This is a genomic window from Actinomycetospora endophytica, from assembly GCF_021026375.1.
Lineage (GTDB): Bacteria > Actinomycetota > Actinomycetes > Mycobacteriales > Pseudonocardiaceae > Actinomycetospora > Actinomycetospora endophytica.
Genome location: NZ_JAJNDB010000002.1, coordinates 224584 through 282254, shown reverse-complemented (window position 1 = coordinate 282254; position 57671 = coordinate 224584). Strand labels below are relative to the sequence as shown.

The 57671-nt window shown below is 75.0% G+C and carries 49 protein-coding genes and 1 pseudogene (1 of these 50 running past the window's edge); 27 read left to right on the top strand and 23 right to left on the bottom strand.

The genetic code is table 11. The features are described 5' to 3' along the window. Positions 1-2083 carry the 5' end (the start) of a sensor histidine kinase gene (locus LQ327_RS12220; protein ID WP_230733775.1) on the bottom strand. It extends 2330 nt beyond the left edge of the window, so 2083 of the gene's 4413 nt are visible here — the first part of the coding sequence; its start codon is at positions 2081-2083; its stop codon lies off the left edge, out of view. Between the two features lie 606 nt (positions 2084-2689). Between LQ327_RS12220 and LQ327_RS12215 the strand changes: the two genes are divergently transcribed. The 3 genes from LQ327_RS12215 to LQ327_RS12205 all read left to right on the top strand — a co-directional run bounded on the left by LQ327_RS12215 (position 2690) and on the right by LQ327_RS12205 (position 5786). Further along, positions 2690-4402: a DNA repair helicase XPB gene (locus LQ327_RS12215; protein ID WP_230733769.1), complete on the top strand. Its 1713-nt coding sequence runs from the start codon at positions 2690-2692 to the stop codon at positions 4400-4402. Between the two features lie 161 nt (positions 4403-4563). After that, the gene (locus tag LQ327_RS12210; protein WP_230733767.1) at positions 4564-5211 is read left to right on the top strand and encodes a GNAT family N-acetyltransferase; all 648 of its coding nucleotides are present in this window, start codon (positions 4564-4566) and stop codon (positions 5209-5211) included. Between the two features lie 17 nt (positions 5212-5228). Further along, complete coding sequence (locus tag LQ327_RS12205) at positions 5229-5786, top strand: cysteine dioxygenase family protein (RefSeq protein ID WP_230733757.1); 558 nt, start codon at positions 5229-5231, stop codon at positions 5784-5786. Between the two features lie 112 nt (positions 5787-5898). Here the strand turns inward: LQ327_RS12205 and LQ327_RS12200 are convergent. From LQ327_RS12200 to LQ327_RS12180, 5 genes and pseudogenes are all read right to left on the bottom strand, one after another. Next, a pseudogene (locus LQ327_RS12200) lies at positions 5899-6267 on the bottom strand (YccF domain-containing protein); the annotation flags it as partial. 158 nt (positions 6268-6425) lie between these two features. After that, positions 6426-7319, bottom strand: coding sequence for a type IV toxin-antitoxin system AbiEi family antitoxin domain-containing protein (locus LQ327_RS12195; RefSeq protein ID WP_230733755.1), 894 nt, complete (start codon positions 7317-7319; stop codon positions 6426-6428). Positions 7320-7500: 181 nt separating this feature from the next. Next, positions 7501-8799 carry an MFS transporter gene (locus LQ327_RS12190; RefSeq protein ID WP_230733753.1) on the bottom strand — a complete coding sequence of 433 codons (1299 nt, stop codon included), beginning with the start codon at positions 8797-8799 and terminating at the stop codon, positions 7501-7503. Positions 8800-8926: 127 nt separating this feature from the next. Further along, positions 8927-10561: a chaperonin GroEL gene (groL, locus tag LQ327_RS12185; RefSeq protein WP_230733752.1), complete on the bottom strand. Its 1635-nt coding sequence runs from the start codon at positions 10559-10561 to the stop codon at positions 8927-8929. A gap of 187 nt (positions 10562-10748) precedes the next feature. After that, the gene (locus LQ327_RS12180) at positions 10749-12053 is read right to left on the bottom strand and encodes a serine/threonine-protein kinase (protein ID WP_230733742.1); all 1305 of its coding nucleotides are present in this window, start codon (positions 12051-12053) and stop codon (positions 10749-10751) included. Positions 12054-12187: 134 nt separating this feature from the next. Between LQ327_RS12180 and moeA the strand changes: the two genes are divergently transcribed. From moeA to LQ327_RS12160, 4 genes are all read left to right on the top strand, one after another. Further along, on the top strand, positions 12188-13402 hold the full coding sequence (moeA, locus tag LQ327_RS12175; RefSeq protein WP_230735034.1) for a molybdopterin molybdotransferase MoeA: 1215 nt from the start codon (positions 12188-12190) through the stop codon (positions 13400-13402). Between the two features lie 418 nt (positions 13403-13820). After that, positions 13821-14615 carry a phosphatidylserine decarboxylase gene (locus LQ327_RS12170; protein ID WP_230733740.1) on the top strand — a complete coding sequence of 265 codons (795 nt, stop codon included), beginning with the start codon at positions 13821-13823 and terminating at the stop codon, positions 14613-14615. A gap of 4 nt (positions 14616-14619) precedes the next feature. Next, a complete protein-coding gene (locus LQ327_RS12165) occupies positions 14620-15609 on the top strand; it encodes a CDP-alcohol phosphatidyltransferase family protein (protein WP_230733738.1) in 990 nt (329 codons plus the stop codon). Continuing rightward, positions 15606-17909 (top strand): AAA family ATPase, encoded by a 2304-nt coding sequence (locus LQ327_RS12160; RefSeq protein ID WP_230733736.1) that lies wholly within the window; start codon positions 15606-15608, stop codon positions 17907-17909. Before LQ327_RS12165 ends, LQ327_RS12160 begins: the two co-directional genes overlap by 4 nt. On the opposite strand, the gene LQ327_RS12155 is transcribed toward LQ327_RS12160, so the two are convergent. Further along, positions 17906-18619: a LytR C-terminal domain-containing protein gene (locus tag LQ327_RS12155; RefSeq protein WP_230733735.1), complete on the bottom strand. Its 714-nt coding sequence runs from the start codon at positions 18617-18619 to the stop codon at positions 17906-17908. The two genes, LQ327_RS12160 and LQ327_RS12155, sit on opposite strands and share 4 nt — an antisense overlap. Before the next feature lie 78 nt (positions 18620-18697). Further along, positions 18698-19027, bottom strand: coding sequence for a nucleoid-associated protein NapA (napA, locus tag LQ327_RS12150; RefSeq protein WP_230733734.1), 330 nt, complete (start codon positions 19025-19027; stop codon positions 18698-18700). Positions 19028-19224: 197 nt separating this feature from the next. Between napA and LQ327_RS12145 the strand changes: the two genes are divergently transcribed. The 12 genes from LQ327_RS12145 to LQ327_RS12090 all read left to right on the top strand — a co-directional run bounded on the left by LQ327_RS12145 (position 19225) and on the right by LQ327_RS12090 (position 38815). Next, complete coding sequence (locus tag LQ327_RS12145) at positions 19225-19812, top strand: peptide deformylase (protein WP_230733733.1); 588 nt, start codon at positions 19225-19227, stop codon at positions 19810-19812. Between the two features lie 156 nt (positions 19813-19968). Then, a complete protein-coding gene (locus tag LQ327_RS12140) occupies positions 19969-21711 on the top strand; it encodes a fatty acyl-AMP ligase (RefSeq protein WP_230733732.1) in 1743 nt (580 codons plus the stop codon). Next, complete coding sequence (locus LQ327_RS12135) at positions 21708-26066, top strand: type I polyketide synthase (protein WP_230733731.1); 4359 nt, start codon at positions 21708-21710, stop codon at positions 26064-26066. Before LQ327_RS12140 ends, LQ327_RS12135 begins: the two co-directional genes overlap by 4 nt. After that, on the top strand, positions 26063-26893 hold the full coding sequence (locus LQ327_RS12130; protein ID WP_230733730.1) for an SDR family NAD(P)-dependent oxidoreductase: 831 nt from the start codon (positions 26063-26065) through the stop codon (positions 26891-26893). Before LQ327_RS12135 ends, LQ327_RS12130 begins: the two co-directional genes overlap by 4 nt. Positions 26894-27013: 120 nt before the next feature. Beyond that, positions 27014-28057 carry an alpha/beta hydrolase gene (locus tag LQ327_RS12125; protein ID WP_230733729.1) on the top strand — a complete coding sequence of 348 codons (1044 nt, stop codon included), beginning with the start codon at positions 27014-27016 and terminating at the stop codon, positions 28055-28057. Beyond that, positions 28018-29622: an MFS transporter gene (locus LQ327_RS12120; RefSeq protein ID WP_230733728.1), complete on the top strand. Its 1605-nt coding sequence runs from the start codon at positions 28018-28020 to the stop codon at positions 29620-29622. The genes LQ327_RS12125 and LQ327_RS12120 overlap by 40 nt, the downstream gene beginning before the upstream one ends. An 80-nt stretch (positions 29623-29702) precedes the next feature. After that, on the top strand, positions 29703-30995 hold the full coding sequence (locus LQ327_RS12115) for a lipase family protein (RefSeq protein ID WP_230733726.1): 1293 nt from the start codon (positions 29703-29705) through the stop codon (positions 30993-30995). A 126-nt stretch (positions 30996-31121) separates the two neighbouring features. Further along, positions 31122-32063, top strand: coding sequence for a S1C family serine protease (locus tag LQ327_RS12110; protein WP_230733724.1), 942 nt, complete (start codon positions 31122-31124; stop codon positions 32061-32063). Positions 32064-32306: 243 nt separating this feature from the next. Next, complete coding sequence (thiC, locus tag LQ327_RS12105) at positions 32307-33917, top strand: phosphomethylpyrimidine synthase ThiC (RefSeq protein WP_230733722.1); 1611 nt, start codon at positions 32307-32309, stop codon at positions 33915-33917. Further along, positions 33914-34768, top strand: a complete 855-nt coding sequence (thiD, locus tag LQ327_RS12100) for a bifunctional hydroxymethylpyrimidine kinase/phosphomethylpyrimidine kinase (RefSeq protein ID WP_230733720.1) — start codon at positions 33914-33916, stop codon at positions 34766-34768. The genes thiC and thiD (LQ327_RS12100) overlap by 4 nt, the downstream gene beginning before the upstream one ends. Positions 34769-34821: 53 nt before the next feature. Further along, complete coding sequence (thiD, locus tag LQ327_RS12095) at positions 34822-35652, top strand: bifunctional hydroxymethylpyrimidine kinase/phosphomethylpyrimidine kinase (RefSeq protein WP_230733718.1); 831 nt, start codon at positions 34822-34824, stop codon at positions 35650-35652. 10 nt (positions 35653-35662) lie between these two features. Next, positions 35663-38815 carry an ATP-binding protein gene (locus LQ327_RS12090; protein WP_230733716.1) on the top strand — a complete coding sequence of 1051 codons (3153 nt, stop codon included), beginning with the start codon at positions 35663-35665 and terminating at the stop codon, positions 38813-38815. Positions 38816-38847: 32 nt separating this feature from the next. Here LQ327_RS12090 and LQ327_RS12085 read toward each other — a convergent pair whose 3' ends face one another. Together LQ327_RS12085 and LQ327_RS12080 are read right to left on the bottom strand one after the other, a co-directional pair. After that, positions 38848-39525 (bottom strand): hemerythrin domain-containing protein, encoded by a 678-nt coding sequence (locus tag LQ327_RS12085; RefSeq protein WP_230733714.1) that lies wholly within the window; start codon positions 39523-39525, stop codon positions 38848-38850. 81 nt (positions 39526-39606) lie between these two features. Then, positions 39607-40581 carry a D-2-hydroxyacid dehydrogenase family protein gene (locus LQ327_RS12080; RefSeq protein WP_230733711.1) on the bottom strand — a complete coding sequence of 325 codons (975 nt, stop codon included), beginning with the start codon at positions 40579-40581 and terminating at the stop codon, positions 39607-39609. 87 nt (positions 40582-40668) lie between these two features. Here LQ327_RS12080 and LQ327_RS12075 point away from each other — a divergent pair, with 87 nt between their 5' ends. From LQ327_RS12075 to LQ327_RS12060, 4 genes are all read left to right on the top strand, one after another. Beyond that, positions 40669-41361 (top strand): hypothetical protein, encoded by a 693-nt coding sequence (locus LQ327_RS12075; RefSeq protein WP_230733709.1) that lies wholly within the window; start codon positions 40669-40671, stop codon positions 41359-41361. A 168-nt stretch (positions 41362-41529) separates the two neighbouring features. Next, complete coding sequence (locus tag LQ327_RS12070) at positions 41530-42789, top strand: cytochrome P450 (RefSeq protein ID WP_372460673.1); 1260 nt, start codon at positions 41530-41532, stop codon at positions 42787-42789. A gap of 7 nt (positions 42790-42796) precedes the next feature. Further along, on the top strand, positions 42797-43243 hold the full coding sequence (locus tag LQ327_RS12065) for an SRPBCC family protein (protein WP_230733700.1): 447 nt from the start codon (positions 42797-42799) through the stop codon (positions 43241-43243). A 2-nt stretch (positions 43244-43245) separates the two neighbouring features. After that, on the top strand, positions 43246-44001 hold the full coding sequence (locus LQ327_RS12060) for an alpha/beta fold hydrolase (protein WP_230733698.1): 756 nt from the start codon (positions 43246-43248) through the stop codon (positions 43999-44001). A 73-nt stretch (positions 44002-44074) separates the two neighbouring features. On the opposite strand, the gene LQ327_RS12055 is transcribed toward LQ327_RS12060, so the two are convergent. Genes LQ327_RS12055 through thiO form a run of 3 tightly spaced genes read right to left on the bottom strand, consistent with a single transcriptional unit; the run spans position 44075 to position 46199 of the window. Beyond that, the gene (locus LQ327_RS12055) at positions 44075-44848 is read right to left on the bottom strand and encodes a thiazole synthase (protein WP_308286296.1); all 774 of its coding nucleotides are present in this window, start codon (positions 44846-44848) and stop codon (positions 44075-44077) included. A 5-nt stretch (positions 44849-44853) separates the two neighbouring features. Further along, a complete protein-coding gene (gene thiS / locus LQ327_RS12050) occupies positions 44854-45054 on the bottom strand; it encodes a sulfur carrier protein ThiS (protein ID WP_230733696.1) in 201 nt (66 codons plus the stop codon). Further along, the gene (thiO, locus tag LQ327_RS12045; protein WP_230733694.1) at positions 45051-46199 is read right to left on the bottom strand and encodes a glycine oxidase ThiO; all 1149 of its coding nucleotides are present in this window, start codon (positions 46197-46199) and stop codon (positions 45051-45053) included. The genes thiS and thiO overlap by 4 nt, the downstream gene beginning before the upstream one ends. A gap of 148 nt (positions 46200-46347) precedes the next feature. On the opposite strand from thiO, the gene thiE reads away from it, so the two are divergent. Next, positions 46348-47025 carry a thiamine phosphate synthase gene (gene thiE / locus LQ327_RS12040; RefSeq protein WP_230733692.1) on the top strand — a complete coding sequence of 226 codons (678 nt, stop codon included), beginning with the start codon at positions 46348-46350 and terminating at the stop codon, positions 47023-47025. 51 nt (positions 47026-47076) lie between these two features. On the opposite strand, the gene LQ327_RS12035 is transcribed toward thiE, so the two are convergent. Continuing rightward, on the bottom strand, positions 47077-48447 hold the full coding sequence (locus tag LQ327_RS12035; protein WP_230733690.1) for a hypothetical protein: 1371 nt from the start codon (positions 48445-48447) through the stop codon (positions 47077-47079). Positions 48448-48675: 228 nt separating this feature from the next. Here LQ327_RS12035 and LQ327_RS12030 point away from each other — a divergent pair, with 228 nt between their 5' ends. Further along, positions 48676-49437: an SGNH/GDSL hydrolase family protein gene (locus LQ327_RS12030; protein WP_230733689.1), complete on the top strand. Its 762-nt coding sequence runs from the start codon at positions 48676-48678 to the stop codon at positions 49435-49437. Positions 49438-49530: 93 nt separating this feature from the next. Here the strand turns inward: LQ327_RS12030 and LQ327_RS12025 are convergent, their stop codons facing one another. The 3 genes from LQ327_RS12025 to LQ327_RS12015 all read right to left on the bottom strand — a co-directional run bounded on the left by LQ327_RS12025 (position 49531) and on the right by LQ327_RS12015 (position 51455). Then, positions 49531-50235: a DUF3159 domain-containing protein gene (locus tag LQ327_RS12025; RefSeq protein WP_230733687.1), complete on the bottom strand. Its 705-nt coding sequence runs from the start codon at positions 50233-50235 to the stop codon at positions 49531-49533. 49 nt (positions 50236-50284) lie between these two features. Next, positions 50285-50734: a VOC family protein gene (locus LQ327_RS12020; protein ID WP_230733685.1), complete on the bottom strand. Its 450-nt coding sequence runs from the start codon at positions 50732-50734 to the stop codon at positions 50285-50287. A gap of 64 nt (positions 50735-50798) precedes the next feature. Beyond that, positions 50799-51455, bottom strand: coding sequence for a TetR/AcrR family transcriptional regulator (locus LQ327_RS12015; protein ID WP_230733683.1), 657 nt, complete (start codon positions 51453-51455; stop codon positions 50799-50801). Positions 51456-51530: 75 nt separating this feature from the next. Here LQ327_RS12015 and LQ327_RS12010 point away from each other — a divergent pair, with 75 nt between their 5' ends. Further along, positions 51531-52412: an AurF N-oxygenase family protein gene (locus LQ327_RS12010; RefSeq protein ID WP_230733681.1), complete on the top strand. Its 882-nt coding sequence runs from the start codon at positions 51531-51533 to the stop codon at positions 52410-52412. A 169-nt stretch (positions 52413-52581) separates the two neighbouring features. Beyond that, positions 52582-53712 carry a glycosyltransferase family 4 protein gene (locus tag LQ327_RS12005; RefSeq protein ID WP_230733679.1) on the top strand — a complete coding sequence of 377 codons (1131 nt, stop codon included), beginning with the start codon at positions 52582-52584 and terminating at the stop codon, positions 53710-53712. Positions 53713-53716: 4 nt separating this feature from the next. On the opposite strand, the gene LQ327_RS12000 is transcribed toward LQ327_RS12005, so the two are convergent. The 6 genes from LQ327_RS12000 to LQ327_RS11975 form a co-directional block, all read right to left on the bottom strand. Beyond that, positions 53717-54268: a DUF4334 domain-containing protein gene (locus LQ327_RS12000; RefSeq protein WP_230733677.1), complete on the bottom strand. Its 552-nt coding sequence runs from the start codon at positions 54266-54268 to the stop codon at positions 53717-53719. A 49-nt stretch (positions 54269-54317) separates the two neighbouring features. Beyond that, positions 54318-54596, bottom strand: coding sequence for a hypothetical protein (locus tag LQ327_RS11995; RefSeq protein WP_230733675.1), 279 nt, complete (start codon positions 54594-54596; stop codon positions 54318-54320). 87 nt (positions 54597-54683) lie between these two features. Next, on the bottom strand, positions 54684-55403 hold the full coding sequence (locus LQ327_RS11990; protein ID WP_230733674.1) for an alpha/beta fold hydrolase: 720 nt from the start codon (positions 55401-55403) through the stop codon (positions 54684-54686). Between the two features lie 65 nt (positions 55404-55468). Continuing rightward, entirely contained in the window at positions 55469-55813 is a 345-nt protein-coding gene (locus tag LQ327_RS11985) for a DUF4180 domain-containing protein (protein WP_230733671.1), read from the bottom strand. Between the two features lie 105 nt (positions 55814-55918). Then, positions 55919-56266, bottom strand: a complete 348-nt coding sequence (locus LQ327_RS11980) for an antibiotic biosynthesis monooxygenase family protein (protein ID WP_230733669.1) — start codon at positions 56264-56266, stop codon at positions 55919-55921. Between the two features lie 116 nt (positions 56267-56382). Next, positions 56383-56931, bottom strand: coding sequence for a hypothetical protein (locus tag LQ327_RS11975; RefSeq protein ID WP_230733667.1), 549 nt, complete (start codon positions 56929-56931; stop codon positions 56383-56385). Between the last annotated feature and the right edge of the window lie 740 nt (positions 56932-57671).

Here is a 57671-nt window from a genome sequence, read left to right as displayed (position 1 = left end):
AGGCGGGCAGGGCCTGCGGGCTCTGGCCCGGGGCCCGGACCGGCAGTCCGGTCCCGCCGAGCGCGCGGGTCGACGGGGCGCCGCCGACCGCCCGGCCGCCGGGCCCGCTGGAGAGCACCGCGGCCGCGGGGATCCGGACCGCGGCGATCACGCCGCCGCCGTCCCGGGTGCGCAGCGTGACGCCGATGCCGTGGCGGATCGCGAGCCGACCGACCACGAACAGACCCATGCGCCGCGACGCCGAGACGTCGACGGTGGGGGGCGAGCCGAGGCGCTGGTTCGACTCGGCGAGGTCCTGGTCGGTCATGCCGACGCCGCGGTCGGAGATCTCGAGGACGATCGCGCCGTCCTGTTCGGGACGGGCGCCCACGTCGACCCGGGTCTCGGGCGCCGAGAACGCCGCGGCGTTCTCCAGCAGCTCGGCGACGAGGTGCACGACGTCGCCCGCCGTCCGGCCGAGCAGCTGGACCGACGGCGGCGAGGCCAGCTCGACGCGCTGGTACTGCTCGACCTCGGACGCGGCGGCGCGGAGCACGTCGACCAGCGGCACCGGGCGTCCGCCGCGGCGCGCGAGGTCGGTCCCGGAGAGGACGAGGAGGTTCTCCGAGTTACGACGCATGCGCGTCGCGAGGTGGTCGAGCTGGAAGAGCTCGGCCAGGGCCTCCGGGTCCTCCTCCTTGTTCTCCAGCTGCTCGATGAGGCGCAGCTGGCGTTCGACCAGGGCCTGGGAGCGGCGGGAGAGGTTGACGAAGATGCTGTTGAAGGCGGTGCGCAGACCGGCCTGCTCGGCCGCGAGGCGGACCGCCTGCTCGTGGACCTGGTCGAACGCGCGGGCGACCTCGCCGATCTCCTCGCGCGTCTCGATCGGCGTCCGGCTGACCTCGGTGTCCGGTGCCTCACCCTCGCGCAGGCTCCGGACCGCCGCGGGGAGGCGGCGCTCGGCGACGTCGAGGGCCGTGCGCCGCAGCAGGCGCAGCGGCCGCAGCAGCGAGCGGGTCACGAAGAACACGACCGCGGCGCCCGCCATGAGCGCGAGGAGCAGCACGACGGAGGCCACACCGGCCGCGTTGCGCGCGCCGTTCTGGAGCGACGCGGCGTTCGCCTGCAGGCGCCCGCGCAGCTGGTCGGAGACGTCGGTGACCTTCTGCTGCACCGCGTTCGAGGCGTTGTCCCAGTCCTGCGCCGAGACCTGCAGCGGCAGGCCCGCACTCCCCCGGCCGAGGACGACCTGGGCGAGCCGGTCGCGGGAGTCGACGTCGGGCCCGACGACGGCGTCGGCCAGCGCGGCGTTGTCGGTGCCGACCGCGCTGCGGAACTCGTCGACGGCGATGCTGCGACGCAGCGTGGCGTTGCGCGCCTGGTCGATCGAGGGCGCGTCGATCCGCCCGCCCGCGATCGCCGAGGCGACGACCGCCTGCACGTAGGCGTCCTGCTCGCGGACCTCCGAGAGCGCGTAGAGGCCGGTCGAGAGCCCGGCGATCGACGGATCGGCGGCCTCGCGGGTCAGCGACTCGTCGAAGGTCAGCACCGCGGAGGTGGCGTCGGTGTAGCGCGAGATCGCGCCGGCCGGGTCGACACGCCCGCCCTGCACGTCGTCGCGGACCCGGTCGAGCTGGTTGATCGCGCCCGAGGCGTCCCGGTAGGAGGACCGCGTCTGGTCGTCCACCGAGTTCGCCGACTCGTAGGTGCTGCGCAGCCGGGCGAACTTGTCGTTCGTGTCGCCCACGCGGTCCTGCACCGGCTCGAAGCCGCCCGCCCGGTTGGTCGCGAGGAACACCGCGGCGGCGCGGCGCTCGCCGTCGAGGGCTCCGAGCAGCCGCGCGCTGTCCCCCTCGAGCGCGACGGCCTGCTGGACACCGTCGTACGACCGGGCCTTCTCGGTCTGCTCGACGATGCGGAGCACACCCAGCGTGATGACGAACAGGGTCGGCACCAGCAGGACGGCTGCGAGCTTGACCGGCAGGCTCCAGTTGCGCAGCGCCAGCCGCTCGCCCAGGGGCGCGTTGTCGGGCGCACCTGGGTCAGGGGCGCCACCCGCACGGGCGTCACCCCGCGCGTCGGGTCGGCGGACGGGAGCGGTCACGCGCTCATCCTTCCCATTGCACCGGTCGGTCGGTCGCCTGCGGTCGGACCTGCCCCCTGAACGGACGCCTGCCGCACACTGCGTAGTTGTTGATGAGCTACACTTCTCATGAACCGCCCGAAGCGGCGCCACCGGAGTGACGGTGTCACCCCGGGTGACGAGCACGCGTACGCACAGCGTGCGTGCGGTGTAGTCGGGAAGCGCATTCGGTGGGCCCGTCGCAGGTGTTCGGCTCGGGTACGCGGTGCGGACGGCGTCCGCGACCGGTGCTCCCGGGCTAGGTGGTGGGGGTCGGGGCAGGTCGGCCGGGCGCGGGCACACGATCAGTGCGGCCGCGACGGCCCCGTCGGGTGATGTCACTCCTCGGAGCAGGTGTCGGTGGCTCGGGAGTGTATCCGCACCCCCCTACGAGATCATCTCCCCGTCGGCGACACCCCTCGTCCGCGCGTCGACGATCACGGGACGTGGCTGGTCAGCGCATCGGGCGGACATCGGCCGGTGATCGTCACCTCGGACGGGGACAATGGGACCCGACGGCGGGTCGTCACCGTGCGCGCCACGCCGTCACCGAACACCGTCGAGCACCCTCGAGGAGGACCGGAGACCGTGAGCACCCCCGGGACCGGACCGCTGATCGTCCAGTCCGACAAGACGCTCCTGCTCGAGGTCGACCACTCCGACGCTCCGGCGGCGCGCACCGCCATCGCGCCGTTCGCCGAGCTGGAGCGCGCCCCGGAGCACGTGCACACCTACCGGGTCACCCCGCTCGCGCTGTGGAACGCCCGCGCGGCGGGGCACGACGCCGAGCAGGTCGTCGACGCCCTCGTCACGTACTCCCGCTTCGCCGTCCCGCAGGCGCTGCTCATGGACGTCGTCGAGACGATGGGCCGCTACGGGCGCCTCCAGCTCACCAACGACCCCGCCCACGGTCTCGTCCTCGTCTCCTTCGACCGCGCGGTGCTCGAGGAGGTGCTGCGCAACAAGAAGATCGCCCCGATGCTGGGCGACCGGCTCGACGACGACACCGTGGTCGTCCACCCCTCCGAACGCGGCCGGCTCAAGCAGATGCTGCTCAAGGTCGGCTGGCCCGCCGAGGACCTCGCGGGCTACGTCGACGGCGAGGCGCACCACATCGAGCTCGACCAGTCCGACTGGGAGCTGCGCGACTACCAGGCCGAGGCCGTCGAGGGCTTCTGGGCCGGCGGCTCCGGCGTCGTCGTCCTGCCCTGCGGCGCCGGGAAGACGCTGGTCGGCGCGGCCGCGATGGCCAAGGCCGGCGCGACGACGTTGATCCTGGTCACCAACACCGTCGCGGGCCACCAGTGGAAGCGGGAGCTGATCGCGCGGACGTCGCTGACCGAGGAGGAGATCGGCGAGTACTCCGGCGAGCGCAAGGAGATCCGCCCGGTCACCATCGCCACCTACCAGGTGATGACCCGCAAGACCAAGGGCGAGTACCGGGCGCTGGAGCTCTTCGACTCCCGCGACTGGGGCCTGATCATCTACGACGAGGTCCACCTGCTCCCCGCGCCGGTGTTCCGGATGACCTCCGACCTGCAGTCGCGCCGGCGGCTCGGGCTGACGGCCACGCTGGTCCGCGAGGACAACCGCGAGGGCGACGTCTTCTCGCTGATCGGCCCGAAGCGCTACGACGCGCCGTGGAAGGACATCGAGGCGCAGGGCTGGGTCGCGCCCGCCGACTGCGTCGAGGTCCGCGTCACGATGACCGAGAACGAGCGCATCGTCTACGCCACCTCCGAGGCCGACGAGCGCTACCGGATGTGCGCGTGTGCACGCACCAAGATCCCCGTCGTGCGGTCGATCCTGGCGCGCCACCCCGACGAGCCCACGCTGGTGATCGGCGCGTACCTGGACCAGCTCGACGAGCTCGGGGTGGCCCTCGACGCCCCGGTGATCCAGGGCTCGACCCGCAACTCCGAGCGCGAGAAGCTGTTCGACCAGTTCCGCCGCGGCGAGCTCCCGGTCCTGGTCGTCTCCAAGGTCGCGAACTTCTCCATCGACCTGCCCGAGGCCTCGGTCGCGGTCCAGGTGTCGGGGACGTTCGGATCGCGGCAGGAGGAGGCCCAGCGGCTGGGCCGGCTGCTGCGCCCGAAGGGCGACGGCCGCCAGGCGCACTTCTACTCGGTGGTCTCGCGGGACTCCGTCGACGCCGAGTACGCCGCGCACCGGCAGCGCTTCCTCGCCGAACAGGGCTACGCGTACCGCATCGTCGACGCCGACGACCTGCTCGGCCCGGCGGTCCCCGAGGTGGGTACCGAGACCGAGGGCGACTCCGAGGAGCGCGACACGTCGTCGTAGCGGGCGGGCCCGGTCCTCCCTGATCGGGGCCGGGCCGGCCCGGTATGGGTGGTCGGCGCCCGGAGATGGGTGGTCGTCGCCGACGAGGCGCACCCCTGCGCGCGGCCACGCTCGGTCCTGCCGCCGGACGAGATGGTCCGGCCCGCGGGGAAGGACCGACCATGACCGCCACTCGTCTCCGGAGCGCCGACGCCACCCGGCTGCGTCCCGCCGATCCCGTGATCGTCGTGCCGCCCGGCCGACCGACCGGGCTCCGGCCGGTGCCGCTCCGACCGCCCGGCCGGGCGCCCGACGTCGTCGCGCTGAGCGAACTGGGGCCCGACCAGACCGACGTGCTCGACGCGGTGTTCGCCGGTCTGTCCGCGGCGAGCCGCTACCTGCGCTTCCACGCCGCCACGCCCCGGATGACGGCAGGCGTGCGGCGCCGGCTCGCCGATGTCGACGGCCATCGTCACCTGGCGGTCGCGGCGTTCGATCCGGCCGGCCGGCCGGTCGGCATCGCGCGGCTGGTCGCGCTCGACGATCATCGCGCCGAGCTGGCCATCGAGGTCGCGGACGCGTGGCAGGGCCGCGGGGTGGGTGCCCGGCTGCTGCGTGCCGTCGCCGGCCGCGGTCGCGAGGAGGGCTACACCCGCCTCGTCGCCGACGTGCTCACCGAGAACACCGGCATGCGCGTGCTGCTCGCCTCGGTACTGCCGATCCTCTCGACGGAGACCGACGGCCACGAGATCACCCTGACCGCCGACCTCGGCGTCGCCGGGCCCGTCCGTGTCATGGGTCCGGTCCCCGTTGTCACCCCGGCTGCCTGAGACGGCTGGAGGACACCGTGACCATCACCCTCGAGACACTGCTGACCGCCCTGACGACCGACCTCGACGCCGCCGTGCGCGGCACCGTCCCGGGCATGCCCCGGATCGACGCGGTCGGCCACGCCCTCGTCCCGTACCTCGGCGATCCACGATTGCTCCGGCCCGACCAGCGCGTCGGCGACCCCGACCGCTACCGGGCGAACCTCCTGCACGTGGCCGACGACGGCGCGTTCTCGCTGGTGGCGCTCGTGTGGCTGCCCGGGCAGGCCACCCCGATCCACGACCACCTCTCCTGGTGCGTGGTCGGGGTCCACACCGGCGAGGAGCACGAGACCACGTACCGGCTCGACGGCGACCGGCTCGACGGCGACCGGCTCGACGGCGACCGGCTCGTCGTCACCGGTGAGGCGATCGCCGGGCCCGGCACCGTCACCGGCCTGCTGCCGCCCGGCGACATCCACCGGGTGACGAACTCCGCGCCCGGCACCGCGATCTCGCTGCACGTCTACGGGCTGGACGTCTCCCGGCGCGGGTCGAGCATCCGACGGTGCTACGACCTGCCCGTGGTGCGCTGACGCCTGCTCACCGGCCGTACCAGGGGATCTCGGGCTGCCCGCCGCGCGCTGCGGGGGCGGCCGGGGTGGTCGTGGTGCGCGGCGGGGCGACGCCGAAGGAGCGCGGGTCGTCCACATCGACGATCCGTCGCCCGAGCGGGGTGAGCGAGACCGGGATCAGCTTGAGGTTCGCCCACGCGAACGGGATGCCGACGATGGCCACGGCGAGCGCGATCGCGGTGACGACGTGCCCGATCGCCAGCCACCAGCCCGCCACCACGAACCAGATGACGTTGCCGAGGGTGGAGCCGATCCCCGCCTCGGGCCTGCGCTCGAGCCGCTGCCCGAAGGGCCACAGCGCGAACAGCGCGATCCGGAACGACGCGATCCCCCACGGGATGGTCACGATCAGGCAGCAGCAGATGACGCCGGCGATGACGTAGCCGATCGCCATCCACACCCCGGCCAGCACGAGCCAGACCAGGTTCAGCACGACCCGGATGCCTTCCATGGCTCCAGGATGCCCCGCCGGTCCTGAGGGGTGGCTGAGGAAGCGGGTAACTATTTCCCCTCACCCCGCCACGGTTCGCCCTACCGCCATGATCGCCAGGATGACGAGGATTTGAGGGCTGAGCGTCCAAATCCTCGTCATCCCGGTGATCATGAGGTCGCGCGGAGCCGGGCGAGGGTCCGGCGGATCTCGTCGAGTACCTGGTCCGGGCGCCGCAGGAGGTCGTCCCAGGTCACCTCGATGACCGTCCACCCTTCGGCGACGAGCGCCCGCTTGCGCCGCCGATCCCGCACGAACTGGTCGCGGTCCGAGTGGACGACCCACCCGTCGACCTCGATCGCGAACCGCACCTCGTCGAAGGCCAGGTCCAGCCGGTACTCCTGTCCGCTCGCCAGCGTCACGTCGAGGTTCACCGACCAGCCGGTGATTCCGCCGCGACGCAACAGGGCGATCATCCGACGTTCCGGCCGGGACGCGGCGCGATCACCGGCCTGGACGAGGAGCTCGTGCGCGGTGGCCGAACCGCGACGGCCGAGGTGGCGGGACTGAGTCGCACGCAGTCCGTCGAGCGTGACGGTCCCCTGCTGGATCGTCCGGTCGAGGAACGCCTGTCCATCACGTCCCAGGGCCACCGCCGCCTCGAGGGTGGCCAGTTCGCGGCTCGCGACCCACAGTCCGCGGTACTCGAAGCGGTCGTCCCCGAGGTCGCGCTGCAGCGACGACACCCCCGAGGGAGGTCGGCGCGAGCACCCTCGCGGGAGCGCGACCGTGATCGGGTGAGGGCTCGCCACTCCGAGCCCCAGCCACCACGCCGCGGTGACGCCGATGAGCGCTCCGACCGGCCGCACCCATTCCGCCGCCACCCGGACACGAGCGGCCGGGGTCCACGTCCACGCGACGACGAAGTAGACCCCGGGCGCGCGGCGGATCCACTCACCGCTCGCGACCTTGCGGGCGATCTGGTCGTCGCTCAGGCCGCAGGCGTGGGCCTGGGCTCGGGAGATCACGCCGTCGTGGGTGGCGATGAAGCGCAGGAGGTCCACGGGGGTTGGACGCCGCCCGGGCCCGAACGGCTCCCTCGGAGTCCATGATCACCGCGATGACGAGGATCTGGACGCTCAGCCCTCAAATCCTCCTCATCCTGGCGATCATGGAGGTGGGACGGGACGGGGTGATCATGGAGGCGGGACGGGGCGGGCGCTCGACGGACCGGCAGGACGGCCCTCAGGACAGGACGCGGCCCTTCGTCTCGGGCAGCGTCAGGATGATCAGGAACGCCACCAGCGCAGCCCCGGACACGTACCAGAAGAACAGCTGCGGCTGCCCCGCCCCGGACAACGCCGAGATCAGCAGCGGCGCGGTGCCGCCGAAGAGCGCGACCGTGAGGTTGTACCAGGCGCCGATGCCGAGGGCGCGGAGCTCGGTCGGGAACAGCTCGCTCATGATCGCCGGCGCGATCGAGGACATGAACGTGTAGAGCCCGAGCCCGACGGCGAACACCACGATCAGGTTGATCAGCGGCGTCCGCTCCGTGATGAGCAGTGACAGCGGCACGGTGAGCACGACCATCAGCCCCGACCAGATCAGCAGCTGCGGCTTGCGCCCGAACCGGTCGGCGGCCGCGCCCATCGGGTACTGCAGCGCGATGAAGACGACCGTGCCGATCGAGAGCGCGAGGAAGACGTCGCCACCGGCCGCGCCACGGAACTGCACCGCGAACGGCGTGATCGCGGTGAAGAAGACGTAGAAGCACAGCGTCGAGAGCAGCGTGAACCCGAACAGCTGCAGCACCGAGCGCGGATGGTCGGCCAGCGTGCGCAGCAGCGGGTTCCGGGTGGCTCGGGCGCGCTCGACGTTCTCGGCGAACTGCTCGGTCTCGGTCAGCGTGCGGCGCAGCCACAGCCCGGCCAGGCCGAGCACGCCGCCGGCCACGAACGCGACCCGCCACCCCCACGACTCGAGCTGGGGACGGGACAACGTCGTCGTCAGCAGCAGGCCGAGCAGGCTGGCGGCGAGCAGGGCGACGCCGGTCGAGATGTAGAAGAAGCTGGAGTAGCGCCCGCGCCGGCCGGGCGGGGCGATCTCGGCGAGGTAGACCGACGCGTTGGAGACCTCGCCGCCGAGCGCGAGCCCCTGCGCAATCCGCGCGAGCAGCAGCAGGATCGGGGCGAGCCAGCCGACCATCGCGTAGGTCGGCAGCACCGCGATGACGATCGACCCGCCCGCCATGAGCACGATCGTCATGAGCATGGCGAACCGCCGCCCGCGCAGGTCGGCGAACCGGCCCAGGAGCACCCCGCCGAGCGGGCGGAAGAAGAACGCCAGCGCGTAGGTGCTCGTGGTGCCGATGAGCGCGAGGGTCGGGTTCGCCTTGTCGAAGAACTGCGACGAGAAGTAGACGGTGAACGTCGCGTAGATCGTCCAGTCGAACCACTCGACGGCGTTGCCGATGCTCGCGGCGACGAGGGTCCGGACGGGAAGTCGATGACGCTCGGTGGACGAGGAGTCGGTCACCTGGCTCATGCGCGCCTCCTCACGGTCATCCCCTGGACGCGCACCGTAGGCGTTCGGCGGCCGAAAGGGAACGAACACGACGAAGGGCCGCACCCCCGCGCGGGGATGCGGCCCTCCGACGTTCAGGAAGCGGGACTCAGAAGTCCATGCCGCCCATGCCGCCCGTCGGGTCGGCGCCGGCCCCGGCGCCCGCCTTCTCGGGCTTGTCGGCCACCACGGCCTCGGTGGTGAGGAACAGCGCGGCGATCGACGCGGCGTTCTGCAGCGCCGAGCGGGTGACCTTGGCCGGGTCGATGATGCCGGCCTTGACCAGGTCCTTGTACTCGCCGGTGGCGGCGTCGAGGCCCTCACCGAGCGGGAGACCGCGGACCTTCTCGGCCACGACGCCGGGCTCGAGGCCGGCGTTGTGCGCGATCTGCTTCAGCGGCGCCTCGAGCGCGGTACGCACGATGTTGGCGCCGGTGGCCTCGTCCCCGTCGAGCCCGAGGCCCGTGAAGACGTCGCCGGTCGCGGCCTGCAGCAGGGCGACGCCGCCGCCGGCGACGATGCCCTCCTCGACCGCGGCCTTGGCGTTGCGGACCGCGTCCTCGATGCGGTGCTTGCGCTCCTTGAGCTCGACCTCGGTGGCGGCACCGGCGCGGATCACCGCGACGCCGCCGGCCAGCTTCGCGAGGCGCTCCTGGAGCTTCTCGCGGTCGTAGTCGGAGTCGGAGCGCTCGATCTCCGAGCGGATCTGGGTCACGCGACCCGCGATCTGCTCGGCGTCACCGGCACCGTCGACGATGGTGGTCTCGTCCTTGGAGACGGTGACCTTGCGGGCGCGGCCGAGCAGCGAGAGGTCCGCCGACTCGAGCTTGAGGCCGACCTCCTCGGAGATGACCTCACCACCCGTCAGGATCGCCATGTCGGCGAGCATCGCCTTGCGGCGGTCACCGAAGCCGGGCGCCTTGACGGCGACCGACTTGAAGGTGCCGCGGATCTTGTTGACGACCAGGGTGGCCAGGGCCTCGCCCTCGACGTCCTCACAGATGATCGCCAGCGGCTTGCCGGACTGCATGACCTTCTCCAGCAGCGGGAGGAGGTCCTTCACCGACGAGATCTTCGAGGACATGAGCAGGACGTAGGGGTCGTCCAGCTCCGCCTCCATCCGGTCCTGGTCGGTGACGAAGTAGGGCGAGATGTAGCCCTTGTCGAAGCGCATGCCCTCCGTGAGCTCGAGCTCGAGCCCGAAGGTCTGCGACTCCTCGACGGTGATGACGCCTTCCTTGCCGACCTTGTCCATCGCCTCGGCGATGAGCTCGCCGATCTGCGGATCGGCGGCGGAGATCGAGGCCGTGGCAGCGATCTGCTCCTTGGTCTCGACCTCCTTGGCGGACTTCAGGAGCGCCTGCGAGACGGACTCCGTGGCCTTCTCGATGCCCTTCTTCAGGGCCATCGGGTTGGCGCCGGCGGCGACGTTGCGCAGACCCTCGCGCACGAGCGCCTGGGCCAGCACGGTCGCCGTCGTCGTGCCGTCACCGGCGACGTCGTCGGTCTTCTTCGCGACCTCCTTGACGAGCTCGGCGCCGATCTTCTCCCAGGCGTCCTCGAGCTCGATCTCCTTCGCGATCGATACGCCGTCGTTGGTGATCGTGGGGGCGCCCCACTTCTTCTCCAGGACGACGTTGCGGCCGCGCGGGCCGAGGGTCACCTTGACGGCGTCCGCGAGGCTGTTCATGCCCCGCTCGAGGCCGCGACGGGCCTCCTCGTCGAACGCGATCATCTTGGCCATGCTTGGTGGTCCTCCGATGAGAGACACGTAACTCGGCCAGGCGCGGTGCCCGCGACGGACGACCGGCTCCGTTCCGCCGGCCTCACCGTCCCGACCTGGCACTCGAACCTAGAGAGTGCCAATCGCGAGTCTGGCACTCGGGTGGGGTGAGTGCAAGCGACTCAGGGCGGGCGGGGTGTCGGCGAGGTCAGGTCAGCGCCAGGACCAGCACGACGACGAGCACGACGACGACCGCGCCCGCCACCACGAGCGCGACGACGGGGCGCCGCGGGCCGCCGCCGGGACCGAACGCCCCGAGATCGGCCGGCGCCGCCGGCGCCTGAACGCGGCGGGGCGGCGCGCCGGGCGCCGCGGGAGCAGCGGCCGGGGTTCGTGGCACGGGCCCGGTCGCCGGGCGGGTGATCGGGCCCGTCGGCGGACGCGCCCCGGCCGCACCGCGAGGGGAGGATTCGGTCGCTCCATCGGCGCGAGGGTTCCCCTCGCGCGGCGGCGGCGGGCTCCCCTCACGCGACGACGGCGGCGGCGGCGGGGGCCCGGTCGCCGGGCGGGACGGCGGGGCGGGCCGCGACGGGGGCCGGCGCGCGAGGGCCGTCCGGGCGCCGGCCACCAGCTCCCGCGCGGTGCCGGGCCGCCGGGCCGGGTCGGTGGCCAGGGCCCGGCGCATGAGGTCGTCCACCTCGCGCCCGAGCGGCGCCGCACCCGGCGTCGGAGGACCCCGCAGCACCGGCACCTCCCCGGCCAGGTGCGCGTCGATCACCTCGGTGACCGTGCCCCGGTAGGGCGCCCGGCCCGCCAGGCAGGTGAACAGCACACAGCCCAGCGAGTAGAGGTCGGTACGGGCGTCGACCGGCTCGCCGCGCAGGTGCTCGGGCGCGGCGTAGGTGGGCGAGCCGAGGAAGTCGCCGGCGTGCGTGCGGTGGCCGGTCGCGCCGCGGTGGGTGAGCCCGAAGTCCGCGAGGTAGGCGTGCTCCGCCCCGCCCCGGCTCTCGACCAGCACGTTCGCCGGCTTGACGTCGAGGTGGACCAGGCCGTGGGCGTGGACGGCGTCGAGCGCGTCGGCCACCTGGTCGAGCAACCGCAGCGCGCGTTCCGGGGCGAGCGGCCGCCCGCCGATCAGCGACGCGAGGTCGCGGCCGTCGACGAACCGCATCGCGATGTAGAGCCGTTCCTCGCCGCCGGGACCGGGCGCGCGGTCGACGTCGTAGAGCGGCACGACGTGGGGGTGGTCGACGGCCGAGGTGTTGCGGGCCTCCTCGAGGAAGCGGGCGCGGAACTCCTCGTCGAGCGCCAGCGCGGGGTCGATCACCTTGAGCGCCACACGGCGGTCGAGGCGGGTGTCGGTCGCCCGGTAGACGGTGCTCATCCCACCGCGGCCGATCACCGACTCCACCCGGAAGCGGCCCAGCGAGCTCCCGCCGAGGTCCTCCGGGCGCGCCGGGGCGACCGACCGGGTTCCGGCCGGTGTCACTCCGTCAGACGGGGGGACCGACACGGCACCGAGGGTAGTCGTCGGACCTCGGCGAACGGGTCCGCTCGGGCCCGCCGTGTCCGGCCGGGCACGATGGCCCCGTGGGCGACGACGGACGGGCGACGGGGCACGGGCACGACCACGGCGACCCCGCCGCGATGCGCCCGGTCGAGGAGCACGCGGCGACCGTCGCGGGCCTGGTCGCGGCCACCGGCAGCGAGACCGTCCGGCTCGCCGACGCCCGCGACCGGATCCTCGCCGCGGACCTCTCCTCCCCCCTGGCCCTCCCGCCGTTCGCGAACTCGGCGATGGACGGCTACGCGGTGCGGGCCGCGGACCTGCACGGGTTCCCGGTCACGCTGCCGGTGCCGGAGGACGTCCCCGCGGGCCGCGTCGACGGTCCGCCGCTCGCCCCGGGCACCGCGCACCGGATCATGACCGGGGCGCCGCTGCCCGAGGGCGCCGACGCCGTCGTCCAGGTGGAGTGGACCGACGGCGGGCTGCCGGGCGCGACGGTCACCGTCGAGAAGGCGGTGGACGCCGGGCAGAACGTGCGCGGGGCGGGCGAGGACGTCACCGCCGGGGAGCTCGTGCTCCCGGCCGGCACCGTGCTCGGCCCGGCCCAGATCGGGCTGGCCGCCGCGGTCGGGGCGGCCGAGCTGGTCGTGCACCGGCGCCCGCGGGTGCTCGTGCTCTCCACCGGCTCCGAGCTCGTCGCGCCCGGCGAGCCGCTGCGCCACGGCCAGATCCACGAGTCGAACGGCCCGATGCTCGCGGCGGCCGTCGACGACGCGGGCGGCGAGGCGCGCCTGCTCCGCTTCGTCCCGGACGACGTCGCCGAGTTCCTGTCCACCCTCGACGCGGCACTCGAGCAACCCACCGACCTCGTCCTCACCTCCGGCGGGGTGAGCGCCGGGGCGTACGAGGTCGTCAAGGACGCCTTCGCCCCGCGGGGCGTCGCCTTCGTCAAGGTGGCGATGCAGCCGGGCATGCCGCAGGGCGCCGGATGCTACGAGCACGCGGGGCACTCCGTCCCCGTCGTCACCCTCCCCGGCAACCCGGTGAGCTCCCTGGTCTCGTTCGAGGTGTTCGTCCGCCCGGTGCTGCGCGCGGCCGGGGGCCACCCGCACCCGGACCGTCCCCGGGTGCGGGCGCGGGTCTCGGAGTCGCTGCGCTCCCCGGCCGGGCGGCGCCAGCTCCGCCGGGGCCGCCTCGACGCGGTCACCGGCACGGTGAGCCCGGTCGGGGCGGCCGGGTCGCACCTGCTGGCCGCCCTCGCGCACGCCGACTGCCTGTTCGTGGTCGGCGAGGACGTCACCGAGGTCGCCGCGGGCACCGAGGTGGACGTCTGGCTCCTCGATCCGGTGCGGTGACCGATACCTGCCGACTGAACCGTTCCTGCGGCTGCGGCCTGCACACGAGCCCGCCGTCGAGCCGCCGGACGAGTGCTCCTGATGGGCTGTCCGAGGGAATCGCCCTTGGAGTCCCGATGAAGATCGGGCACCATGTGTGAGAACTCTCATGGCGGGGACGCCGACGAGTTCGACCGGGGTAGTCCGAGCAGCGATCGAGTGACGATCGCCCAGGACCAACCGCTTGTCGCTGGGGAGCGGACGAGCGGTTCACGCCGGGGTCGCCGTCTCGGGGGATGGCGGCCCCGGCACCTCCTCGTCAGAAACCCGGTCGTCATCACCGACGCGGACGTCGTACCCGCGTTCCGCTGCGCCGTTCCTCCGCGCCGCCCGATAGGTTCGCCCTGTCCGCACCTCGACGCCAGGGATCCCCATACCGATGGTCGCGTCCGACCGCTCCCCCGCACCCGCGCCCGGTGATCCCGGCGCCACTGCCCGGGACCACCTGCCCGCGCCCCGACGCCATCCCGTCCTCCACGCCGCCGACCTGGTGCGCGAGACGCTCCCGCCGCTGCACCCGGGCGGGCGGCCCGTCATCGGCGCCGTCGCCGCGGGCGCTCTCGCCGTCCGCGCCGTGCGTGGCCGCGGCACGTTCGGCGCCGTCCTGACGACGGCCGCCGTCGCCGCGTTCTTCCGGGCCCCGCACCGGGCGACGCCGCGCCGCGCCGACATCGCGGTCGCCCCCGCCGACGGCACCGTGAACGTCGTCGGGGACGCCGAGGCGCCGCCCGAGCTCGTCGCGAAGGGCTTCCCGGCCGGGCCGCGGCCCCGCGTGAGCACCTTCCTGTCCGTCTACGACGTGCACGTCCAGCGCGTGCCCACCGACGGCCAGGTCCTCGCCGTCGAGCACCGGCCCGGCACGTTCGTCTCGGCGGACCTGCCCGAGGCCAGCGAGGCCAACTCCCGTACCTCGCTGTGGCTGCGCGACACCGCGGGGCGCGACCTCGCCGTCGTGCAGATCGCCGGTCTGGTGGCCCGCCGGATCGTGTGCGACGCCGCTCCCGGCGACGAGGTCGCGGCCGGCGAGACCTACGGGCTGATCCGTTTCGGTTCCCGTGTCGACCTGCTGCTGCCGCCCGGCGCCGAGATCGGCGTCGAGCCCGGGCAGCGCACCGTGGGCGCGGAGACCGTGCTCGCGACCCTCCCGCCGACGGCGCCCCGTGACGGAGGCTGACGCCGTGCCCGCGACCACCGCGCCCGGCGTCCGGCTGCTGCCCAACGCCGTCACCGTCCTGGCCATGTGCTCGGGGCTGTCGGGCGTGCAGTTCATGCTGGGCGGCAACTTCGTGGCCGCGGTCGCCGCCATCGCGCTGGCCGGGGTGTTCGACGCCCTCGACGGCCGCCTGGCCCGGCTCCTCGACGCCACCAGCCGCATCGGCGCCGAGCTCGACTCGCTGTCGGACTGCATCTCGTTCGGCGTCTCGCCCGCGCTGATCCTCTTCCTGTGGTCGCTGCACGACCTGCGGGTCGGCTGGGTGGTGGCGCTCGTCCTCGTCGTGTCGACGGCGCTGCGGCTCGCGCGCTTCAACACGCTCTCCGACGACGCCGAGGCGCCACCGTTCGCCGGGGAGTTCTTCGTCGGCGTGCCGTCGCCCGCGGGGGCGCTGGTCGCGCTGACCCCGCTGGCGACGGAGCTGCTGCTCGGCCCCGGCTGGTGGTCGGCCCCGGTGACCGTGGCGATCTGGACGGTGTTCTCGGCCGGGCTGATGATCTCCCGGATCCCGACGTCGTCGCTGAAGAGCGTCCGGGTGCCGCCGTCAGCCGTGGCGCCGGCGCTGGTGCTGGTCGCGCTGGTCGCGGCGGCCGTCGTCGTGGTGCCGTTCGCGCTCTACCCGGTCGCGATCCTGCTCTACCTGGCGCACATCCCCTACGCCGTCTACCGCTACCGCTGGCTGGAACGGCACCCGGAGGTCTGGCACGTGCCGCCGCGCCAGCGCCGCGCGGTCCGCCGGGCCCACCGTCGTCTCGGGCTCCTGCCGCCGCGCCGTCCGCTGCCGCGCCGGGTCGCCGGTGCGGCCGCCCGGGCCGGTCGTCGGACGATGAACCGGGACCGCGTCGGGAACCCCGGCTCGCGACGGCTCGGGATGCGGGGCTCCGGCCGGCGGGGCCCGAACCGCCGTGGCCAGGACCGCCCGAACCCGGAGCGCCCGAACCAGGACCGGCCGTGACCGAGGCGGTCCCGCAGGTCACGCTGACCGCCCAGCTCTCGACCTCGGCCGCCGACGCCCGCCGCGGCGTGGTCCGGCTGCACGGCGAGGTGCTCGCGGCGCTCGGCCTGGCCGCGTGGGACGCGGTCCGGGTCGTCGGCACCCGCGCGACCGTCGCCCTCGCCGCGCCGGCCACCGTCCCCGTCTCGCCGGGCACGGCCACCCTGGACGAGACCGCGATGGTCAACGCCGGGATCGTCGCCGGCACCGCCGTGGCCGTCGAGCCGGTGACGGTGACGGCGGCGCGCACCATCACCGTGGCGGGCTCCCGGCTCGCGTCCACCGCCGTGGCCCCGGAGACCGTGCGCCTGGCCCTGACCGGCAAGGTCCTCGCGCCCGGCGACACCGTCTCGCTGCTCCCCCAGGACCTCGCCCCCGTTCCCGGGGCGGACGCCGTCGGCACCCGGACCCGGCTCTCCGCCGAGCTGGGCGGCACGTGGACGACCGAGCTGGTCACCGTCGTCACCGCGGAGCCCGAGCAGGGCAGCGCCTACGCCGTGGGCCCCAGCACGGTGGTGGCCTGGCAGGGCGGTCCGCGGACCGGCGCGGCGGCCGAGAGCGGCAACGACGTCGGGTGGTCGACGCCGGCGGGGTTCTTCGCGGGAGCCCCGGCGGCCGCGCCCGTCGCGGCGGCCCCGGTCGCCGAGGTGGTGCCCGCCGCGGCTCCGGAGCCTGCCCCGCCCGCGGTGACCGACCTCGTCGGCCACCAGGACGCGGCGCGCCGCCTGCGCGAGTGGTTCGACCTGGTCTTCCACCGCCCCGAACTGCTGACCCGGCTCGGCGCCGCCCCGCGGCTTGGGGTGCTCGTCGTCGGGCCCGAGGGGGTCGGGCGCACGACGCTGGTGCGCGCGGTCGCGGCCGAGGCGGAGGCGCGCCTGGTCACGCTCGACGCCCCCGCGGCCGCCGCGCTCGAGGCGGGCGCCGCCGCGGAGCGCGTGCGGACGGCGATCCGGCGGGCCCGGGAGGCCGCGACCGGTGACCACCGCGCGGTGCTGCTGGTACCCGACGTCGAGAGCCTGCTGCCCGCGTCGACCCCGCCGCCGCTGGCGACCGTCGTGCTCGACGAGCTGCGCGCGGTCGTGGCCACCGGGCGGGTCGCGCTGGTGGCCACCGCGCAGGGGCCCGAGTCGGTCGACCCGCGGCTGCGTGCCCCCGATCTCGTCGACCGCGAGCTCGGCCTGGCCGCTCCCGACGACCGGGACCGCGCCGAGCTGCTGCGCGTGCTGCTGCGGGAGGTGCCGCTCGCGGGCGACGTCGACCTCGGCGTCGTCGGGACCCGCACCCCGGGCTTCGTCGCCGCCGACCTCGTCGCGCTGCGCCGCGAGGCGGCCGTCCAGGCGGCGCTGCGGGGCCGGGACGCCGACGACGAGCTCCGGCTGTGCCAGGACGACCTGCTCGGCGCGGTCGCCTCGGTGCGCCCGGTCGCGCTGTCGGCGTCGGGCTCGCAGACGCTGCACTCCGGCGGGCTGACCCTCGACGACGTCGGCGACATGGTCGAGACGAAGCAGGCGCTCACCGAGACCGTCCTCTGGCCGCTGACCTACCCGGACTCGTTCGCCCGGCTCGGGGTGGAACCGCCGCGCGGGGTCCTGCTCTACGGGCCCCCCGGCGGCGGGAAGACCTTCCTCATGCGGGCGCTGGCCGGGACCGGCCGGCTCAACGTGTTCGTCGTCAAGGGCGCGGAGCTGCTCGACAAGTACGTCGGCGAGTCCGAGCGGGCGGTCCGCGAGCTGTTCCGCCGCGCCGCCGACGCCGCGCCCGCCCTGGTGTTCCTCGACGAGGTGGACGCGCTGGCGCCGCGGCGGGGCGGGTCGACCGACGCCGGGGTGGCCGACCGCGTGGTCGCGGCGCTGCTCACCGAGCTGGACGGGGCGCAGCCGCTGCGCGACGTCGTGGTGCTCGGCGCGACCAACCGGCCGGAGCTCATCGACCCCGCGCTGCTGCGGCCCGGCCGGCTGGAGCGCCAGATCTACGTGCCACCGCCCGACGCCGAGGCCCGCACGGAGATCCTGCGCGCCGCGTCGAAGGCGACGCCGCTGGCCGCCGACGTGGATCTGGAGGCCCTCGCGCGCGACCTCGAGGGCTACTCCGCGGCCGACTGCTCGGCGCTGGTCCGGGAGGCGGCGCTCACCGCGATGCGGGCCTCGCTGGACTCGACCGAGGTCACGGCCGCGCAGTTCGCCACCGCGCGGACCGTCGTGCGGCCGTCGCTGGACCCGCGCCAGCTCGCCGACCTGGAGGCGTACGCGAACCGGGGCTAGGAGCCCTTCTGGGCGTTCTGGCCCCAGTTGTTGGTCGCGATGACGATGACGCCGGGCGAGGCGTTCGCGATCCCCGGGAAGCGGGGCTGGGTCTGCAGCCCGAACATCGCGGCGACGGCGTTCGCGGCGCCCTCCTCGTTGGTCCCGGGCCGGTAGTAGGCGGTGCTGACCGGGATGACGCCCTGCGCGTAGTTGCCGGTCTCGACGACGTCGATGCCGCGCGCCTTCATCTGGTCGCCCGCCTTCTCGGCAAGCCCGACGATCATCGAGTTGTTGTAGACGCGGACCGGCACGCCGGCGAACGCGGACGTGCCGCCACCGCCTCCGGAGCCGCCGCCCCCGGAGGCCCCCGAACCACCGGAACCGCCCGACCCGCCGCCGGGCACGATCGGCGGCGCCGCGGCCACGGGCGGCAGCGCGCCGGTGACCGGCGGGGCGGCGCCCGCGGTCGGTGCGCCGGCCTCGGCACCCGTCCCGCCGGCGCCCGTACCGGCGGGTGGTGCGGGGGCGGGGCCGCCCGCGGGCGGAGCCCCGTTCGGCCCGACGCCGGGCGCGGGCGACACCGAGGACGGCGACGCGGCCGGCGCGCTCGAGGTGCCCTGTCCGCCGAGACTGATCAGTCCCACGACGGCGGCGATGGCTGCCACGCCGAGCAGCGCGACGCCCGCGATGCGCAAGCGGGAGGCGCCGGACGCCCCGGGACCCGTCATGACCTTGCTCCCCTTCCGATGCCGGTCGCGCTGCCCGCACTCGCTCGGGCGGCGACCTCGTCGGGGATCAGGGAATCACTAGGTCGGCTCCACACCGAGGCGACGCGCCGCACGGGCGCGTTGCCGTGTCTGACGCAGCCGGCGCAGTCGCTTCACGAGCATCGGGTCGGCCGCGAGGGCCTCCGGACGGTCCACGAGGGCGTTGAGCACCTGGTAATAGCGGGTGGCCGACATGTCGAACAGCTCGCGGATCGCCTGTTCCTTGGCGCCGGCGTACTTCCACCACTGGCGCTCGAAGGCGAGGATCTCGCGATCCCGGCGGGTCAGACCGTCGTCCGGGGCCGAGGCGTGCCGCCCGGGCGAGCCGGTGGGCAGCGTCGGGTCGGTCGAAGCTGCTGGAGCGTCCATCACTCTCCTCGGAGAGGCTCGTTCCTCCGGGCTCCCGACGGGGCCTGCGGTGTCGGCGCCGCGAATCCGTACCCGAATGACACGGGTGTCATTCCGGCGTCCTCCATTCAACCACGGCCCTCCGACAACTCCCTGGCAACGCACGGCGTCACCACCGCCACCCGGCCCCGCCAGCCAGGTCACTACGCTGCCTCGCCGTGACCGTCCGCCCGATCGTCATCACCGGCGACCCCGTCCTGCACGCCCCGACGCGGCCGTTCGACGACGACGAGTTCGCCTCCGACGAGCTGCGGACCCTCGTCGACGACCTCTTCGAGACGATGGACGCGGCCCACGGGGTCGGCCTCGCGGCGAACCAGATCGGCGTGGGCCGGCGGGTGTTCGTCTTCGACTGCCCCGACCCGGAGCTCGAGGGGGAACGGCGCCGCGGCGTCGTCGTCAACCCGACCCTGGAGACCGACCCGGTCCCCGAGACCATGCCCGACGAGGACGACGACTCCGAGGGCTGCCTGTCGGTGCCCGGCGAGTCCTTCCCGACCGGGCGCGCGGACTGGGCGGCCGTGACCGGGTACGACGTCGAGGGCGAGCCGGTGAAGGTCGAGGGCCGCGGCTTCTTCGCCCGGTGCCTGCAGCACGAGACCGACCACCTCGACGGCCTCGTCTACACCGATCGGCTGATCGGCCGGAACAAGCGGGCGGCCAAGCGCGCGGTGCGCGCCCACGGCTGGGGCGTGCCCGGCCTCTCGTGGATGCCGGGCGTCGACCCGGACCCCTTCGGCCACTGACCCCGGTCATTGAACCCGGAATGACCACTCGCTGAACACTGTCGGTGACTGTGACGTCACAGTCAGCCGCATCGCGGTCCGCGGGTCGCTCGTTGCACCGGTGACGGCCCCGCGGGCCGTCCTCGACGACGCACGACGAAGATCCGGGGGCGCTCTGTGACGACGGTCCTGAACCATCCGGTGGCCGACTCCTGCCCGGCGGGTCCGGTCCCGATGGTGACCGGCCCGGCGACGTGGGCCGCCGAGCGCGGCACGTCCACCGCGTACACCTTCACCGACCACGCGGCGTCACCGTCGTACCGGTCCTCGCTGACCTGGGCCGAGCTGGAGCGCGACACCGACGACCTCGCCCGCCGGCTGCTCGCGGTCGCCGAGCCCGGCGAGCGCTGCGCGATCATGCTGCCCACCGGGCTGGAGTTCGTCGTCGGCATGCTCGCCGCGGTCCGGGCCGGCCTCGTCGCGGTGCCGCTGTTCGGTCCGGACCACCGCGGCCACGCCGAGCGCGTCCGCGCGGTGCTCGACGACTGCACCCCCGCGCTCGCCCTCGTCACCCCGGGCAGCGTCGAGGTCGTCGAGGCCACCGGCGCCGCCGGCCGCGTGCTCGCCCTCGACGGCACGACCGACGCGCTCCCCGCCCCGAGCCGGGCGGACCTGCCGGTCCCCGCTCCCGACGACATCGCCTACCTGCAGTACACCTCGGGCTCGACCCGGTCCCCGGCCGGCGTCGTGGTGACCCACGCGAACGTCGCCGCGAACTGCGCCCAGCTCGTCGCCGCGTACGACCTGCACCGCGACACCAACCGCTGCGTGACCTGGCTGCCGCTCTTCCACGACATGGGCCTGGTCACCGGGGTGCTGCTGCCGGTGTGCACCGGGCTGGCGTCGGACCTCATGGACCCGGCCGCGTTCGTGCAGCGCCCGGCGCGCTGGCTCGACCTGCTCGCCGGCGGGCGGGGCACCTTCGCCGCCGCCCCGAACTTCGCGTTCGACCACTGCGTGCGCCGGGTGCGCGACGCCGACCTCGAACGCCTCGACCTGAGCGGGGTCGCCGCGCTGGTCAACGGCAGCGAGCCGGTCCGCCTCGCCACGATCGAGCGGTTCGCGGAGCGCTTCGGCCCGGTCGGGTTCCGCCGCGACGCGCACCGTCCCTCGTACGGGCTGGCCGAGGCGACAGTCTTCGTCGCCACCGGCCGGGCGGGCACGGAGCCGCACGCGGTCACCCTCGACGCCGAGCGGCTGCGGACCGGCGAGGCCGTCCCGGCCCCCGACCACGACACGGCGAGCACGCTCGTGACCTGCGGGACGGCCGTGGGCCAGTCGGCCGTCGTCGTGGATCCGGCGGCGCGGCGGCCGCAGCCCGACGGCGCCGTCGGCGAGCTGTGGTGCCGGGGCCCGAACGTGGGGCAGGGCTACCACGGGGGCGGCGAACGCTCCCGGGAGACCTTCGGGGCCACCCTCGCCGAGGACACCCGCGGCGAGCACCCGGCCGGCCCGTGGATGCGCACCGGGGACCTCGCCGTCGTCCACGACGGCTCCCTGTTCATCACCGGGCGCCTCAAGGACATGATCATCGTCGACGGGCGCAACCACTACCCGCAGGACCTGGAGGCGACCGCCGAGTCGGCCGACCCGGAGGTCCGGCAGGGGCTGGTCGCCGCGTTCGGGGTGGACGGCGGCGACGGCGAGCAGGTGGTGGTCCTCGCCGTGCGCCGGCACCGCGACGACGACGGCAGCGCGGCCAAGGCGGTCCGCCGCGCGGTCTCCGCCCAGCACGGCGTGCCGGTCCGCGAGGTCCGGTTCGTCCCGCCGAACGAGCTCCCGCGCACCAGCAGCGGCAAGATCGCCCGCGCCGCCAGCCGCCAGGCCTACCTGGCCGACGAGCCCGTGGGGGCACGGTGACGACCGCGGAGCAGGACCTGCGGAGCCGGCTCGTCGAGCTGGTCGCGTCCTGGTGCGACCTCGACCCCGCCGAGCTCGACGCCGACACCCCGCTCGAGGACCTCGGGCTGTCGTCCCGGGACATCGTCGCGCTCTCCGGCGAGATCGGCGACGAGCTCGGCGTCGACCTGCCGACGACGGTGCTGTGGGAGTCGCCGACGATCTCCACGCTCGTCGGCGCGCTCGAGCCCGCGAGCCCCGAGGCGGCCCCCGCGAGCGGTCCGTCCGCCGACGGCCGCCCGGCCGCCGACGAGCCGCTCGCCCTCGTCGGCCTCGGCTGTCGGCTGCCCGGCGGCGTGGACTCGCCAGAGGCGTTCTGGGAGCTGCTCGAGCGCGGCGGCGACGCCGTCGGGCCGGTCCCGTCCGGGCGCTGGGCCCACCGGCCGGACGTCTGCGACCGCGGCGGCTTCCTCGACGACGTCGCGGGCTTCGACGCCGGCTTCTTCGGCATCTCGCCGCGCGAGGCCGCCGCGGCGGACCCGCAGCAGCGGCTGCTGCTCGAGGTCGCGCACGAGGCCCTCGCCCACGCCGCGATCGACCCCGCCGCGCTGCGCGGCAGCGCCACCGGCGTCTACGTGGGGGTGTCCTCCACCGACTACCCCGGCAGCCCGGGCGAGCCGTGGCACGCCACCGGCACCTCGGCCGCCGTCGTCGCCGGGCGCCTGGGCTACGTGCTCGACCTGCGGGGACCCGCGCTCACCGTCGACACCGCGTGCTCGTCGTCGCTGGTCGCGCTGCACCAGGCCGCCCACGCCCTGCGCGCCGGGGAGATCGACCTGGCGATCGTGGGCGGCACCAACGTGCTCGCGACCGCGCAGGCCCAGGCGTCGATGGAGGCCCTCGGGGCGCTGTCGCCGCGGGGCCGGTGCGCCCCGTTCGACGCCGCCGCCGACGGCATCGCCCGCGGCGAGGGCGTGGGCGTCGTCGTCCTCAAGCGCCTCGCCGACGCGGCGCACGACGGCGACCGGGTGCTCGCCCTGCTCGCCGCGACCGCGGTGAACGCCGACGGGCACTCGCAGGGCCTCACCGCGCCGCACCCCGGTGCGCAGCGCGACCTGCTGACCGCCGCGTACCGCACGGCGGGCCTCGACCCGGCGAGTGTCGACTACGTCGAGGCCCACGGCACCGGGACCGCGCTCGGCGACCCGATCGAGGCCGGTGCCCTCGGCGCGGCGCTCGGCGCGGGCCGGTCGGGCGAGGACGCGCTGCTGATCGGCTCGGTGAAGTCGAACGTGGGGCACACCGAGGCCGCGGCGGGCATCGTCGGGCTGATCAAGGTCGTGCTCGCCCTGGGCCACGACCGGATCCCGGCCACGCTGCACCAGGACGAGCCCAGCCCGCACCTCGACCTCGCGGCCGCCGGGCTGCGCGTCGTCGGGCACCCCACCGCCTGGCCGCGCCACGGCGGGCGGGCCGTGGCCGGGGTGTCGGCGTTCGGGTTCAGCGGCACCAACGCGCACGCGGTGCTCACCGAGGCTCCCGCGGCACCGTCGACCCCCGAGCCGGGCGAGGGACCCGTCGTCGCCGTCCTGTCCGCCCCCGACGACGACCGCCTGCACGAGGCGGCCCGCACGCTCGGCCGGTGGCTGACCGATCGGCCCGTCGAGGACCGCCCGAGCCCGGCCGACGTCGCGCACACCCTCGCGCGGCGCGACGCGACCTCGGGGCGCGCCGGCCGGCGCCGCCGACTCGCGGTGGTCGCCTCGGACGCCGAGGAGCTCGCGGCGCGGCTGGCCGGCTCCGACCGCTCCTCCTCGACCGCCGAGCCGGACCCGACCGCCGGGCCGGGCGTGGTCTGGCTCTTCGGCGGCCACGGCTCGTGGTGGCCCGGCACCGGCCGCGGCCTGCTCGACGGCGAGCCCGCCTTCGCCGAGGCGGTCGCCCGCCTCGACCCGTCGTTCACCCGCTACGCCGGGCGGAGCCTGACCGCGCTGCTCACCGATCCCCCGCCGGAGTCCGACCTCGCCCGCACCCAGCTCGCGGTGTGCGGCGTCCAGCTGGCGCTCGCGGCGACCTGGCGGGCCGCCGGGGTCCGGCCCGCGGCCGTCGTCGGGCACTCCATGGGCGAGGTGGCCGCCGCCGTGACGGCGGGCGTGCTCACCGAGGACTCCGGGGTCCGGGTCATGGCGGTCCGCGCCCGGCTGCTCGCCGAGCTCGACGCCGCCGGGGACGGCGCCATGGCGTCGGTGGAGCTCACCCCCGACGAGCTGGCGTCTATGGTCGGCCACGAGGTGGAGATCGCGGTGCACGCCGCGCCCGACCAGCTCACCGTGTCCGGGCCCGCCGCCGCCGTGCACCGGGTGGTCGGTGCCGCGCGCGAGTGGGGCCGCACCGCGCGGGTCCTGCCGTTGGCCGTGGCCTGCCACACCGCCGCCGTCGAACCGGTGCGGGTCGCGCTGCGGCGCGAGCTCACCGACCTGGAGATCCGGCCCGCGACGGTCCCCTGGTACGACACGACCGGGGACGACCCGCGCCTGACCCCGATCGGCGACGCCGCCCACTGGGCCGACGCCGCCCGCAACCCGGTGCGCTGGGCCGACGCCGTCACCGCCGCCGGGACCGACGGGCACACCCGGTTCCTGGAGCTCTCGCCGCACCCGGTGGTCCTCGGCGCCACGGCCCGCACGCTCGCCGCGCGCCCGACCGAGCCGGTGCTGGTGTCCTCGGTCCGCCGCGGCGACGACGAGGTGCGCGCCCTGCGCGGGGCGCAGGCCCAGCTGCACGTGTCCGGCATCGCGATCGACTGGGCCGCGGTCCTCCCGGGCGGGCGGGTCGTCGACCTGCCCGGACCGGTGTGGCGCCACGAGACGTTCTGGGCGGAGCCGGCCGGGCCGACCCTGCCTGGTGCCGTCGCCCGCCCGACCGGCCACCCCCTGCTCGGCGCCCACCAGGAGCTGCCCGGCGGCTCGGCGGACGTGTGGCAGGCCCCCGCGGACCGGGACGACCTGACCCCGGCGCGCCTGCGCGAGCGCGTGCTCGCCGCCGCCGAGCACCGCCACGGTCCGGGCGGCGCGGGCGTCGACGAGTGGCACCAGCTCGCGGACCCCGGACGCGGCCCGGTCGGCCGGGGCGCCGCGCTCAGCACCCTCGCCCGCCGCGACGGCACCGTCGAGGTGCACCTGCGCACCCCCGACGGCGAGTGGGTGCCGGTCGTCACCGCGCGCATCCGGGCCCAGGGCCCGGACGACGCACCGGTCGTGGGCGCCGACTCCCACCTCGACCGCGTCCGGCGCGTCACCGCCGACATCCTGGGCCTCGACGAGCGCCGTCTCGACGTCGACGCCGACCTCGGCGCGATCGGGCTGGACTCGCTCGGCGCGGTGCGGCTGCGCCGCCTGCTGGAGTCCCAGCTCGGCGTCGTCGTCACCGTGCCCGAGCTGCTGGCGCACGCGACGGTCCGCCAGCTCGCGCAGGAGCCCGACCCCACGACGGGCGCCGGGCCCGCGACGGCCGCCCCGGCGGTGATCATCACGGACCTGCCCGCGGTCACGGTGCTGCGCGAGGGCGAGCCCGGGGTGACCCCGCTGCACCTGTTCCACCCCGCGGGCACCCCGACCGCGGTCTACGGCCCGCTCGTCGCCGGCCTGCCGCGCAACGTCGCCTGCTACGGCCACGAGCGCGCCCCGTCGCCCGGGCCGGTCACCGAGCGGGTGCGCGATCACCTCGCCGAGGTTCGGGGCCTGCAGCCGGTGGGCCCGTACCGCCTGCTGGGCTGGTCGTTCGGCGGCGTGCTGGCGCAGGAGGCCGCCGTCGCGCTCACCGCCGAGGGGCACGACGTCGAGATCGTCGCCCTGGTCGACGCGCTGCGGCCGGCCGCCGCACCGGGCCAGGAGCTCCCGGCCGACCCGCGGGCCTTCACCGCCGGGCGGCTCTCCCGGCTGGTCCGCCACCTCGAGCAGACCCACGACACCGTGCTGGCGATCGACCTCGACGGGCTCGCCGAGCTCGACGAGGACGCGCAGCTCGAACGGCTCGTCCGCGCCCTGCTCCAGGCCCCCGAGCCGTGGGGCCCGGCCGCGCTCGAGCACCAGCGGACCTCGATCCTCGACGCCCGCGACGCCGAGACGCACGTGCCGCGGCGGCTCACGGTGCCCGCCGTGCAGTACCGCGCGCTGCACCCGTGCCCGGACTTCGAGGTCCTCGACCCGCGCTACAACCGGCTCGGTCCCGACGGCGGGTGGGGCGACGCGGTGCCCGACCTCGAGGTCGTCGGGATGGACACGGACCACCTCGGGATCATCGACCCGCCGCACGCGCACGCCATCGCGCGGGACCTCGCCGCGCGGTGGGGGGCGCTGGCCGGGAGCAGCGGATGAGCTCCCACGTGCTCGTGGTCGGCGCCTCGTCCGGCATCGGCGCGGCGACGGTCGACGTCCTGCTGGCGCGCGGCCACCAGGTCACCGCCTCGGTGCGCGATCCCGCGGACGCCGCCGCGCTGGAGCGTCGGCACGACGGCGGCCGCCTGCGGGTGGTGCGCTTCGACGTCACCGACACCGAGGGCATGACCGAGGTGGTCGGCGACGTCGCCGCGGCGGGTCCGCTGCACGCCGTCGTCGCGAACGCGGGCATCGCGACCGCCGCGCCGCTGGCCCACCTGCCGGTCGACGAACTGCGCCGGGTGCTCGAGGTCAACGTCGTCGGGCAGGTCGCGCTCGTCCAGGCCGCGCTGCCGGCGCTGCGCCGGGACGGTGGCCGGGTGGTGGTCGTGGGCTCGCTCGCCGGCCGGCTCGCGGGGCCGATGCTCGGGGCGTACGCCGCGTCGAAGGCGGCGCTCGCCGCGGCCACCCAGGTCCTGCGCGCCGAGCTCGCCCCGCGCGGGGTGCCGGTGGTGCTCGTCGAGCCCGGGGTGACCGCGAGCCCGATCTGGCACCGGGCGCTGGCCGCCACCGCGGACCTCCGCGACCGGCTCGGCCCCGAGGTGGCGCGCGACTACGGCGCGCTGTGGGACGACCTCGCCGCCGAGGGGGCGCGCAACGCCGAGAGCGGCGCGCCGCCGGAGCGGGTGGCCGACGTGATCGTGCACGAGATCGAGGCCGCCCGGCCGCGGCCGCGTCGCCTCGTCGGCCGCGACGCGCACCTCGCCGCGGCTCTCGCGACCCTGCCCGGCCGGGTGCGGGATCGCCTGCTCGCCGCCCGGCACTGAGCGGCCCAACCGGTGTGACCGGAACGTCGCCGAGCCGTCACGTTGTGCGATGACTCTCGTTGTTCCGGACGAGACGGGTCCGGCATCCGGCGGACACCACGAGAACCTTCAGGAGCGCACGTGTTCCGACGCCCCAGGGGCCTGCGCGCGGGCTCGGGTCGCGCCGCGACCCTCGCCGTCGCGGTGACCGCCGCACTGGTCAGCGGCCTCTCCGGGACGGCGACCGCCGCCCCCGCCGCCCCGGCCCCCGCGGGAGGGGCGCGCGTCGTCTCCGAGGTCGTCCGAGGCGCCTCGGAGATCGACCTGCAGGTGTTCTCGCCGTCGATGAACGCGACGCTGCCCGTGACGCTGCTCCTGCCGCGCGGCTACGCGAACAGCGCGAACATCCCGACCCTCTACGCGCTGTCGGGCATGGACGAGACCGACGACAAGGCCTGGACGAAGCTGACGGACCTTCCCGCCTTCGCCGCGGCCCACGACGCGCTGGTCGTCCTGCCCCCGACGGCCAAGGGCGGCATGTTCAGCGACTGGTTCGCCGGCGGCCCCCGCTGGGAGACCTTCAACACCGTCGAGCTGCCGAACCTCATCCGCTCGCAGTTCAAGGGCAGCGCCCGCCAGGCCGTCATGGGCCTCTCGCTCGGCGGGCACGCCGCGCTGAAGTACGCGGAGCACCAGCCGGGCCAGTGGGCGGCCGCCGCCTCGTTCTCGGGCATCCCGTTCTCCTCGGCGCCCGGCATCTCCGCGCTGTACCAGAAGTCCATGTCGGACGTGGGCGTCAACCCGGAGCTCCCGTGGGGCGACCCGAACGCGCAGTCCGCGGTCTGGGCGGCGCAGGACCCGGCGACGAACGTGCAGAACCTCCGCAGCACCGCGGTGTTCATCTCGGCCTCGAGCGGGGTTCCCTCGCTGACCGGCGCCGGTGACCCCGCCGTCGCGCAGGTCCTGCAGAACCCGGCCGCGGCGCTGTCCGGGGCCGCGCAGGGCAGCTCGCTGGAGTCCGCCGCGTTCGCCACGTCGGTGCTCTTCGCGCAGAAGGCCAGCGCCTCCGGGGTTCCGGTCACCGCGGACTTCCCGCCCACGGGCGTCCACAACTGGCCGCTGTGGAACCAGGAGTACAAGAAGGCGTGGCCGACGATCGCGGCCGCGCTGGGGATCCCCGCCTGACGACGTCCGCGGCGCTCGCCGGGGCGCCGACCGTCCAGTTCGCCGCACTGCGGCCGGACGACCCCGGCGACGACGACCCGACCGGGTTGGCCGCCGCCGCCGTCATCGCGACGGCGAGCGCGGGTGCGGGTCTGGTCGTCGTCGACGCCACGGTGGTCAACCTCGCGGCACCCGCCCTCGTCGCCGATCTCGGGATCGGCGGCGGGGGCGCGCAGTGGGTCGTCGAGGCCTACACCGTCGTCTTCGCTTCGCTGCTCCTCTCCGCCGGCCGGCTGGGCGACCGTTACGGTCGCCGCCGCTGCCTCGCCGCCGGGGCCATCCTCCTCGCCGGCGCCGGTGCCCTGGCCGCCGCCGCGCCCGGGCCCGCGGTCCTGCTCGTCGCCCGCGCCCTGCAGGGCGCCGGGGCCGCCCTCGTCTTCCCCGCCACACTCTCCGCGCTCGGCGCGACGTTCCGCGGGCCGATCCGCGGCACCGCCTTCGCGCTGTGGGGCGCCACGATCGCCGCGACCGCGGGCATCGGCGCCCTGCTCGGCGGCTGGCTGACCTCCACGCTGGGCTGGCGCGCGGTGTTCGCGGCCTTCGTCCCGGTCGGCGCGGCGATCGCCGTCGCGGCCCGGCTCGCGCTGCCCGAGAGCCGCGAGCCGACCGGGTCGGTGGACCTCGTGGGCGCGCTGCTCTCGGTGCTGGGTGTCGGGGCGGGGGTGCTCGCGCTGGTGCAGGGCCCGGCATGGGGCTGGTGGGTCCCCGGCGTCGCCGCTCCGGCCGGCTGGCCGGTGTCCCCGGTGCCGGTCCTGGTGGTCGTGGCCGTCGGCTGCGTGGCGGCGTTCGCCGTGCGGCAGCGCCGGCTCGCGGCCGCCGGCGCGGTCCCGTTGCTCGCCCCGCGGCTGCTGCGGATCCGGTCCTTCCGAGCGGGGACGGCCGCCGCCTCGGTGATCCACTTCGGCGAGTTCGGCCTGATGTTCGTGCTGCCGTTCTGGTGGCAGGACGTGCTGGGCTGGAGCGCCGCGCAGGCCGCCGTGCTACTGGTGTTCCCGGCAGGGGCGGCCCTCGCCGGCGGGGTGACCACCTCGGTGCTGGTGCGCCGGGTGGGCCCGCGGACGACGGTGCGTGCGGGGCTGGCCTGCGAGGGCGCCGCGGCGGCGGGGCTGGCCGGGGTGGTGTCGACCGGGGCGTCGCCGTTCGCGCTCGGCGCCGCCCTGCTGGTGCTCTACGGGCTCGGGCTGGGGCTGGCGTCGGCGCAGCTCGGGTCGATCGTGCTCGCGGATCTGGCCGGTGACGACGTCGGGGCCGGGTCCGGCGCGATGACGACCGCTCAGCAGGTGGGGGCGGCGTTCGGGGTGGCCGTCCTGGGCGCGGTGACCTTCGCGGCGCCGGCCCTCGCCCACGGCGTCGCGCGGGCCCTCATGCTCACCGCGGTGGCGCTGGCGCTCGCGCTGGTCGCGACGTGGCGGTTGGGCGGTGCGCCGTCCGCCGTCGGGTCGGCCCGTCACCGGGTGCACACGGCGGCGACGGTGGCCTTTCCGGTGCCGGCCGCGTCCGCCGCGGCCGGACGCCATCGGCGCTGAGCCGCCGGGCGCCACCGGCGCTGAGCCTCCGGACGCACTGCCGCTGAGCGGCGCGACCCGGTCCCGGGAGAGGATGGCACGTGTCCCGACCGAGGCCCGCCCTGCTCGTCGCCGCGCTCGCCGCCGTCGCGCTGTTCCTCGCCGGGTGCGGGGCGGACGGGGCCGGCGACCCGTCGGCGTCGTCGTCCGCCGCCCCGTCGTCGGGGGCTCCCTCAGGGGCTCCGTCGTCGGATTCCCCGGCGCCCGACCCGGTCCCGACCGGCGACGTCCACGCCGCACCGAATCCCCTCCCGCCCGGCGCACCGGGCGACCTCGTGCGCACCCAGCCGGTCACGGCCCAGCTGCTCGGTGCCGGGAGTACGACCCTGGTGCTGCACCACTCCCGCAGCGCGACCGGCGCCGACGAGGCCGTCACCGGCACCGTCATCGTGCCGACGGCGCCGTGGACCGGGCCCGGACCGCGGCCCTGGGTCGCGTACGCCCCGGGCAGCCAGGGGCTCGGCGAGCAGTGCGCCCCGTCGCGGCGGCTCGTCGACGGCACCGAGGCCGAGGCGCTGTCCGTCTCGGCGCTGCTCGCGCGCGGGTGGGGCGTCGCGGTCACCGACTACGACGGCTACACCGAGGGCGGGAAGCCGTCCTACGTCGTCGGGCCCGCGATGGCGCACGCGCTGCTCGACGTCTCCCGGGCGGCCCGCGCGGTGCCCGGGAGCGGGATCACGGCGTCGACGCCCTGGGCGGTGGCCGGCTACTCGCAGGGCGGCGCCGCGGCAGCCTGGGCCGCGTCCGCGCAGCCGCAGTACGCGCCCGACGTCCACCTGGTCGGCGCGGCGGCGGGCGGGGTGCCGGCGGATCTCACGGCGGTCGGGCGCGCGCTCGACGGCAAGCCGGGCGCGGGGCTGCTGTTCAGCGCGCTGATCGGGCTCGGGAACGCGTACCTGGACATCGACCTGGACGGGCTGCTCGACGACGCCGGGCGGGCGGGGGCGGCGCGGTTGTCGCAGTCGTGCCTCGGGGACGCGGCGTTCAACGCGGTCGGCGGGGTGCACGTGGCCGACGTGACGAGCGGGCACCAGTCGTTCGCGGCCGTCGCCGCCCGGCCCGAGGTGGCCCGGGCGCTCGCGGCGACGAACCTCATGACGGCGCCGCCCCCGAAGGTGCCGATCCTGCAGTTCCACGCGACGTCCGACGAGCTCGTCCCGTTCGCGCAGGCGTCGGCGCTGCACCGGAGCTGGTGCGCGAAGGGCGTCGACACCCGGCTCGACACCGAGCCCGGCGGGCACAGCGCGGGCGCGCTCCGGGGCGGGGCGACCGCGATCACGTGGCTGGGCGACGCGTTCGCGGGCCGTCCGCTGGCGGGGTCGTGCAATCCGTGACGCTTCAACCGTCAGCGATGCGGCATAGCTGTCGTTGAGCGTCAGCGCTGCCGCATCGCTGACACCGGGTTCGCCCTGAGCGCACACGATCACCTGCAAGCGCTGCAACGGTGTAAGCACGACGGTGTGGACGAGCTCGACTCCTACTCCCGCACCGTGGTCGCCGTCGCGGAGACGGTCGGCCCCGCCGTGGCCGCCCTCGCCGTCGGCGACCCGGAGAACCCGCGCGGCGCGGGCTCCGCGGTCGTCGTGCGCGACCCGGCCGGGGACGGCGCCGTCCTGGTGACCAACGCCCACGTCGTCGCGCGCACCCGTTCCGGCCGCGCCACGTTCGCCGACGGCACCCACGCCGACGTCCGCGTCCTCGGCGCCGACCCGCTCTCCGACCTCGCCGTGCTCGCCGCCCACCCGGACGCCGACACCCCGTCCCCGGTCACCCTGGGCGACGCCGCCGGGCTCCGGGTCGGCCAGCTCGTCGTCGCCGTCGGCAACCCGTTCGGCCTCGCGGGGAGCGTCACCGCGGGCGTCGTCAGCGGCCTGGGCCGGTCGCTGCCCACACGCGACGGGTCCGCGAGCCGCGTCGTCGAGGACGTGATCCAGACCGACGCCGCGCTCAACCCCGGGAACTCGGGCGGCGCGCTGGCCGACGCGTCCGGGAGCGTGATCGGCATCAACACCGCGGTCGCGGGCGTCGGGCTGGGCCTCGCGGTCCCGATCACGACGACGACCCGCGACATCCTCGACGCCCTGCGCCGCGAGGGCCGGGTGCGGCGCGGCTACCTCGGCGTCGTCGGCGCCCCTGCCCCGCTGCCGGTGGACGTGGCGGCGCGGCTCGGCCGGGCGCGGGGTCTGCGGGTGGCCGACGTCGTCGCGGGGAGTCCGGCCGCGCGGGCCGGCCTGCGCGCGGGGGATCTGGTGGTGTCCGCCGACCGCGAGCCCGTCGTCGACGCCCAGGGCCTGCAGCGACGCCTCTTCGCGGGGTCGATCGGGCGCACGCTGCCGGTGACGGTGCTGCGCGGACAGGCCATGGTCGACGTGCTCGCGACGCCGACGGAGCTGGGTGCGTAGGTGCGCTCCGCGCCTGTGAGCACAAATTGACGTCAGGGCATCAATTTGTGCTCACGAGCGCGGAGCGCACCTGGCTTGCCCGCCCGCCCCGGGGATGGCACGGTCGGTCGCCGAACGGACAACTGCACACCGCGGGAGCTCGCGCCAGGAGCGGGCTGAGAGGGCGGCTGGGACGAGGGTCCCGGTGCCGCCGACCGCACGAACCTGACCGGGTAATGCCGGCGTAGGGAGGCTTCGCGCAGCATGAACGCGCCCACGATCACCACCGGCCCGATCGACGGGTCCCACCGGATCCATCTGCCCGGCCCCGACGGGGTCGACGTCGCCGCGCGCCGCGTCGAGCTGACCGACGGCACCCACCTCGACGTCTACGACACCTCCGGGCCGTACACCGACGAGAATCCGGCCGTCGACGTCGAGGCGGGCCTGCCCCGTCGTCGGGAACCGTGGACCGGCACGCGGACCCAGCTCGAGCGGGCCAGCGACGGCGAGACCACCCCGGAGATGCGCTACGTCGCGGTCCGGGAGGGGCTCGACCCCGAACTGGTCCGCACGGAGGTCGCCGCCGGCCGGGCCGTCATCCCCGCGAACCACCACCACCCGGAGTCCGAGCCGATGATCATCGGCAAGGCCTTCGCTGTGAAGATCAACGCGAACATCGGCAACTCGGCGGTCTCCAGTGGGCTCGCCGAGGAGGTCGAGAAGATGGTGTGGGCGACGCGCTGGGGCGCCGACACCGTCATGGACCTCTCGACCGGCGCCGACATCCACGCCACCCGCGAGGGCATCCTGCGCAACTCGCCGGTCCCCATCGGCACGGTGCCGATCTACCAGGCGCTGGAGAAGGTGAACGGCGACCCGGCGTCGCTCACCTGGGAGCTCTACCGCGACACCGTGATCGAGCAGTGCGAGCAGGGCGTCGACTACATGACGGTGCACGCCGGCGTGCTGCTGCGCTACGTCCCGCTGGCCGCGCAGCGGGTCACCGGGATCGTCAGCCGCGGCGGGTCGATCATGGCCGCGTGGTGCCTGGCCCATCACCGTGAGTCGTTCCTCCACGACCACTTCTCCGAGCTCTGCGACATCCTGCGCCGCTACGACGTCACGTTCTCGCTCGGCGACGGGCTGCGGCCGGGATCGATCGCCGACGCGAACGACGAGGCCCAGCTCTCCGAGCTCCGCACGCTCGGCGAGCTGACGCACATCGCCCGGGACAAGGGCGTGCAGGTGATGATCGAGGGCCCGGGCCACGTGCCGATGCACAAGATCGCGGAGAACGTGCGGCTCGAGGAGGAGTGGTGCGGCGACGCGCCGTTCTACACGCTCGGGCCGCTGACCACCGACATCGCGCCGGGCTACGACCACATCACCTCGGCGATCGGCGCCGCGAACATCGCCCAGGCCGGGACGGCGATGCTCTGCTATGTCACGCCCAAGGAGCACCTCGGGCTGCCGAACCGCGACGACGTGAAGACCGGCGTCATCACCTACAAGATCGCCGCGCACGCCGCCGACCTCGCCAAGGGCCACCCGAACGCGCAGGCCCGCGACGACGCGCTGTCGAAGGCCCGGTTCGAGTTCCGCTGGCACGACCAGTTCCGGCTCGCCCTCGACCCGGACACCGCGCGGAGCTTCCACGACGAGACGCTGCCCGCCGAGCCCGCGAAGACCGCGCACTTCTGCTCGATGTGCGGGCCGAAGTTCTGCTCGATGCGGATCAGCCACGACGTGCGCGCCTATGCCGAGGAGCACGGGCTGACCAGCGCCGAGGCGATCGACGCCGGGATGGCGGAGAAGTCGGAGGAGTTCGCCTCGCGCGCCAACCGGGTCTACCTGCCGGTGGCGGGGTCATGACGACGACGGCGGCCGACGCCGGCCGTCGTGGGGAGTCACCCGCCGTCGCGCTGTCGATCGCCGGCACCGACTCCGGCGGTGGCGCGGGCATGACGGCGGACGTGCGCGCGTTCGCGGCGTGCGGCGTGCACGGGGCGGTCGCGGTGACCGCCGTGACCGTGCAGAACTCGCTGGGCGTGAGCGACGTCCACGAGGTGCCGCCGGACGTCGTCGCCGCCCAGATCCGCACGGTCGCGGGCGACATGGGCGTCGACGCCGCGAAGACCGGGATGCTCGCGACGCGGTCGATCATCGAGGCGGTGGTGGCCGCGTGCGACGAGGTGGGGATCGGGGTCACAGGATCGACGCCGTTCGTCGTCGACCCCGTCGCCGCATCCATGTCCGGCAGCCCGCTGCTCGCCGACGACGCGCTCGACGCGGTCCGCACCGAACTGCTTCCGCGCGCGACGCTGGTGACGCCGAACCTCGACGAGATCGCGCTGCTGGTCGGCGTCAAGGTCGTCGACGAGGCCTCGGCGCGGGAAGCCGCCGCCGCGCTGCACGCCCTCGGCGCCGCGGCGGTGCTCGTCAAGGGCGGGCACCTGGAGGCGAGCTCCGGCAGACCGCAGCAGGAGTGCGTGGACCTGCTGTCGGTCGACGGCGAGGTGCACGAGTTCCGGTCGCCGCGCCTGGACCGCCCGCACACCCACGGCGGCGGCGACTCGCTCGCCTCGGCGATCACGGCCGGGCTGGCGCGGGGGATGTCGCTGGTCGACGCGGTGGGGCTCGGCAAGGAGTTCATCACCCGCGCGGTCGAGCACTCCTACCCGCTCGGGGCCGGTCACGGGCCGGTCAGGGCCATGCCCATGTGAACGGATTTGGTCGCCTGGACGACCAAATTCGTTCACATGGGAGCGTGCTCCCCATGGCCGAGACCCCGCCGCGCGCGCTGACGATCGCCGGTTCCGACTCCGGCGGCGCCGCCGGGCTCGAGGCCGACCTCCGGGCGATGACCGCGTGCGGCGTGCACGGGTGCGTGGCGGTCACCGCCGTGACGGTGCAGAACTCGCTCGGCGTCTCGGGCGTGCACCTGGTGCCCCCGGACGTCGTCGCCGCGCAGGTCCGGACCGTGGTCGGCGACATCGGGGTCGGCGCGGCCAAGACCGGGATGCTGGCGACCGCGGAGATCATCTCCGCGGTCGCGGACGTCGTCGACGAGGTCGGGATCGGGCGCGACACGGGTGTGCCGTTCGTCGTCGACCCGGTCGCCGCCTCGATGTACGGCGAGCCGCTGCTGGCCGACGACGCCATGGACGCCATCCGCACCCGGCTCTTCCCCCGCGCCGCGCTGGTGACCCCGAACCTGGACGAGGTCCGGCTGCTCTGCGGGATCACCGTGCGCGACCGCGAGTCCGCCGGGAAGGCCGCCGACGCGCTGCACGACCTCGGCGCGCGCTGGGCGCTGGTCAAGGGCGGCCACCTGCACGGCTCGCCCGAGGTCACCGACCTGCTCTCCGACGGCGAGCGGACGTGGGAGTTCTCCGGGCCACGCATCGACACCCCCCACGTGCACGGCGCCGGCGACGCCCTCGCGAGCGCCACCTGCGCGGGGCTGGCCCGGGGCCTGGAGATGCCCGACGCGGTGGCGTTCGCCGAGCGCTACATCCGCCGGGCGGTCGCCGAGTCCTACCCCCTCGGGGCGGGCACCGGCCCCGTCTCCCCGTTCTGGACGCTGGCCGACTGGGACGAACCGTAGGCTTCCGGACGTGCTGTCGGTCCGGGTGCTGGGCGAGATCCGCGCCGTCCTCGACGGCCGGCCGCTCGACCTCGGCAGCGTCCAGCGCCGCGCGCTGCTGGCCCGGCTCGCGGTGGCCGCGGGTGAGGTCGTGCCCACCGACCGCCTCGTCGACGACCTCTGGTCCGGCGAACCGCCACCCCGCGCGCTCGCCGGACTCCAGGCCCACGTCAGCCACCTGCGCCGCGTCCTCGAACCCGACCGTGCACCACGGACCCCGGCGACGGTGCTGGTCAGCGCGGCCGGCGGCTACGCGCTGCGCGTCGGCGACGGGCTCGACACGGTCCGGGCGGCCGCTCTGCTCGACCGCGCCCGCACCGAGTCGCCCGCGGCCGCGTCGGCGACCCTGCGCGAGGCCCTCGACCTGTTCACCGGCGCGCCGCTGGCCGACGTCGCCGACGCCGGGTGGGCCCGCCCCGAGGTCGAACGGCTGACCGAGCTGCGCCGCACCCTCGTCGAGTCCCGAGCCGCTGCCGAGCTGGCGGAGGACCCGGCGCACGCCGCTCCCGCGCCGGTCCGGGCGGCCGCCGTCGTCGACCTCCTCGCCCCGGCGATCCGCGACGAGCCGTGGCGCGAGGAACCCGTCCGCCTGCTCGCGCTCGCCCGCTACCGGACCGGACGCCAGGCCGAGGCGCTCGCCGCGATCGCCGCGCTGCGCCACCGGCTCGCCGACGAACTCGGCCTCGACCCCTCGCCGGGCCTGGCCGCCCTCGAGCGCCGCATCCTCACCCATGACCCGGATCTGGCCCTCCCGCCCCACGTCAGGAAAGACCCCTTCCAGACCCTGGACGTCCGGATCCCGCCGTTGATCACGACGCCGGAGCACCCCGTCGTCGGCCGCGACGCCGAACTCGACCGGCTGCTCGCCGTCGCCGACCCGCACGGCCCCGGCCGGCTGGTCCTCGTCACCGGGGAGGCCGGCGCGGGGAAGTCGACGCTGGCCGACGCGCTGCGGAGCGCGCTGTCCGGCCGCGGCTGGCAGGCGGTGCGCGGCCGCTGCCCCGAGGTCGACGGCGCCCCGCCGGGCTGGGCGTGGAGCGAGATCGCCGAGGCCCTCGGCGGGGTCACCACGACGGGCGCCGACGACCCCCACCGCGCCTTCCACGCCGGCCGCGCCCTCGTGGCGGCGCTGGAGGCCGCCACCCGGCCGCTCCTCGTCGTGCTCGACGACCTCCACCGCGGCGACGAGGAGACCTGGCGCCTGCTGCGGGTGGTCGCGTCCGCGCAGGTCGGCGGGGTGCTGGTGCTCGCGACGTTCCGGCCCGACGAGGTCGGCGACGACCTGGTCACCACCGTCGCGGCCCTGACGACGGTCACCGCCGAGCGGCTGGAACTCGACGGTCTGGACGCGGCCGCCGTCAGAGCCCTCGTCGCCGGGGAGGGCCTCGAGGTCGACGACGAGGCCGCGGAGCGGATCGCCGCACGGACCGGCGGCAACCCGCTGTTCGTCCGCGAGGTCGCCCGGTTCGCGCTGACGGTCGGGCTCGACGCGGCCCGGCGCACCGTCCCGGCGGGGATCCGCGACGTGCTCTCCCGCCGCGCCGCCCAGCTGCCGGCCGCGGCCGTGTCGGTGCTGCGCCGGGCCGCCGTGCTGGGACGGGACGTCGACGTGTCCGTGCTCGTCGCGCTCGAGGACGGCGACGAGGACCGGGTGCTCGGCGCGTGCGAGGCCGGCGTCGTGACCGGGCTGCTCACCGAGTCCGGTCCCGACGCGGTCCGCTTCGCCCACGACCTCGTCCGCGAGACCCTCTACGACGAGCTCCCCCGCCTGCGCCGTGCCCGCGTGCACGCCGAGGCGCTGACCGTGCTCGAACGCCTCCGTCCCGCCGACCACGCGGCCCTCGCCCGCCACGCGCTCGCCGCCGGCCCGGTGGCCGGGGTGGACCGGGTGCTGGAGCACGTGGAGCGCGCCGCCCGAGACGCCCGGGCAGAGGGGGCGCCGCGCACCGCCGCCGACCTGCTGACCGGGGCTCTCGATCTCGTCCCCCGGACCGATCCCCGCCGTCGACTCGCGATCCGCTGCGCCCTCGCCACCGCGCACTCCCACGCCGGCGCCGGGCTGCCCGCCGTCACACACCGGACCACGGCGCTGGCCGAGGCCGCCGCCGTCGTCGGGAACGGCCCCCTCTCCGACGACGGCCGAGCGGTCCTCGTCGACGCCGCCACCTGCGTCGACGGGCCGGTGACCTTCGCCCTCGCCGAGAACGCCGACGTCGACCGCCCGCTCGTGGACACGATCGAGCGGCTGCTCGCCGAGCCGATCGCCGCGGCCGACCGGGTGCGGCTGCTCGCGGTCCGAGCGTTCGCCTGGCACCCCCGCGAGCCGGCGCGGGCGGTGGCCGACGCCGAGGCCGCCGTCGCGGCCCTCGCCGAGGCCGGGGACGACCCGGACCTGCGCTGCCTCGTCCTCAACGCGCGGTTCTGGACGCTGCTGCGCCCGGACCGGTGGGACGACCTCGATGCGCTCGGGGTCGAACTGCTCGACGCGGCCGAGGCGGCGCGGTCGTGGGGGCACCGGTCGGTCGGGCACCACGCCCGGTTCCTGCACGCCTGCTACCGCGAGGACTTCGGTGCGGCGGGCGAGCACGCGGCTCGGGCGCTCGCCGAGGCCCCGGACGCCCAGCTCGCCTCCACGCTCGGCTGGACCACGATCTTCCGAGCGCTCGAGGCACTCGTGGCGCAGCGCTACGACGAGGCCGAACGGATCTACACGGCCGTCGCGGCGTCGCTCGCCGAGCGAGGCCTCGCGAACGCGTCGGCGCTGGCGATGGTCGGGATGATCGGCGTACGGCACGCGCAGGGTCGGCTGGCCGAGCTCGTCGAGCCGATCGCCGCGGAGTACCGGGTCCGCGGCGCGCTCATCGCGGAGCCCTACACCGCCGCGCTCGTCGCCGCCGGCCGTCCCGACGAGGCCCGGCGCGTCTGGCGGCCCGACCTCACCATCAGCCCGGACTGGTGGTGGCTGATGTGGACCGCGCTGCGCGCCGAGACCGCGGAGGCGCTGGGCGACGACGAGGTGCTGGCCACCTGCCGTCGTGACCTCGCCCCCTGGGAGGGCCACCTCGCCGGGGCGATGAGCGGGACCGCGACGTTGGGCCGCGTGAGGTGCGCTGCGCGCTCGTGAGCACTCTCCGGGGTCATAGCCCCAGAACGTGCTCACGGGCGGCCAGGCCCTGAGGCACCCAGGAGGCGCTTCTCGTGCCGGTACCGCGGCAGCAGGGCCTTCATGAGCAGCACGAGCACGGCCGGCGCGTCCGCGGTCATCCGCGCGAGCTCCTGCGGCGTGGCGACGTCGACGATCCGCGGCAGCGCGTACCGGATGCCCGGCCCGCCGCGCTGCGCGGCCTTCTCCACCGTCGACCACTCCGCCAGCGGCACGTAGCCCAGGATGACCGGGAACATGTCGCGCTCCTCCTCGCTGATGTGCTCGTCGAGCAGGTCCGCGAGGAACGTCAGTCGCTCGGCCAGCGGGTCGACCCGCCCGTCCGCGGCCGCCACCACGAAGGCACCTCGGACGTCGTCGAGCACCGGGTCGAGGGCGGCGTGGTCGTCGGAGAGTGGCGCGAGGTCGATCTCGGCGCCCGCCCGCCGCTCCAGGATCGGCCAGAGGTGGTCGTCCTCGGTCGCGTGGTGGTGGTGGATGTCCCGGCACAGGCCCTCGATCCAGCGGCCGAACACCCGCCGTCGTCGTCCGGTCAGCGGGTCGGAGCCGTCGGCCCAGGCGGTGGCCAGCTCGGCGAGCCGGCGCGCGTCGCGCCGCATGATCCGGTGGGCGATGCGGATGCCGAGCAGGTCGGCGTCGCGGGTCGGGGCGGAGGCGGTGGTGGCGGTCATGGCGGTGTCCTCGTCGGTCGCTGGAGGGTGACGACGACGAGGATGTGCCGGTCCACTTGGCGCGGACTTGGCGCCGACCGACTAGGGCGCCGGCGGAACCGCGAGCTCCCGCACCGGCGACCCGGCCACGAACGCCTCGATGTCCTCGACGGCGTCCGCGTACATCGTCGAGAGCGTCCGTCCGGTCACGTAGCCCAGGTGCGGCGTGAGCACCGTCCGCGGGGCCGAGCGCCACGGCGAGTCGACCGGCAGCGGCTCCGCGCCGTAGACGTCGAGGCCCGCGCCGCCGATCGACCCGGCGTGCAGCACCGCCAGGAGCGCGTCCTCGTCCACGATCGGCCCGCGCGAGGTGTTCACGAGGATCGCGTGCGGGCCCATCCGCTCCAGGTCCTCGCGCCCCACGAGCCCGCGGCTGCCCCGCGAGAGCTTCATGTGGATCGTCACCACGTCCGCCGTCGTGAACAGCTCGTCCTTCGAGACCGGCGTGACGCCCACCGCCCGCGCGTCGTCGGGGTCGAGGTGCCGGCTCCACGCCGCGACGTCCATCCCGAACGCCTGCCCGACGGCCGCGACCGGCCTGCCGATCCCGCCCAGCCCGACGACGCCGAGCCGGTGCCCCTTGAGGTCGCCGCCGACGGTCTCCTGCCAGCCGCCGTCGCGCAGCCGCCGGTCCTCCTCGGGGACGTGGCGCAGCGTCGCGAGGACGAGCGCCCACGTCATCTCCACGGTCGCGGCGTTGTCGAGCACGCCGCCGGTCCCGCAGACGGTGACGCCGAGGCGGTGCGCCGCCGCGACGTCGATGGCCGCGTTCGCCGGGCCCGTCGTCACCAGCAGGCGCAGGTTCGGCAGCCGCTCGAGGACCTCGGCGGGTAACGCGGTGCGCTCGCGCATGACGACGAGCACGTCGAACGGCTCGAGCGCGGCCACGACGTCGTGCGGACCGCCGAGGTGGTGGTGGAACGTCGTGACCCCGGCCGCCAGGCGACCCCAGTCAGCGCTGGTCCGGGCCACCCGCTGGTAGTCGTCCAGGATCGCGACGTTCCGGACCTCGGGCACCTCGGACGACCTCCTCCGGTTGGACGGCGCCGCTACGACACCTGCGCAGCGGTGTGCCCGGGTGGGTGCTCGGGCACACACTCGGGCGTGTCCTCTCTCGCCCTGCCCGGCCCCCGGCTGCTCCTCTACGCCGAGCGCCCACGCCGCCGCCTGCTGCAGATGATCACCGATCTCGCCGTCGCGGTCTGGGTCGTCCTCGTGGTCACGGCCGCGATCGCCCTGCACGACACCGTGCTCGCGCTCCAGGCTCCCGGGCGGGGCCTGACCAGCGCCGGCGACCAGGTGCGGGGGGTGTTCGCCGGGGCCGCGCGCGCCGCGGACGGGGTGCCGCTGGTCGGCGACCGGCTCTCGGGGGCGTTCACCCCCGGCACCGACGCCGGCGGCGCCCTGGCCGACGCCGGGCGGGCCCAGGTGGAGGCGGTCGCGGCCATCGCGACGGGGGTCGCGTGGCTCGTCGTCGCCGTGGCCGCCGTGCCGGTGGTCACGACGTGGTTCGCGCTGCGGCTGCGCTGGGTGCTCAAGGTGCGACAGGCGCTGGCCGCGCGGGACCTCGACGTGGACCTGCTCGCGCTCCGGGCACTCGTCCGCGGGGATCCGGGACGGGTGCGCCGCGCGGCGGGCCCGGACGGCGACCCCGCCGGGGCCTGGCGCCGGGGTGAGCCCCGCATGCTGCTCCGGCTGGCCGATCTGGAGCTGCGGCGGATGGGCCTGCGAGGCGCGACCTCCGTCACCAGCAGCGCCCGGTCAATCACTCGATCGGACCCTCCGGGAGACGCGTGACACGGGGGCCGTCACCTCCGGGACCACCCCGTACGTCCTACCCTGCACCCGTCCGGTAGGGCAGCTCGGGCGATACGGGAGGGTGGTGACGTGGTCTCCGTGGGCTCCGGCAGGACGAGCACGGCGCGCGCCTCGATCGCGCGTCGCCTCGACGGCGCACGCACCCGGGTGACGGGGTTCGTCGCCCGGCAGTACCTGGCCTGGCGCAGCCGGCGAGGTCTCGACCCGCTCAGCCTCATCCCGGACTACGCGCTGATGCCGCTGCGCCGCGACGGCCTCGACCCGGTCCCCGCGCTGCGCGAGGCCCGCGAGGACCACCCGGTGCGCGACTTCCCGCTGCCGTTCGGGGTCAAGGCGTGGCTGGTCACCGGCCACGCGGAGGCGCGGGAGATCCTCGGCCGCTCCAGCGGGCTGTCCACCGACTTCGGGCACCTCGTCGGGTCGGCGGGCATCAAGTCCGGCCAGAACCCCGGCGGTCTCGGGTTCACCGACCCGCCCGAGCACACCCGGCTCCGCCGGCTGCTGACCCCGGAGTTCACCGGCCGGCGGCTCTCGCGGCTGGGCCCGCGGATCGCCGAGATCGTCGAGGGACGTCTCGACGCGATGGCCGAGCTGCACGCGGCGGGCGAGGAGATCGACCTCGTCCGCGACTTCGCCACCCCCATCCCGTCGCTGACGATCTGCGAGCTGCTCGGCATCCCCTACGACGAGCGCGACGAGTTCCAGGCGCTCTCGACGGCGCGGTTCGACCTGCTCGGCGGCGCCGCGTCCTCGGCGTTCGACAAGATCTCCGAGTCGCTGGACTACCTGCGCGGGGTCGTGGAGCGCCAGCGCGCCGAGCCCGGCGACGGCCTGCTCGGGATGCTGATCCGGGAGCACGGCGAGGAGCTGGACACCGACGAGCTCGCCGAGCTCGCCGACGGTCTGCTCACCGGCGGGCTGGAGACCTCGGCGTCGATGCTGGCGCTGGGCGCGGTGCTCCTGCTGCGCGACGAGTCGGTGGCGGCCATGGTGCGCGACGAGCCCGAGTCGGTGCCCGGCTTCGTCGAGGAGCTGCTGCGCTACCTGACCGTCGTGCAGATCGCGTTCCCCCGGTTCGCGACCCAGGACATGGTGGTCGGCGGCGTCGCGATCGCCGAAGGCGACGCGCTGCTGGTCTCGCTCTCCGGCGCCGACCGCGACCCGCGCCTCACCCCCGACCCCGAGGTGTTCGACCCGCGACGGCCGCCGTCGCCCCATCTCGCGTTCGGGCACGGCATCCACCGCTGCATCGGCGCCGAGCTGGCCCGCATGGAGCTGCGCACGGCGTACCCGGCCCTGCTGCAGCGGTTCCCGAAGCTCGCGTTCGCGGCCGACGAGCGGACGCTGCCACTGCGGACGACGTCGGTCGTGTACGGGGTCGACGCGCTGCCCGTCACGCTGGGCTGATCGCGCCGTGAGTGATCGCCGGGTCAGCCGCGACATCGTCGTCGACGCCCCGCCGTCCGCCGTGTTCGCCGTTCTCGCCGACCCGCGCGAGCACGGCCGGTTCGACGGCTCCGGCACGGTCCGCTCCGCGATCGCGGGCCCCGACCGGCTCTCGCGCGGCGCCCGCTTCGGCATGTCGATGCGCCTCGGGGTGCCGTACACGATCAACAACGAGGTCGTGGAGTTCGACGAGGACCGCCGCATCGCCTGGCGCCACGTCGGCCACCACCGCTGGCGCTACGAGCTGGAGCCGGTCGACGAGGATTCGACGAGGGTCACCGAGACCTTCGACTGGTCGACCGCCCGCGTCCCGAAGCTCCTCGAACTGCTCCGCTACCCGGCGACCAATGCCCGCGGGATCGAGGCGACGCTGCCGCGGCTCAAGGCCCACGTCGAGGGTCGGGAAAGGTCCTGACGATGCCGTACGCGCCGGTGAACGGGCTGTCGCTCTACTACGAGGAGCACGGGTCCGGAGGGGTCCCGCTGCTGCTGGTGCCGGGCGGGCACCTGACGATCGACCTGAACTACGACGACGTCCTGCCCGCGCTGAGTTCCCGACGACGAGTGGTGGCGGTCGAGCAGCAGGGTCACGGCCGGACGGCCGACGTCGACCGGACGCCGACGTTGCCGAACCTCGCCGACGACCTCGTCGGGCTCCTCGACCACCTGGGGCTCGAGCGGGTCGACGTCCTGGGGTTCAGCCTCGGCGGGCTCGCGGCCATGGACGCGGCGATCCGGTACCCCGACCGGTTCGAGCGGTTCGTCTTCGGCTCCGGCCACGTGCGCCCGGACGGCTACCACCCCGAGATCTTCGATCCGTCGCGCTGGGCGACCTCCACCCGGATGCCGACCGCCGAGGACTTCGCCGCCATGCAGCGCGAGCACGAGCGGCTGGCCCCGCCCGGTGACGCCGGCCTCGATGCCTTCATGGCGAAGCTGCAGCCGACGATCCAGGGGTTCACCGGCTGGTCGGACGAGGAGCTGGCGCGGGTCAGGGCGCGGACGCTGATCATGATCGCCGACCACGACTTCGTGGCCGTCGAGCACGCCGCCCTGGAACTGGAGCTCATCCCGGACGCGCGGCTCGCCGTCATCCCGAACGCGACGCACAACGGCCTGCTGCACCGCGCCGACGTCGTGCTGCCGATCCTGGAGGACTTCCTGGCGCGCTGAGCCGAGCTGTCAGCGATGCGGCGTCGCTGACACTCAACGTCAGCGACGCCGCATCGCTGACAACGCTCGCGATCTACTCCACCGCCGGTGACGACGCCTGCGCCCAGTACCGCCGCGGGATCCGGCCCGCCCCGCGCGCGAGCCGTCCCGACTCCACGGCCAGCCGCATCGCCGTCGCCATCGCCTCCGGGTCGGACGCCCGCGTCACGGCCGTCGCGAGCAGGACCGCGTCGCACCCGAGCTCCATCGCGAGCGCCGCCTCCGACGCGGTCCCGATCCCGGCGTCGAGCACCACCGGGACCGGCCGTCCCGACTCCGCCGTGGCCGCGACGATCATCGCGATGTTGTGCGGGTTCCGGATGCCGAGCCCCGTCCCGATCGGCGACCCGAGCGGCATCACCGCGGCGCACCCGGCGTCGACGAGCTTCGAGGCCAGCACCGGGTCGTCGTTGGTATAGGGCAGCACGGTGAACCCGTCGTCGACGAGCTGCTCGGCGGCGTCGAGGAGCTCGATCGGGTCGGGCAGCAGCGTGCGGTCGTCCGCGATGACCTCGAGCTTGACCAGGTCGGTCCCCAGCGCCTCGCGGGCCATCCGCGCCGTGAGCACGGCCTCGGCGGCCGTGCGGCAGCCCGCGGTGTTGGGCAGCGCCTCGATCCCGAGCCGCTCCAGCAGCGCGAGCACGCCGGGCCCGCCGCCGGCGTCGAGCCGGCGCATCGCCACCGTCGTCAGGGCCGTCCCCGACGCCACGAGCGCCCGCTCGAGCACGGACATGTTCGCCGCGCCCCCGGTTCCCATGATCAGGCGCGAGCCGATCTCCCGGCCGCCGATCACCAGTGGATCGCCCACAGAACTCAGCCTCCCTGCACCGCGGTGAGCACCTCGACGACGGCGCCCTCGCGCACCGGTGTCGACGCCCACGCCGTCCGCGGCACCACCTCGCCGGACACCGCGACCGCAACTCCGCGCTCGGGGACGCCGTGCGCGGCGAGCACGTCGGCGAGGGTCGCGTCGGAGGAGACCGGCGTGACGACGCCGTTGACCAGCACGTTCATGAGGACACCTCCAGAGCGGTGAGCCGTGAGGCCGACGCCGCGAGCGACTCGTCCGGCACCGGACGACCGGCCAGCAGGGCGCCGACCACGTCGGCGGTCAGGGCGGTGAGCAGGATGCCGTTGCGGCCGTGGCCGAAGCACGCGACCAGCCCCTCCGGCGCGCCCGGGACGGCCCCGAGCACGGGCAGGTTGTCGGCGGTGCCCGGCCGGAACGACGCCGAGGACTCCTCGAGCGCGTAGTCCGCGATCCCCGGCATCACGCGCTCGGTGTCGGCGAGCAGGTCGCGCACCCCGCCGACGGTGACGTCGCCGTCGAACCCGACCTCGTACTGCGTCGCGCCCAGCACCAGCCGCCCGCCGTCGCGCGGCACCGCGTACACCGCGCGCCCGGCCACGGCGGCCCGCACGGTCCGCGTCGGGGGCGGTAGCGAGCCGGCCCGGGCCCGCACCCGCAGGATCTCGCCCTTCACCGGACGGACCAGCCCGTCCAGAGCCGGGTGCAACGACGCCGACCAGGCGCCCGCCGCGACGACCACCCGGCCGGCCGCGAGCACCTCCCCCGAGGCCAGCTCGACCCCGGACACCGCACCACCGGACTCGGCCACCCGCACGGCCGGTTCGGTCCGCACGACGACGCCCACCCGCTCGGCCGCCGCCCGCAGCGCGGCGAGCAGGAGCCGGTTGTCGACGGCGAGGTCGTCCGGCACGGCAAGCCCCGCCCGGACGGCGGGTCCGAGGGTGGGTTCGGCACGACGGGTCTCGCGGCCGGTCAGGCGCTCGGCGTCACGTCCCCAGGCGCGCAGGTGCTCGACGATGCGGTCGAGATCCTCGCGGTCGGCGGCGTCGACGACGACCGAGAGCGTGCCCTCCCGGCGCAGGCCCACGGAGCGGCCGGACGCGTGTTCGACGGCGTCGGCGAACGCGGGCCAGCGCGCCAGTGAGGCGGCGCCCAGCTCGAGCACCTCACGCTCGCCGGGCCAGGCCTCGGTGATCGGGGCGAGCATGCCGCCCGCCACCCACGACGCCCCGGAGGCGGGCTCGGGGTCGACGAGCACGACCTCGTCGGCGAGGCGGTCACGCCCGGCGACCCAGGCCGCCGTCGTACCGACGGCTCCGGCGCCGAGGACGACGACTCGGTCGGTCATGGTGGTTCCCTCCCTGCGCCGGCATGATCCGGATCAGGTTCGACGGTCGGGACCCTGGCGCACACGTGCGCCGTCCCCTCTCAGCCCGGCCGCTCCGGGCTCCCGTGGTGGTGCTCGCCCGCCACCTTACGCGCTAGCGTCGGCCGCGATGACCGTTTCGACGCCCACCCAGGACGACCTCGGCACCCGCCGTCGGGAGCGGTTGGCCCGGGCCCGGCTCTACGTGTGCACGGATGCCCGCTCCGGGCGCGGGGACCTCGCCGAGTTCGCCGACGCGGCGCTGCGCGGCGGCGTGGACCTGCTGCAACTGCGCGAGAAGGGCATGGAGGCGCGCGACGAGCTGGCGGCGCTCGAGGTGCTCGCGGACGCCTGCCGTCGCCATGGCGCGCTGCTCGCCGTCAACGACCGCGCCGACGTCGCACTCGCGGCGGGCGCCGACGTGCTGCACCTCGGCCAGGACGACCTCCCGGTGGAGTACGCGCGGCGGATCCTCGGCGACGACGTGCTGCTCGGACGCTCCACCCACGACGTGGACCAGGCGCTCGCCGGCGCCGTCGAACCGGGTGTCGACTACTTCTGCACCGGCCCCTGCTGGCCGACGCCGACGAAGCCGGGGCGTCCGGCCCCGGGCCTCGACCTGGTGCGGGCCACCGCGGCAGCGGCGCCGGAGCGGCCCTGGTTCGCGATCGGGGGGATCGACCACGACCGGCTCCCGGAGGTGGTGGCCGCCGGGGCGACCCGGGCGGTCGTCGTGCGGGCCGTCACGGAGGCCGAGGATCCGGAGGCGGCGGCGCGGTCGCTCGTAGGTGCGCTGCCGCGCTCGTGAGCACAAATTGACGCTATGACGTCAATTTGTGCTCACAAGCGCGGAGCGCACCTAGGGCGTCGAGCTGTTCGTCTGGCCCTGGAAGCGCGGCAGCAGCGAGCCGACGATCCCGCCGTTGTTGCTCTGCTGCTGGCTGCTGGAGGACCGCGGCGAGGACGTCTGCGAGGAGTTCGACCCGGTCTGGTTTCCGTTGTCCTGGTTCGAGCCGCTCTCCTGGGTCGACGAGGTCGTCGTCGTGGGTTGGGAGCTGTCGGAGTTCTCGGTCGTCGGGGTCGCGCTCGTCGTCGCGGTCCCGGTCGACTGCCCGAAGATCGAGCCGACCGAGGTGCCCGAGCTCCCCCCCGAGAGCGGGTGCCCCGCCGCCGACTCGACCGCGAAGCTCGCGAGCAGCGCGATGACGAAGATGCTGGCCGCGACGCCGCCGAGGGTCAGCCACGTCTTCAGCGAGATCTTCCTGCGCGGGTGGGTCTCGACGGCGCCGGCGAGCTGCGTCGGGTCGTCGTCGGGGCCGGCGCCGAGGTAGGCCGTGACCGCGTCGCCCGCGGGCGGCAGCGGCACGCCCGGGGGCGGCGTGACCATGCCCGGCGGCATGGGGACGCGGCGCGTGGCGTCGGCGGGCCCGGTGCCGCGCGGCGGCGTCCCGGGCGGCAACGGCCGACCGTCGGGGCCGCGGGGCGGGCCGCCGTCGGGCGTGCGGGCGTCGGGGATGCGCCGTGTCGGGTCCGCGGTCGGCGGCACCGGGCGGCCCGACGCGTCGAGCCGCGTGGTGACCGTGCGCCCGCCGGCACGGAGCTGCTGCGGTCCGCCGGGCTGGGGGCTCGCGCCGGGCGGCGGATTCGCACCCGGCGACGGGGTCGCGCCCGGCTGTGGGCTGCCGGGCTGCGGCTTGCCGGCCTGCTGCGGGTTCGCGGCCTGCTGCGGCGTCCCGATCTGACGGCGTCCGGGGGCGAGCCCGCCGTCGGGAAGACGGTGGGTGGGCAACGGCGCCGCGCCCGGGCGGTTGGGCGGTCCGACGGGGCCGGGCGGCCGGCCCCCGGGGGGCGCGCCCGGCCCGGCCTGGCGTCCGACGCCGCCCGCGACCCGCGTCGGGGCACCCGAGTCGCCGGTGACCTTGGCGACGGCGTTCGCAACCTTGGTCCCCGCCGCCGCGTTGACCACGAGACGGTCCTTCACCGCGTCCCGGGTCTTCTCCAGTGAGCGCTGGTAGAGGGCACCGCCGACCGTCGAGATGATCGAGGCGACGGCGGCACCACCGATGGTGCCGACGACGCCCATGAACGACCCGAGGATCGCCGCCGTCGCCGCCGCCAGAGCACTGGCGACGATCTGCGGGATCGTCAGGCCGGAGGACGAACTCGTCGTCGAGTCGTCGGGCGGCGGCGTGGCGCCACCACCGGTCGTCCTCATCGCGGTCTGTGCCATGGCTCCCAGGGCTCGTGTCACATCGGGGTCGTGCGGGCCGGATGTCGGGCAGCAGGCAGCGCCCGCTTTCGAGAATCCACCATCCAGGACGTCGGACAGACTGCCAGTGTTCTCCTCCCGTGAGAACGTTCACCCCCTCCGGGGACGCGGTCGAGGCGCCCCGGATGAGTCCGTTGCTCCGGACGGGTCATCGCGCCGGGTACGTCGCACGCGAGGATGATCTGGGCCATGTCCTGGAGCACGTTCGTCGCCGTGGGCGACAGCTTCACCGAGGGTGTCGGGGACGTCGACCCGCGGACCGGCGCCGAGCGCGGCTGGGCCGATCGGGTGGCGGAGGCGCTCGCGGTCCGGTCACCCGACCTGCGCTACGCCAACCTCGCCGTGCGGGGCCAGCTGCTCGACCAGATCGTCGCCGGTCAGGTCGAACGGGCGCGGGCGATGGCGCCGGATCTCGTGAGCCTCTGCGCCGCGGGCAACGACCTGCTGCGCCCCTCCGCCCGGCCCGCGGATCTGGCCCACCGCTTCGAGCAGGCGGTCGTCCGGCTCACCGAGGGCGGGACCGCCGTGCTCGTCTTCACCGGGTTCAACACGCGGGCCACTCCCGTCGTCGACCTCGTGGGCCGCCGGCTCGCGACGATGAACCAGCACATCCGCGACATCGCGGAACGCCGGGGCGCGCTGCTGGTGGATCTCTGGGCGATGGACACGCTCACCGACCCGCGGGCGCGCGCGGACGACCGGCTGCACCTCAACGCCGAGGGCCACCGTCGCGTCGCGGCCCGGGTCCTGGAGGTGCTCGGCGTGCCGACCGACGACGACTGGCGCGACCCGTGGCCCCCGCTCGACCCCACGCCGTGGGTCCGCCGCCGCGAGGAGGACCTGCGCTGGGCGCGGGAGCACCTGCTGCCGTGGGTGGGCCGGCGGGTGCAGGGGCGGAGCACGGGCGACGGCCGGCCCCCGAAGCGCCCGGAGCCCGTGCCGGTGCGCTGATCCCCCGGTCGGAGTGTCAGCGATGCGGCACCGCAGACGTCCAGTGTCCGCGATGCGGCAGCGCTGACACTGGACGTCAGCAGCTCCACATCCTCAGGCCGGCCCCTGGACCGAGTCGGAGGTCTGCTCGTCCGGCACGAACCCGCCGTCGACCGGGTGGCGCGGTCCCGGGTGCCCGGCCGGCAGCGCCGAGCGCACCAGCGGCCACGACCCCAGCGCGCAGATGATCACCAGCGGCCACGTCAGCACCAGCTGCGCGACCCCCAGCGCCACGACCTGGTCGGAGAACCACAACGGCAGCATCACCACGATCCGCACCAGGTACTGCGCGGCCCACAGCCAGCTCGCCCGGCAGTAGCCGCGCACCAGGTCAGGGTCGTTGCGCCACGCCCGCGGCCGGCCCAGGGCGGCGCTCACGACGAGCCCGAGCAGCGGCCAGCGGATCGCGATCGAGACCACCCAGGCCGCGAAGCTCCCGGCGTTGGCGAGGATCCGGGGCAGGAAGAAGTCCTCGGCGCGGCCGGTGTAGAGCGCGATCAGGGTGGCGACGACCGCGATCAGGAGACCGACCGACGCCGCTCCGGGCCGCTCCCCGCCGCGCCAGCGGAGCACCGCGATCACCAGCGCGACGACGACCGCCCCGAGCCCGCCGACCAGGATCGGCTCCGGCCACGACAGCGCCTGACCCACGAGCCACACGACGACGAACGCCACGGTCGGCAGCACGGCGTCGGCCATCTGGCGGCCGGTGCCCGCGAGGATCTCGAGGAGGGGGTCGTCCCGACGCCGCAACCGCACGGGATCCACCCTAGGTGAGGGCAACCTGACCCGAGGACCGCGTCAGGGGCTACGGACTCGTCGCCGGCGCGAACCCCAGGCGCATCATCTCGGCCCGGAACTCCGGCGAGGGCGTGGACGGCGTCGAGACGTCCACGAGCAGGCCGTTCGGGTCGGTCACCAGCATGCGGCGCCGGCCGTAGAACTGGTCGCGCGGCGGCGCCACGACGGGGATGCCCTGCCGGCGGGCCTGGACGTGCAGCGCGTCGACGTCGTCGACGACGAAGGTGAGGACGATGCCCGCCGGGTCCGCGCGGTACGGCGGCGGCACCATCTCGTGACCGACCGCCCAGATGCCGAGCTCGCAGACCGGCTCGCCGTCGACCTCCGGCGTGGTCGCGAGCGCCACGTAGTAGTCGCTGTCGAAGGTGACCTCGAAGCCCAGCAGACCGACGTAGAAGTCGCGGGTCTCCGGCAGGCGGTCGGACAGGATGGTCGAGTACGCGCGCTGCATCACCATCGGAGCCTCCTCGCGGGTCGGACCCATCATGGGCGATGCCCCCATGGAGACCGACCGGCAGGGGTCACGACACGCTCTCGGCGCCCACCTGGTCCAGCGCCTCGACGACCCGTGACCCGACGGACACCCGGATCACCGCCCAGCACGCCTCGGTGAGCTGCGCGCCGAGCGCCCCGACGTCGGCCCCGTGGGGCTCGTCGAGCCAGTGCGCCGCGGCGGCGTCGACCATCCCGACGACGCCGTACGCGAGCGGGTGCGCCCGCTCCGGCGGGATCTCCGCGCCGAGCGAGCCGTCGACGAGCATCTGCGCCACGTGCGCGGACACCACGCCGCGGACGTTGGTGCTCGCGGACTCCGACTCCTCGCTCGAGGGCAGCGAGTTGCGCTTGAGGTAGTGGTAGACGTTCGCGTGCTCGGAGAGCCACCGCAGGTGCGCGGAGATCGCGCGCTCGAGCATCTCGCGCGGCTTCCCGGACGGGCGCCACACCGGCTCCAGCTCGGTGACCAGCCGCTCGACGCTGCGGGCGGCGATGGCCGCCTGCAGGTCGTCCTTGCCGTCGAAGTGCCGGTAGAGCCCGGGGCGGGAGACGCCGGCCTGGGTCGCGATCTGCTCGGTGGTGACCTCGGGTCCGTGCTCCTCGATCGCGACCACCGCGGCGTCGACCAGCTCGAGACGACGGGCCTCGCGATGGCCCGCCCAGCGTCGCGTCCTGCCGTCCATGGTCCTGCCAGGGTGCACCGCGCCGGGGGAACCGCCAACTATGCGCTACACGATGTACGGGGTACATTGCGTCGCATGACAGCCCTCGACCGCGACCACTCCGCGGCCCGCCTGCTCACCGCGAGCGCGCGCCACACGCTGGACCCGGCGCTCGAGGTGGACTGGGCCGCCCCCGTCGATCCGGACGGCTGGGCCGTCCCGCCCGAGCGCGTCTCGCTGTTCGGCACGTCGCTGTGGGACGACCTCGACGACGACGCCCGCCGCACCCTGGCGCGCCACGAGGCGGCGAGCCTGCTCTCGGTCGGGCTGTGGTTCGAGGTCCTGCTCATGCAGATGCTCGTGCGCCACGCCTACGACCTCGACCTGCGCCGTCCGCACGCGCAGTACGCGCTCACCGAGGTCGGCGACGAGACGCGACACTCGGTGATGTTCGCGCGGGCCGTCGACGCGCTCGGCTGCCCGGACTACCGCCCGCACGGCCGGCTGCACCGCCTCGGCGGGATCTACGGCCACCTCGGGGCCGGGGCCAGCATGTTCGCGTCGGTGCTGGTCGCGGAGGAGGCGACCGACCGGCTGCAGCGGGAGTCCATGCACGACGAGCGGGTGCTGCCCCTGATGCGCTCGGTGGCGCGGGTCCACGTCGTCGAGGAGGCGCGTCACGTCCGGTTCGCGCGCGAGGAGCTCGCGCGGCTGGTCCCGACGCTGTCGACGGCGCAGCTCGAGAAGGAGCGGTGGCTGACCGCGCTGGTGGGCACCGAGGTCGTCAACTCGCTCTGGCAGGCACGCCTCTACCGCAGCGTCGGGATCTCCGGGCGCGTCGGCCGCGCCGCCGCCCTGGCGAACCCGCACCACCGCGCGACCAAGCGCTTCATGCTCGAGAAGGTCATGGCCTTCCTCGACGAGGTCGGCATGGTCGGCGGCACCTCGCGGCGCGTCTGGTCCCGCGCCCTCGGCTGAACGCCGCCGCCCGCAGGAGATCACCTACCGCCGGACGTCGGCCCCGCACCGGTCGTCGTCCGACATCGAAACCGCACATCGTCGTCACTGCACCGACACACCGAGACGGTCGGGTACATACCGCCGTGAGGGGGACGGACCACTCGAAGAGAGCAGAGGAGAGCCAGCGGTGACGGACGTCCAGGTGCCGGACCCCACGAGAGCGGTCGCCCATCCGGCGCACTCGACGACCTCCGTCCCCGCCGAGCCGCGCCCGACGGTGCTCGTCGTCGGCCCCCGCGCGGACGCCCGCGGCGGCATCGGCAGCGTCCAGTACGTGCTCGAGCAGCACGCGTCCGCGCTCGCCGACCTCGAGGTCGTCACCACCCATCGCGACGGTTCCGCGGGCATCCGGGCGCGGACGATGGCCGCCGGGACCCTCCGCGCCGCGCGGCGCATCGTCGTCGACCGCCCGTCCGTGGCACACATGCACGTCTCGCAGCGGGCGTCGGTGCTCCGCAAGGGTCTGCTCGGCCTCGTCGCCCGCACGTGCGGCGTGCCCGTCGTCCTGCACCTGCACGGCTCGGAGTTCCTCGACTGGTTCGACGGGCTGTCCCGGCCGGCCCGGGCCGCGGTGCGGGGGCTGCTGCGGCCCCACCGGCTGGTCGTCCTCTCCGAGACCCTCCGCGCGCCGTACAGCGCCCGGCTCGGTGTCCCGCCCGACCACGTCGTCGCCCTGCCCAACCCGGTGGAGTGGCCGCTCACGCTGCCTCCGGTCGACGACGGGTCGGTGCTCGCACTGTTCCTCGGCCGGTTCGGCGCCCGGAAGGGGATCTACGACCTGGTCAACGCGTGCGCCCGGCTCGCGCCCGAGCAGCGCCGGCGGCTCCGGCTGGTGGCAGCCGGCGACGGCGAGGTCGACGGGGTCCGTGCCGCGGTCGCGGCCGCCGGGGTCGACGACGTCGTCGAGGTGGCGGAGTGGCTCGACCGCGCCGAGCGCGACGACCTGCTGCGGCGCGCCCAGCTGTTCGTCCTCCCGAGCGCGGCCGAGGGCCTGCCGATGGCGGTGCTCGAAGCGATGGCGTTCGGGGCGGCCCCGCTGGTCACGCCGGTGGGCGCGCTGCCCGAGCTGGTGCACGACGGCGTCAACGGCACGATGGTCCCCGTCGGCGACCCCGCGGCCCTCGCGCTCTCGCTCGAGTCACTGCTCACCGACGATGCGGGCCGGGCCGCGCTCGGGGAGCGCGCCCGCGCGGACGCCGAGGCCTACGCGGCGCCGCACTGGGCGGCGCGGCTGGCGTCGATCTGGGCGGACGCGTGAGGCTCTACGGCCGGTAGAGCACGAAGAAGTACGGCGCGGCGTCGCCGCGGTGGTCCATGAGGCCGAGCAGCCGCGTCTCGGAGACCCGGCGGAACACGTCGTTGATCGGCCGCGCGTCGTAGATCATCGTCGCGGTGGAGACCCCGCGGTACTCGGTGGCGCGCAGCCGGGCGGTGTAGCGCGACGTCGCGAGCAGCGGGCGCCCGGCGGTGATCACGCGGTGCAGCCAGGGACGGCGCAGCCCCGTCGGGACCGGCAGCCCCATCGGCACCCGGATCGGGTCGACCGGGAAGGTGCCGGTCCGCTCGGCGTTCCAGAACAACAGCGGGTGCACGCGGTCCGCGTCCTCGAACCGCTTCCCCGCCCAGCCGGTGGCGCCGAGCAGCCCGTCCATCGGGTGGCCGGTCGGGAACTCCTCGCCGCGCCACTCCCCGAACATCTCCTCGGGGCGGACCGCGGGCAGCGTGTCGAACAGCGCCAGGGCCTCGTCGGTACGGACGTCGCCGCGGTTCGCGCGGGACAGCAGGACGTCGAAGGACGGGTCCACGGTCGTCATGGCGGCCAGTGTGCCGCGCGCCGCGGGCGTGATCCCAGGGTCGTGTGACCTACGCGGCGACCGATCGGGCGATCAGCTCGTCGAGCGTGTCGACCAGCGACTGCGCCGTCCGGCCCGCGACCGTCGCGAGGACGTCGCGCAGCTCGCACAGGTGCCGGAACGGATCGCGCACGCCGCGCGCGAACGGCGCGATCGCCAGCGCTTCCGCGTGGTCGATGAGCGCGTCGACGCCGGGGCCCCAGAGCCCGTCGTCGACGAGGACGTCGAGCTCGACGATGGCGCTGCGGGCGACCATCCGGATGCGGGTCGCGTCGGACATGACACTCACGTCGAGCGACTTTATGGACACCGTCAGTAGATGCACCCGGGGTTCACTCCGCCTGGTGAGGGGCCGTCCGCCGAGCGGTGGGCGCAATCAGCCCAGCGGCGTGTGCACCGAGAGGAAGCTCCTGATGCTGTCCTTGGCGGCCTCGTTGTACTCCGGCGCCTTCCAGCGCTCGACCAGGGTCGCGTGCGGCGCGACGTCGGCCAGCATCGAGGACGCCGACGCCGGGTGGGGCTCGTCCCCGCCGGCGAACACCAGGATCGGCGCGGCGAATCCCGCGACCGCCGTGGCGGAGACGCTCCACAGGGTGTCGTCGGAGCCGAAGAGGTTCTCGCGCAGGCCCCGCCAGTCGGCCTCGGACGCCTCCGGGTGGTTGGCGGCCTCGTCGGCGGCGAACTCGTCGACGCGGCCGCGGAAGGCCTCCCGGTTGTCGTCGTTCCCGATGGGCTGCAGGCAGACCGCGGCGGCGACGCGCTCCGGAGCCCGCGCGAGCAGGTTCGCGATGAACGACCCGCCGATGCACATGCCGAGCAGGTGGCAGCGCTCGATCCCGAGGTGGTCGAGCAGCGCCAGGTGGTCGTCGGTGTAGGAGTCCCAGCCGTCCGAGGCGTGCACGGGGGCGAACGAGTCACCGGAGTTGCGCTGGTCCATGAGGATCACGCGGTGGTCCGCGGCCACGGCGCCCGGCACGTCCCAGGGGGCGTACGACCACGCCTCGATGGTGGAGCGCATCCCCCCGGGCGCGAACGTCAGGACCGGGAATCCCTCGCCCATCTCCTCGAAGTGGATGCGGACGTCACCGTTGTCCATGAGCGGCATGGCGGCGGGCTTCCCCGGGGCGCTCCCGCCTACGCCGTCCGGGTCAGCGGCGTCACTCAGGCCTCGGCGTCCAGCCGGGCTTCGAGCTCGGCGCCGTCGGCGACGAACCAGAGCTCCCGTCCGCGGTTGGCCTCGCGCATCCAGTCCTCGACGGGCCCACTGCTCGGCCCGTGGATCGTCGGGTCGCCCACGACGACGAGCCGGAGCCGGTAGTTCACGAACTTCTGCACGACGGCGCCCGCAACGCCGCTCCGGAGCTGGAAGAACTCCCCGGAGAGGCGGGTCACGGGGATGCTGACGACCTGGGCGTCGGCCCCGAACGCGTCGCCGATGACGTCGAGGGCGCTCGCCTCGTCGCCGATGATCGGGCCGTCATTCGGCAGCTCCAGGACGCGGACCACGGTGGTGACGGTAGTCAGCGGGCCAACCGGGTTTCGGAGCGTTCATGATCGCCGGGATGACGAGGATCCGATGGCCTGGAGGCCAGATCCTCATCATCCTGGTGATCATGGCCGGTCCGGGGTCGCGGTGGCCGCCACCCGGTAGAAGCCCGGGTTCGGGGTGACGCGCTGACGCTGGTCCGCTCTCGCGTCGGCGACCGAGGCCCGCAGCTGCGGCCCGCCCGTGGCCGCCTCCTGCGCCGCCCGGCTGTCCCACTGCGTGACGTTGACCAGCTGGAAGCGCTCGTCGTCGGAGAGCGCCTCGAGCAGGTGCGCTCCGCGGAATCCGGGCGCGCCCTCGACGAGCCGGATGCGCTCGACCCATCCCGCCCGGAACGCCCCGACGTCCTCGCGCGGGATCTCGAAGATGTTCAGGAAGGTGACCGGCCCGTCGTCCGGCTCGGGTGTCGTCATGGGGACGAGCCTGCGACCTCTACTTACCTCGAGGTCAAGAGCCGCTCGGCCGGAGCTCGGGTTCAGTCTTCCGCGACCGAGTCACGGTGACTCGGTCGGTCCTCCGGCCTGCCCGCTCAGGCCTGCGGACCGCTGACGATCACGAACCGGTGGTCGTCGGGGAGATCGCTCGGATCACGGGGCGCCGGCGCCTCGTCGTCCTCCGGGGCGTCGTAGAGCATGATCGTCGTCAGGGTCTTCGGCTGTTCCCGCAGCGAGACGATCTCGTCGACGATGAAGCCGCCGGCGATCCCCAGCATCCAGACGTCCTTGGCGATCGCGGTGCCCTGCTGGGTCGGCTTGAGGCTGCCCTCCTGCCGCATGCCCGGCGTGCGCAGATAGAGGCCGAGGAGTCCGCCGGAGAAGGCCGCGAGGGCGGTACCCGCGGCGATCGTCGGCACGATCGGGAGCAGCAGCGCGGCCCCGAGCGCGATCTCTGCGGTCGACAGCGCCTTGAGGAACTGGGGCGCCGTCAGCTTGCCGAGGAAAGGATAAGTGCCACTGGCCATGCCGTGGATCGCGGCGGCGGTCTGCTCGTCGCCCCGGGACTTCTCGATCCCGGAGTTGAGGATGAACGCCCCGGCGGCGATGCGCCCGGGGATGTGGCGGCCCTTGATCAGCCTCATGACGAACGTTCCCCTCGCTATCGGTTGCCGCTTCAACCCTAGGCGCTGGGAACCGCCGGGTGGTGATCCACTGCACAGGTTGGGCCGGGTGTCCCAACCGTCGGCCGCCGCGCGGGCGAGAGGCACCGTCCCGTCGAGGGCGGCGCAGAGCTGCACCCACTGCGACATCTCGATCGTGGTCCGCCCGGGACACCCCGTCTGACGTTGAGCCGGCGCGGGGAATCGAACCCCGGACCTTTCGCTTACAAGGGCCACGCGGCTCGTCTAGAGGAGTCGATCCTCTCGGCCTGACTCGGGGCGCTGTGCTGGACGAACACCAGCAGACGGCCGTGAACCCGAGGCGGCTGCTACACGACTGCTACACGGCTCTCGCCGCACGGCCCGTGCTCGGGGTCTCTCCCTCGGCGGCGCGGGGTCGCCTCGGACAGGTCGATCGTGCCGGGGCAAGGGCCACCACGTCGCCCCTCCGGACCTTTCCGCTCAGTCAGGCCCTTGCGGCGGTGCGAGCGGGCTGTCAGACCCCGAAAGCGCCGACGAGGGCGAGACCCCGTCCCGACCACCACCGCACTCCCGGCCCCCGTCACGCGAGGTCCCCCTCTCCTGAGGTCGGTGCCCTGGTCCAGGGCGGAGCGCCTGGTCGCCGAAGGCTGTCCTTCTCCTCGCTGATCTCGTCCGCCGCCGACTCGCTGCTCTGACCGCCAGGGCCGCGAGACGACGGCCCTTCTGACGTGCCCACCGCA

What these genes read in the sequence shown, in the direction of transcription:
- LQ327_RS12210 (WP_230733767.1), top strand. Translation starts at nt 4,564, where the DNA reads ATGACCGCCACTCGTCTCCGGAGCGCCGACGCCACCCGGCTGCGTCCC.
- LQ327_RS12190 (WP_230733753.1), bottom strand. Translation starts at nt 8,799, where the DNA reads ATGAGCCAGGTGACCGACTCCTCGTCCACCGAGCGTCATCGACTTCCC.
- groL (WP_230733752.1), bottom strand. Translation starts at nt 10,561, where the DNA reads ATGGCCAAGATGATCGCGTTCGACGAGGAGGCCCGTCGCGGCCTCGAG.
- moeA (WP_230735034.1), top strand. Translation starts at nt 12,188, where the DNA reads ATGCGCCCGGTCGAGGAGCACGCGGCGACCGTCGCGGGCCTGGTCGCG.
- LQ327_RS12170 (WP_230733740.1), top strand. Translation starts at nt 13,821, where the DNA reads ATGGTCGCGTCCGACCGCTCCCCCGCACCCGCGCCCGGTGATCCCGGC.
- LQ327_RS12155 (WP_230733735.1), bottom strand. Translation starts at nt 18,619, where the DNA reads ATGACGGGTCCCGGGGCGTCCGGCGCCTCCCGCTTGCGCATCGCGGGC.
- napA (WP_230733734.1), bottom strand. Translation starts at nt 19,027, where the DNA reads ATGGACGCTCCAGCAGCTTCGACCGACCCGACGCTGCCCACCGGCTCG.
- LQ327_RS12130 (WP_230733730.1), top strand. Translation starts at nt 26,063, where the DNA reads ATGAGCTCCCACGTGCTCGTGGTCGGCGCCTCGTCCGGCATCGGCGCG.
- thiC (WP_230733722.1), top strand. Translation starts at nt 32,307, where the DNA reads ATGAACGCGCCCACGATCACCACCGGCCCGATCGACGGGTCCCACCGG.
- thiD (WP_230733720.1), top strand. Translation starts at nt 33,914, where the DNA reads ATGACGACGACGGCGGCCGACGCCGGCCGTCGTGGGGAGTCACCCGCC.
- thiD (WP_230733718.1), top strand. Translation starts at nt 34,822, where the DNA reads ATGGCCGAGACCCCGCCGCGCGCGCTGACGATCGCCGGTTCCGACTCC.
- LQ327_RS12085 (WP_230733714.1), bottom strand. Translation starts at nt 39,525, where the DNA reads ATGACCGCCACCACCGCCTCCGCCCCGACCCGCGACGCCGACCTGCTC.
- LQ327_RS12060 (WP_230733698.1), top strand. Translation starts at nt 43,246, where the DNA reads ATGCCGTACGCGCCGGTGAACGGGCTGTCGCTCTACTACGAGGAGCAC.
- thiS (WP_230733696.1), bottom strand. Translation starts at nt 45,054, where the DNA reads ATGAACGTGCTGGTCAACGGCGTCGTCACGCCGGTCTCCTCCGACGCG.
- thiO (WP_230733694.1), bottom strand. Translation starts at nt 46,199, where the DNA reads ATGACCGACCGAGTCGTCGTCCTCGGCGCCGGAGCCGTCGGTACGACG.
- thiE (WP_230733692.1), top strand. Translation starts at nt 46,348, where the DNA reads ATGACCGTTTCGACGCCCACCCAGGACGACCTCGGCACCCGCCGTCGG.
- LQ327_RS12035 (WP_230733690.1), bottom strand. Translation starts at nt 48,447, where the DNA reads ATGGCACAGACCGCGATGAGGACGACCGGTGGTGGCGCCACGCCGCCG.
- LQ327_RS12030 (WP_230733689.1), top strand. Translation starts at nt 48,676, where the DNA reads ATGTCCTGGAGCACGTTCGTCGCCGTGGGCGACAGCTTCACCGAGGGT.
- LQ327_RS12020 (WP_230733685.1), bottom strand. Translation starts at nt 50,734, where the DNA reads ATGGTGATGCAGCGCGCGTACTCGACCATCCTGTCCGACCGCCTGCCG.
- LQ327_RS12015 (WP_230733683.1), bottom strand. Translation starts at nt 51,455, where the DNA reads ATGGACGGCAGGACGCGACGCTGGGCGGGCCATCGCGAGGCCCGTCGT.
- LQ327_RS12010 (WP_230733681.1), top strand. Translation starts at nt 51,531, where the DNA reads ATGACAGCCCTCGACCGCGACCACTCCGCGGCCCGCCTGCTCACCGCG.
- LQ327_RS12000 (WP_230733677.1), bottom strand. Translation starts at nt 54,268, where the DNA reads ATGACGACCGTGGACCCGTCCTTCGACGTCCTGCTGTCCCGCGCGAAC.
- LQ327_RS11990 (WP_230733674.1), bottom strand. Translation starts at nt 55,403, where the DNA reads ATGGACAACGGTGACGTCCGCATCCACTTCGAGGAGATGGGCGAGGGA.
- LQ327_RS11980 (WP_230733669.1), bottom strand. Translation starts at nt 56,266, where the DNA reads ATGACGACACCCGAGCCGGACGACGGGCCGGTCACCTTCCTGAACATC.
- LQ327_RS11975 (WP_230733667.1), bottom strand. Translation starts at nt 56,931, where the DNA reads ATGAGGCTGATCAAGGGCCGCCACATCCCCGGGCGCATCGCCGCCGGG.